The organism is Marinitoga sp. 1155, from assembly GCF_001021175.1.
Classification (GTDB): domain Bacteria; phylum Thermotogota; class Thermotogae; order Petrotogales; family Petrotogaceae; genus Marinitoga.
The window spans coordinates 1-57,671 of sequence record NZ_AZAX01000028.1 but is presented as its reverse complement, the minus strand read 5'-3'; the positions used below and the strand labels follow the sequence as shown (position 1 = coordinate 57,671).

52 protein-coding genes and 1 tRNA gene (1 of these 53 running past the window's edge) are annotated in these 57,671 nt (G+C 27.2%); 20 read left to right on the top strand and 33 right to left on the bottom strand.

The window, feature by feature from the left end:
• The 9 genes from X274_RS08660 to lpdA all read right to left on the bottom strand — a co-directional run.
• Positions 1–1,170 carry the 5' portion of a V-type ATP synthase subunit B gene (locus X274_RS08660; protein WP_047266431.1) on the bottom strand. Its footprint begins 198 nt before the window's first position, so the window shows 1,170 of its 1,368 coding nt (coding positions 1–1,170); it begins with the start codon at positions 1,168–1,170; its stop codon lies off the left edge, out of view.
• Positions 1,171–1,293: 123 nt separating this feature from the next.
• Complete coding sequence (locus X274_RS08655) at positions 1,294–3,042, bottom strand: V-type ATP synthase subunit A (protein WP_047266430.1); 1,749 nt, start codon at positions 3,040–3,042, stop codon at positions 1,294–1,296.
• Positions 3,042–3,617 carry a V-type ATP synthase subunit E family protein gene (locus X274_RS08650; RefSeq protein ID WP_047266429.1) on the bottom strand — a complete coding sequence of 192 codons (576 nt, stop codon included), beginning with the start codon at positions 3,615–3,617 and terminating at the stop codon, positions 3,042–3,044. Before X274_RS08650 ends, X274_RS08655 begins: the two co-directional genes overlap by 1 nt.
• Positions 3,610–3,924: a V-type ATP synthase subunit F gene (locus X274_RS08645; protein WP_047266428.1), complete on the bottom strand. Its 315-nt coding sequence runs from the start codon at positions 3,922–3,924 to the stop codon at positions 3,610–3,612. Before X274_RS08645 ends, X274_RS08650 begins: the two co-directional genes overlap by 8 nt.
• A 3-nt stretch (positions 3,925–3,927) precedes the next feature.
• A complete protein-coding gene (locus X274_RS08640) occupies positions 3,928–4,365 on the bottom strand; it encodes an ATP synthase subunit C (RefSeq protein ID WP_047266427.1) in 438 nt (145 codons plus the stop codon).
• Between the two features lie 14 nt (positions 4,366–4,379).
• Positions 4,380–6,233, bottom strand: coding sequence for a V-type ATP synthase subunit I (locus X274_RS08635; RefSeq protein ID WP_047266426.1), 1,854 nt, complete (start codon positions 6,231–6,233; stop codon positions 4,380–4,382).
• 2 nt (positions 6,234–6,235) lie between these two features.
• The gene (locus X274_RS08630) at positions 6,236–7,285 is read right to left on the bottom strand and encodes a V-type ATPase subunit (protein ID WP_231580402.1); all 1,050 of its coding nucleotides are present in this window, start codon (positions 7,283–7,285) and stop codon (positions 6,236–6,238) included.
• 37 nt (positions 7,286–7,322) lie between these two features.
• Entirely contained in the window at positions 7,323–7,637 is a 315-nt protein-coding gene (locus X274_RS08625; RefSeq protein ID WP_047266424.1) for a hypothetical protein, read from the bottom strand.
• A gap of 258 nt (positions 7,638–7,895) precedes the next feature.
• Positions 7,896–9,248, bottom strand: coding sequence for a dihydrolipoyl dehydrogenase (gene lpdA / locus X274_RS08620; RefSeq protein WP_047266423.1), 1,353 nt, complete (start codon positions 9,246–9,248; stop codon positions 7,896–7,898).
• 253 nt (positions 9,249–9,501) lie between these two features.
• On the opposite strand from lpdA, the gene X274_RS08615 reads away from it, so the two are divergent.
• From X274_RS08615 to X274_RS08605, 3 genes are read left to right on the top strand one after another with little or no spacing between them, the layout of a single operon-like run.
• On the top strand, positions 9,502–9,885 hold the full coding sequence (locus X274_RS08615) for an ArsR/SmtB family transcription factor (RefSeq protein WP_047266422.1): 384 nt from the start codon (positions 9,502–9,504) through the stop codon (positions 9,883–9,885).
• Positions 9,860–10,900, top strand: a complete 1,041-nt coding sequence (gene arsB / locus X274_RS08610; RefSeq protein WP_047266421.1) for an ACR3 family arsenite efflux transporter — start codon at positions 9,860–9,862, stop codon at positions 10,898–10,900. Before X274_RS08615 ends, arsB begins: the two co-directional genes overlap by 26 nt.
• A gap of 1 nt (position 10,901) precedes the next feature.
• On the top strand, positions 10,902–11,675 hold the full coding sequence (locus X274_RS08605; RefSeq protein ID WP_047266420.1) for a metallophosphoesterase family protein: 774 nt from the start codon (positions 10,902–10,904) through the stop codon (positions 11,673–11,675).
• A 99-nt stretch (positions 11,676–11,774) separates the two neighbouring features.
• On the opposite strand, the gene X274_RS08600 is transcribed toward X274_RS08605, so the two are convergent.
• The gene (locus X274_RS08600) at positions 11,775–13,049 is read right to left on the bottom strand and encodes an SLC13 family permease (protein ID WP_047266419.1); all 1,275 of its coding nucleotides are present in this window, start codon (positions 13,047–13,049) and stop codon (positions 11,775–11,777) included.
• 230 nt (positions 13,050–13,279) lie between these two features.
• Between X274_RS08600 and X274_RS08595 the strand changes: the two genes are divergently transcribed.
• From X274_RS08595 to X274_RS08580, 4 genes are all read left to right on the top strand, one after another.
• Positions 13,280–14,539: an amidohydrolase family protein gene (locus X274_RS08595; protein WP_047266418.1), complete on the top strand. Its 1,260-nt coding sequence runs from the start codon at positions 13,280–13,282 to the stop codon at positions 14,537–14,539.
• A complete protein-coding gene (locus X274_RS11665) occupies positions 14,529–15,953 on the top strand; it encodes a GGDEF domain-containing protein (protein ID WP_052913267.1) in 1,425 nt (474 codons plus the stop codon). The genes X274_RS08595 and X274_RS11665 overlap by 11 nt, the downstream gene beginning before the upstream one ends.
• A 117-nt stretch (positions 15,954–16,070) precedes the next feature.
• Positions 16,071–16,379 carry a MoaD/ThiS family protein gene (locus X274_RS08585; protein WP_047266417.1) on the top strand — a complete coding sequence of 103 codons (309 nt, stop codon included), beginning with the start codon at positions 16,071–16,073 and terminating at the stop codon, positions 16,377–16,379.
• Between the two features lie 24 nt (positions 16,380–16,403).
• Positions 16,404–18,119: a phospho-sugar mutase gene (locus tag X274_RS08580; protein WP_047266416.1), complete on the top strand. Its 1,716-nt coding sequence runs from the start codon at positions 16,404–16,406 to the stop codon at positions 18,117–18,119.
• Positions 18,120–18,157: 38 nt separating this feature from the next.
• Here the strand turns inward: X274_RS08580 and X274_RS08575 are convergent, their stop codons facing one another.
• From X274_RS08575 to X274_RS08565, 3 genes are read right to left on the bottom strand one after another with little or no spacing between them, the layout of a single operon-like run.
• Positions 18,158–18,823: an ABC transporter ATP-binding protein gene (locus tag X274_RS08575; RefSeq protein WP_047266415.1), complete on the bottom strand. Its 666-nt coding sequence runs from the start codon at positions 18,821–18,823 to the stop codon at positions 18,158–18,160.
• Positions 18,823–20,409 carry an ABC transporter permease gene (locus X274_RS08570; RefSeq protein ID WP_047266467.1) on the bottom strand — a complete coding sequence of 529 codons (1,587 nt, stop codon included), beginning with the start codon at positions 20,407–20,409 and terminating at the stop codon, positions 18,823–18,825. The genes X274_RS08575 and X274_RS08570 overlap by 1 nt, the downstream gene beginning before the upstream one ends.
• A gap of 20 nt (positions 20,410–20,429) precedes the next feature.
• A complete protein-coding gene (locus X274_RS08565; RefSeq protein ID WP_047266414.1) occupies positions 20,430–21,446 on the bottom strand; it encodes a Fe(3+) ABC transporter substrate-binding protein in 1,017 nt (338 codons plus the stop codon).
• A 383-nt stretch (positions 21,447–21,829) separates the two neighbouring features.
• On the opposite strand from X274_RS08565, the gene X274_RS08560 reads away from it, so the two are divergent.
• Positions 21,830–22,561, top strand: coding sequence for a metallophosphoesterase family protein (locus X274_RS08560; RefSeq protein ID WP_047266413.1), 732 nt, complete (start codon positions 21,830–21,832; stop codon positions 22,559–22,561).
• Positions 22,562–22,581: 20 nt separating this feature from the next.
• On the top strand, positions 22,582–24,501 hold the full coding sequence (locus tag X274_RS08555) for a BMP family ABC transporter substrate-binding protein (RefSeq protein WP_052913266.1): 1,920 nt from the start codon (positions 22,582–22,584) through the stop codon (positions 24,499–24,501).
• A 139-nt stretch (positions 24,502–24,640) separates the two neighbouring features.
• Here the strand turns inward: X274_RS08555 and X274_RS08550 are convergent, their stop codons facing one another.
• Positions 24,641–25,990, bottom strand: coding sequence for a glutamine synthetase beta-grasp domain-containing protein (locus X274_RS08550; protein ID WP_231580401.1), 1,350 nt, complete (start codon positions 25,988–25,990; stop codon positions 24,641–24,643).
• 239 nt (positions 25,991–26,229) lie between these two features.
• Between X274_RS08550 and X274_RS08545 the strand changes: the two genes are divergently transcribed.
• The 6 genes from X274_RS08545 to X274_RS08520 all read left to right on the top strand — a co-directional run bounded on the left by X274_RS08545 (position 26,230) and on the right by X274_RS08520 (position 32,454).
• On the top strand, positions 26,230–27,300 hold the full coding sequence (locus X274_RS08545; RefSeq protein WP_052913265.1) for a chorismate synthase: 1,071 nt from the start codon (positions 26,230–26,232) through the stop codon (positions 27,298–27,300).
• A complete protein-coding gene (locus X274_RS08540) occupies positions 27,248–28,702 on the top strand; it encodes a shikimate kinase (protein WP_047266411.1) in 1,455 nt (484 codons plus the stop codon). The genes X274_RS08545 and X274_RS08540 overlap by 53 nt, the downstream gene beginning before the upstream one ends.
• Before the next feature lie 65 nt (positions 28,703–28,767).
• Positions 28,768–29,223, top strand: a complete 456-nt coding sequence (aroQ, locus tag X274_RS08535; RefSeq protein WP_047266410.1) for a type II 3-dehydroquinate dehydratase — start codon at positions 28,768–28,770, stop codon at positions 29,221–29,223.
• Entirely contained in the window at positions 29,201–30,793 is a 1,593-nt protein-coding gene (locus X274_RS08530) for a DEAD/DEAH box helicase (protein WP_047266409.1), read from the top strand. The genes aroQ and X274_RS08530 overlap by 23 nt, the downstream gene beginning before the upstream one ends.
• Before the next feature lie 2 nt (positions 30,794–30,795).
• On the top strand, positions 30,796–31,221 hold the full coding sequence (locus tag X274_RS08525) for an FKBP-type peptidyl-prolyl cis-trans isomerase (protein WP_047266408.1): 426 nt from the start codon (positions 30,796–30,798) through the stop codon (positions 31,219–31,221).
• Positions 31,222–31,242: 21 nt separating this feature from the next.
• Positions 31,243–32,454 (top strand): peptidase U32 family protein, encoded by a 1,212-nt coding sequence (locus tag X274_RS08520; RefSeq protein WP_047266407.1) that lies wholly within the window; start codon positions 31,243–31,245, stop codon positions 32,452–32,454.
• A 70-nt stretch (positions 32,455–32,524) separates the two neighbouring features.
• Here X274_RS08520 and X274_RS08515 read toward each other — a convergent pair whose 3' ends face one another.
• From X274_RS08515 to lgt, 12 genes are all read right to left on the bottom strand, one after another.
• Positions 32,525–33,517: an ABC transporter ATP-binding protein gene (locus tag X274_RS08515; protein ID WP_047266406.1), complete on the bottom strand. Its 993-nt coding sequence runs from the start codon at positions 33,515–33,517 to the stop codon at positions 32,525–32,527.
• Complete coding sequence (locus X274_RS08510; RefSeq protein WP_047266464.1) at positions 33,514–34,476, bottom strand: ABC transporter ATP-binding protein; 963 nt, start codon at positions 34,474–34,476, stop codon at positions 33,514–33,516. Before X274_RS08510 ends, X274_RS08515 begins: the two co-directional genes overlap by 4 nt.
• Before the next feature lie 2 nt (positions 34,477–34,478).
• A complete protein-coding gene (locus X274_RS08505; RefSeq protein ID WP_047266405.1) occupies positions 34,479–35,351 on the bottom strand; it encodes an ABC transporter permease in 873 nt (290 codons plus the stop codon).
• A gap of 9 nt (positions 35,352–35,360) precedes the next feature.
• On the bottom strand, positions 35,361–36,368 hold the full coding sequence (locus tag X274_RS08500; protein WP_047266404.1) for an ABC transporter permease: 1,008 nt from the start codon (positions 36,366–36,368) through the stop codon (positions 35,361–35,363).
• Between the two features lie 45 nt (positions 36,369–36,413).
• Positions 36,414–37,913, bottom strand: a complete 1,500-nt coding sequence (locus X274_RS08495) for an ABC transporter substrate-binding protein (protein WP_047266403.1) — start codon at positions 37,911–37,913, stop codon at positions 36,414–36,416.
• A 145-nt stretch (positions 37,914–38,058) separates the two neighbouring features.
• Complete coding sequence (locus X274_RS08490; protein ID WP_052913264.1) at positions 38,059–38,847, bottom strand: ABC transporter ATP-binding protein; 789 nt, start codon at positions 38,845–38,847, stop codon at positions 38,059–38,061.
• Positions 38,848–38,851: 4 nt separating this feature from the next.
• Positions 38,852–39,478: a hypothetical protein gene (locus X274_RS08485; RefSeq protein WP_047266401.1), complete on the bottom strand. Its 627-nt coding sequence runs from the start codon at positions 39,476–39,478 to the stop codon at positions 38,852–38,854.
• A gap of 19 nt (positions 39,479–39,497) precedes the next feature.
• Positions 39,498–39,722, bottom strand: a complete 225-nt coding sequence (locus X274_RS08480; RefSeq protein ID WP_047266400.1) for a hypothetical protein — start codon at positions 39,720–39,722, stop codon at positions 39,498–39,500.
• A 15-nt stretch (positions 39,723–39,737) separates the two neighbouring features.
• On the bottom strand, positions 39,738–40,046 hold the full coding sequence (locus X274_RS11660; RefSeq protein ID WP_052913263.1) for an STAS domain-containing protein: 309 nt from the start codon (positions 40,044–40,046) through the stop codon (positions 39,738–39,740).
• 333 nt (positions 40,047–40,379) lie between these two features.
• Positions 40,380–41,147, bottom strand: a complete 768-nt coding sequence (locus X274_RS08470) for a TatD family hydrolase (protein WP_047266399.1) — start codon at positions 41,145–41,147, stop codon at positions 40,380–40,382.
• 3 nt (positions 41,148–41,150) lie between these two features.
• Positions 41,151–41,510 (bottom strand): cupin domain-containing protein, encoded by a 360-nt coding sequence (locus X274_RS08465; RefSeq protein WP_047266398.1) that lies wholly within the window; start codon positions 41,508–41,510, stop codon positions 41,151–41,153.
• A gap of 39 nt (positions 41,511–41,549) precedes the next feature.
• Positions 41,550–42,455, bottom strand: coding sequence for a prolipoprotein diacylglyceryl transferase (lgt, locus tag X274_RS08460; protein ID WP_047266397.1), 906 nt, complete (start codon positions 42,453–42,455; stop codon positions 41,550–41,552).
• Between the two features lie 54 nt (positions 42,456–42,509).
• Between lgt and X274_RS08455 the strand changes: the two genes are divergently transcribed.
• Positions 42,510–42,585: transfer RNA gene (locus X274_RS08455), tRNA-Gly, on the top strand.
• Here the strand turns inward: X274_RS08455 and X274_RS08450 are convergent.
• The 7 genes from X274_RS08450 to X274_RS08420 all read right to left on the bottom strand — a co-directional run bounded on the left by X274_RS08450 (position 42,586) and on the right by X274_RS08420 (position 50,644).
• On the bottom strand, positions 42,586–43,839 hold the full coding sequence (locus X274_RS08450) for a hypothetical protein (protein WP_047266396.1): 1,254 nt from the start codon (positions 43,837–43,839) through the stop codon (positions 42,586–42,588).
• Positions 43,821–46,349, bottom strand: a complete 2,529-nt coding sequence (locus X274_RS08445) for a hypothetical protein (protein ID WP_047266395.1) — start codon at positions 46,347–46,349, stop codon at positions 43,821–43,823. The genes X274_RS08450 and X274_RS08445 overlap by 19 nt, the downstream gene beginning before the upstream one ends.
• A gap of 2 nt (positions 46,350–46,351) precedes the next feature.
• Entirely contained in the window at positions 46,352–47,218 is an 867-nt protein-coding gene (locus tag X274_RS08440) for a polyprenyl synthetase family protein (RefSeq protein ID WP_084822707.1), read from the bottom strand.
• Positions 47,187–47,729 carry a bifunctional nuclease family protein gene (locus X274_RS08435; protein ID WP_047266394.1) on the bottom strand — a complete coding sequence of 181 codons (543 nt, stop codon included), beginning with the start codon at positions 47,727–47,729 and terminating at the stop codon, positions 47,187–47,189. The genes X274_RS08440 and X274_RS08435 overlap by 32 nt, the downstream gene beginning before the upstream one ends.
• 32 nt (positions 47,730–47,761) lie before the next feature.
• Positions 47,762–48,508, bottom strand: coding sequence for a lysophospholipid acyltransferase family protein (locus tag X274_RS08430; RefSeq protein ID WP_047266393.1), 747 nt, complete (start codon positions 48,506–48,508; stop codon positions 47,762–47,764).
• Positions 48,501–49,727 (bottom strand): tRNA uracil 4-sulfurtransferase ThiI, encoded by a 1,227-nt coding sequence (thiI, locus tag X274_RS08425; protein ID WP_047266392.1) that lies wholly within the window; start codon positions 49,725–49,727, stop codon positions 48,501–48,503. Before thiI ends, X274_RS08430 begins: the two co-directional genes overlap by 8 nt.
• A 68-nt stretch (positions 49,728–49,795) precedes the next feature.
• Positions 49,796–50,644, bottom strand: a complete 849-nt coding sequence (locus X274_RS08420; protein ID WP_156166180.1) for a YitT family protein — start codon at positions 50,642–50,644, stop codon at positions 49,796–49,798.
• Between the two features lie 104 nt (positions 50,645–50,748).
• On the opposite strand from X274_RS08420, the gene X274_RS08415 reads away from it, so the two are divergent.
• From X274_RS08415 to ileS, 4 genes are read left to right on the top strand one after another with little or no spacing between them, the layout of a single operon-like run.
• Positions 50,749–51,216 carry a Mut7-C RNAse domain-containing protein gene (locus X274_RS08415; RefSeq protein WP_047266391.1) on the top strand — a complete coding sequence of 156 codons (468 nt, stop codon included), beginning with the start codon at positions 50,749–50,751 and terminating at the stop codon, positions 51,214–51,216.
• A 23-nt stretch (positions 51,217–51,239) separates the two neighbouring features.
• Entirely contained in the window at positions 51,240–53,993 is a 2,754-nt protein-coding gene (locus X274_RS08410) for an ATP-binding protein (protein WP_052913261.1), read from the top strand.
• A 19-nt stretch (positions 53,994–54,012) separates the two neighbouring features.
• Entirely contained in the window at positions 54,013–54,369 is a 357-nt protein-coding gene (locus X274_RS08405) for a response regulator (protein ID WP_047266390.1), read from the top strand.
• Between the two features lie 15 nt (positions 54,370–54,384).
• A complete protein-coding gene (ileS, locus tag X274_RS08400) occupies positions 54,385–57,132 on the top strand; it encodes an isoleucine--tRNA ligase (RefSeq protein ID WP_047266389.1) in 2,748 nt (915 codons plus the stop codon).
• Positions 57,133–57,671 lie beyond the last annotated feature (539 nt).

Genomic DNA, 57,671 nt, shown 5'->3' with positions numbered 1-57,671 from the left:
TTCTCCAATTATAGCAGCCAAAGATCTTATTTCAAACACCCTAGAATAAGATGCAAAAAGCTGTGATGATACATCCGGATGATCTTCTCTGGTAAATCCTTTACCAATTCCATCTTTCATCAATCTTGAAAGAGATGGTAAAACATTTATAGGTGGGTATATATTTTTTCTATGTAATTCTCTTGATAAAACAATTTGGCCTTCTGTTATAAAACCGGTTAAATCTGGTATTGGATGAGTAATATCATCATTTGGCATAGTTAATATAGGTATTTGGGTTACAGAACCATTTTTCCCTTTAATCATACCAGCTCTTTCATATATCGAAGCTAAATCTGAGTAAAGATACCCAGGGAAACCTTTTCTTCCAGGAATTTCACCTCTATAATTTGATAATTCCCTTAATGCTTCACAATAATTGGTCATATCATTTAAAATTACAAGAACATGTTTTCCTAAATCAAAAGCCAAGTATTCAGCAACTGCAAGAGCCATTCTTGGCGTAGCTATCCTTTCGACGACAGGGTCACTGGCCAGATTTAAAAACACCACCATATTTTCTATGGCGCCACTTTCTTCAAAATTTTTAATTATGAAATTTGCATCGTCTTTTTTTAAACCTATTGCACCAAATACAACAGCAAATTCTTCATTTGATTTTAATTTAGCCTGTTTGGCAATTTGAACCGCTAATTTATTATGAGGTAATCCATTTCCTGAAAAAATAGGAAGTTTCTGACCACGTATTAATGTAAGCATACTATCAATTGCTGAAATACCTGTTTGAATAAAATCTCGAGGATATTCACGGGCGGCCGGATTTATTGCTGATCCGTTTATATCTACACTTTTTTGTGCAATTATTTCACCCATTTCATCAATAGGTCTTCCCAGTCCATCAAATGTTCTTCCAAGTATATCTGGAGATAAATTTATTTCTAGTGGTTTTCCTAAAAACTTTATTTTTGGTTCATTAAGAGATAATTCTTGAGTTCCTTCAAACACCTGAATAACGGCTGCATCTTCACTTATCATAATAACTTTACCCAATCTGGTTTTATTATTATGTTCAATTTCGACAACTTCATCGTATCTTATATCTTTAACATTTTCTATTATAATGAGAGGTCCTCGAATTTGAGATATCCCCTGATATTCTCGTATTGCCATATGTACACCTCCGATATAGCATACTACACACCCGCGGTGGAATGTTGAATATAGCTCATTTTTCATTAATACATTTTCAATATTGTGCTTTCGCACACCTGGAGTGGAAGTAAGGATTTATTATCATTTACTATATATATTTTCTAATTTTTCAAAATGTGTATTTAAAAATCCTTCTATACTTTTAAACTCTTTTATAGTTTTTATTTCTTCTTTCATTGTCAGCAATTTTGAAATAACCTCTGCAGGTAAAACCTGACTTATTGCTATTGATTTTTCAATATATTTTTTTGAACGTGAGTAGGTATCCATAATTGTTTTTAATAAATAATATTGTTTTTCTAACGGACAATAAGAATCTATTTCGCTAAAAGCACTTTGTTGTAATATACCTACTTTTATTATTTTCGATATTAAAACAGTAAGTTTTTGATCGTCAGGCAAAACATCTTCACCAACTATTTTTATAATCTGTTGAAGCCTATCATCTTCTGTTAATAATTTCATAGCTTCATCTCTATAATAATTCCATTGTTTTTTAACATTATTTGCGAACCATTCATTTAAATCTTCCTTATATTCACTATAACTTGTAAGCCAATTAATAGATGGATAATGCCTTGAATAAGCCAGATTTTTATCTAATCCCCAAAAACACTTTACAAATCTCTTCGTATTCTGAGTTACTGGCTCCGAAAAGTCTCCACCAGGAGGTGAAACAGCTCCTATAATAGTAACCGATCCAACGGTTCCATTTATATTTTCTGTAATCCCTGCTCTTTCATAAAATTGACCTATCCTCGATGCTAAATATGAAGGATATCCCTCTTCAGCCGGCATTTCTTCAAGTCTCCCAGAAAGTTCTCTTAAAGCCTCAGCCCAACGCGATGTTGAATCCGCCATAACAGCAACGTTATATCCCATATCTCTAAAATATTCTGCAATTGTAATCCCGGTATATATTGACGCTTCTCTTGCTGACACAGGCATATTGGAAGTATTGGCAATTAAAACAGTTCTATCCATTAACGGAGCTCCAGTTTTCGGATCTTTTAAATTTGGAAATTCTTCTAAAACTTCTGTCATCTCATTCCCTCGTTCTCCACATCCAATATACACAATTATATCAGCATCAGCCCATTTTGCGAGTTGATGTTGTGTAATAGTCTTTCCTGTTCCAAATCCTCCAGGAATAGCAGCAGTTCCACCCTTACTAATAGGGAAAAACAAGTCTATAACTCTTTGGCCTGTTATTAATGGTATTTTGGGTTCTAATCTATTCTTTACTGGTCTTGGAATTTTTACCGGCCATTCATGATACATTTTAATTTCTCTTATTCCATATTTTGTTTCTATTTTTGCCAGTATATCTGTAACTTTATAATTCCCGTTTTCTTTTATTTCAACAATTTTTCCATTCATATCCGGTGGAATTAATATTTTATGGGTTAAACTTTTTGTTTCCTGAACTTCTGCAAGAATGTCTCCACCATTAACTTCATCTCCTACATTTTTCAGGAAAGATACTTCCCAATATTTTGTTGTATCCAATCCAAAAGCATCTATTCCTCTTCCTATAAAAGATCCTGACTTTTCTATTAATTCATTTAAAGGTCTCTGGATGCCATCATATATACTACCCAATAATCCTGGACCTAATGCAACTGATAACATTTTTCCTGTTCCTTCTATTGGTTCAGTTGGTTTTAACATAGAAGTTTCTTCATACACCTGAATGGTAGCAATATCTCCATCTATTCTTATTACTTCTCCTGTCAGCTTAAATTCGCCAACTCTAACCATTTCATTCATAAACAGATTTTTAGCCCCATCAGCTTTTACAACAGGACCATTAATTTCTTTTATTTTCATTATATATCACCTACCTCTTCTAATACAAGACGAAAGATCATATTTTTATTTTCTCGAATATATGACTCAATTGTATTTTTAATACTTACATTTTTGCTTTTTAAAATGATTCCACCTTTAATTTCATTATCAGACTCAATTTTGCAATCTGATACAAATGTTTTTATAATTTCTACATCACCAGGATTACACAATATTATATAATCATCATTTACTAATTTTACTGCGTCAAAATATAGTTTTTGATAAAAATATTTTTTTCGCTCATTTTCCAAATTTAACATTTTATTTTCTATTTCATCTAATACTTTTTTTAATAAATTATTTTTAAGTTTTAACTTTTCCTCTTTTATACGAAGTTCCGCTTTAGATTTTGCAAGCTTTAATATATGTTTTGCTTTATCATTAGCTTCCTTTAATTTTCTTTGACTATATTTTTCAATATCTTCTTCAAAACTCTTTTTTAGTTTTTCAAATTCATCATCATATTGTTTTTTTAAAGATTTATATTCAACTTCATAATCTTTTTCCAATAATTCAAGCATATTTTTTAATTTTAATTCTGTATCATTCATTAATTCTCACCCCAATGGCTTCCTCTACATATTTTGTAATAAAATCTTTATCTCCACGCCATCCATGTCTATCTGGAATTACAAAGATTAGAGGAAGTTTTCCAGAAAGTTTATGTTCTTTCAGTTCTTCTTCTATCTTTTCAGCTGCTAATTCTGTTATTAATATAACCCCTATTTCTTTATTTTTAAGAACACTATTAAATGTATTCAAAATTTCATTTCTTTCATGAACAACAACTCCAGAAACTCCACTTAGTCTTAATCCTATAGAAGTATCTATGTTGTCGCTAATAAGAAAGAATTTCATGAATTATATCCTCCCAAGAATCATTATGGTTACAATAAGTCCATAAATAGCTATACCTTCAGCCAAACCTACATAAATAAGGGTTTTTCCTAACAACTCTGGCTTTTCACTAATAGCTCCAACAGATGCTGCACCAACCATCCCAACACCGACACCTGCTCCAACTGCGGCCAACCCTGTTGCTAATGCTGCACCTATTAAACCAAGACCTGTATTATTAGTAGTATCAACAGCAGGTGTTGTTGTTGTATTTGTTTCAGCAAATGCTGATGTAGGAGTTAAAGTTATAAAAGCAAAAAGCATAATCATCACAAACAAAACTATATTTCCAGCAAAAACTTTTTTTGCAAACATTCTTGATTTCTCAGGATTCTTTGAAAAATAGAATCCAGATACAACTGTTAAAAATACTAAAACAAAAAGAGAAACAACATATGCCATAACTAACACCTCCACTAAAATTTGTATTTTATAGGATTAAATTCTTTACCGTTTCCTTTAAAAAATCTGGTGAAAAATTCATAATATTCTAACCTTAATGTTTGAATAAACACAACCAGACCTTCTAAAACTATAATTAAAATATTTCCTAACAATAGGATAATATATGAAAAAATGGTATTTCCTGTCATTTTAGACATCATATAAAACGCAAGAAATAGTCCTGCATGATTCATAGCAAAAGCTCCCAATCTGATAAAAGATAAAGTATTGCTTAGATATCCCAATAATATTTCGAATAAATCAAAAAAACCCTGTACAATCTTTTCTCCTAAAGTACCTTTTTCAAAAATAATACTTCTTAAATATATGATTATAATTAAACCAATAATAAATATATAACTGATTTTTGGAAAAGTACCATTTTTAATCATATAAAAGACAGAACCTAATAAAATCCAATAAAGAGCAATTCCAGCATATCCATTTGGATCAAAAACGAGTTCTTTTATATTTTTATTTTTTATTTTATTTACAATATTCAAAAACATTGCTAATGTAAGAATTGATATTCCAAAATATATAGAAAGTATTAAAAAATAATTTATATTATCCATTGGTCTTTTCCATAACGGTTTTATAACATTCTCAAATCCAAAAAAACTTCCATATAAAAAACCAAAAATAATTGAAAAAATGCCTGATGCTCCTATAACATAAAATAAATCGGATTTATTTTTTTTATAAATCCAAAAACCAAACAGGGATAAAACAGCTCCCTGCCCAACATCACCAAACATCATTCCATAAAATAACAAGAATAATATAGTAATTATAGGTGTCGGATCAATCTCATCGCTTGAAGGAATTCCAAACATTTTTACGATAAACTCAAAATGCTTAAAAATCCCTTTATTTTTCAATAATGTCGGTGATTTTTCCGAAAAAGCGTAATCAATAAATAAAATATAATCGTTTGAATTTGTATAATTTAGCAATTCATTATATATATCCCCGGTTGTCCATCCAGAAATTATAAAGAAATTTTCAGTAAATTTCATCTGATTGGTAAGGTCATAAATGTTTTTTAAAACAAATATATAATCAAAATACTTATATATGAATCTCCTGCTTTCAAAAAAAATTTTTTTTAAGGATATTTTTAGCATTTCTATTTCATATTCTAAAGAACGATATTCATCATATAATATCCATAATATTTCTTTTGGCGTACCAGTATAATCAGGAATAATATATTCAATAAAATTTGCTATTGATAAAGTTTTTCCTATTTCCATATTTGACTCATATATAAGCATTAACCACATAAAATTATCTTCTTCTGCAAGATTAATAACTAATACATTTTCGGTTTCTAAACTATTTATAAATCTTTCGTAATATAGATTATTTATTTTTCCAACTTTAAAGTTTAACCTTTTCATCATTAATAGTTTTTCTATGTCTATTTCTATAGGTTTTAATTTTTCAAATAATTCTATTTCTGTTTTTAATCTTTCCTTCTTTTCTTTTAAAAAATTCATTTTATCAGAAATTTCTTTCATTTTATTATTTAAATTTCTTGAAAATTCCAGAATTTCATCTTTATCAATAACAAATGGAAAGTTTATTTTTTTAGTTTTTGGTTCTGGAATCTTTTCAGCATATTCAAAAATATTTATAAAATTATTGTATATATTTTTATATGCATTCTCTTTCTGTGTCTTCAATTCGTTTAATAAATCTACTTCAATAATCTTTTCTAAAGGTAATATTTCAACTTTTTCTGAATCCAGGATCTTCTTTGAAATCTCTTCTAATTCATATTTATTTGAAATAATAGTAAAAGGTTTTAATTTTTCATGCACTTTTAATCACCCGCCAATAATAAAAAAGTTTTTATCTTTTCATTTGAAAAATTATAACGTTTTCCTTCTATTAAAGTTATTAAATCTTTATACTCATATTCTCGTATATAAAGATATCCGCTCATCACATCAAATCCATTTTGCGTGTGACTTAACAATTTTTTAGCATATAACAATATAATTTTTTCACATATTCTCTCAATAACATATGGAAAAATATTTTTATCAATATTTTGAAAGTATTTACCATATGAACATGTTGAAATTTTATTAATAAAATCATCTATATTCTCTGAAGTTGCAATATTTTGTAGTTCAGTTTTTGAAAGATTAAAAGAAATAGGCATTAAAAAGTTTAAAACTTCCTCTGTGGATAACTTAAATAAAATTTTTGCTCTATAAATCCATTGAATATTTGCTAAATCCATCTGTATATAAAATATTTTTTTTAGATTTTTTCCAAATTCCGGAATTAAACTTAGCGTTGTTTTCATTTTAGTAAAATACCAGAAATCAAAAGCATTTAATAGATGTTGAATTTTTTTAGATTTAGTATAATTCTGGTAAGCAGAATCAATAATAGGCTGATAAAAAGTATTTTTAAAAATATTAAGAACATCATCAAAGTTTTTTACCGAGGATAGCATATCTTCGTCAATAGTTTTATGGTTTAGCGGAAAGAATTTTTCTTTTGAAATATATTCTGGATGGCCTGAATGAAGAGATCTTAGTACAAATTTAATATTTTCTATTTCAAATCGTTTCTCCATAACTCTAAAAAATCTTTGACCTTCTACAGGAAGATAAAAATAAATATTATAAAAATCCTTTAAAATAGATTTTCTTATAAGAATTTCAACATCACGTCTATGTATCTTTGAAATATCTGTATTTTCAAAAATTTTGCTATAATGAGTATTATTTTTTAAATATTCTGCTATTTCGAAAACGCTCGAAGAATTTACTAAATTTTGAAAATCATCTCTATTTAATATCTTTGAATTTAAAACTTTTACTTTTGCCATTAATGCTGGAAATTTCAATTTAATCATCTCCAATTATGAATTTGCTTTTTTATTCTTATATCATTTAAGAAATCATTTTTTCCAAAACGTTTGAGGCAAAATTATCAATATCTTTTTCCAAAAATTTGAATTTTTCTTTTAACAATAATATTTCTTTTTCAGATTCCGAAAAAATCTTTTGTGCTGATTCCTCAGCATTTTGAATAATTTTTTCAGCATTTTTTTCGATTATAATATACTTTTCCTTTTTTTGATTTTCCAGTTCAAGAATTTTTTTTCTTAATTCATCTTTTAATTCTTTTTCAGCATTTTTTAATTTCTCCTGCATACTAAGTTCTGCATTAACAATTTTGTTTATAATACTATTTGGAGAATCCATATAAAATCACCTCCACTAAAGACTAAAAAATTCAAATTAAATATCTTCTATTAAGATTATACTCCTTTAATTGTTAACAAATGAGAAAAGAATTATGTATATTTATGGATTAATACTGTTAAAAAACAATTAAAGGCGATTATGATAAAAAATGTCATATTTTCTAACAAAAAAGAAGGCTTTAAGCCTTCTTTTTTATGCCAAAATTTATTTTTATACGTATTGTATTTTCATAGAAATTTTACATTTTCTTATTTTTTATATATGTATTGCTAAATTTTCCGTATCTTCAAATGCACCTAATATTGTTTCTGTTAATGTAGGATGAGGATGAATTGAATTTGAGATCTCATCAATAGTAAGCCCGTATTTAACAGCTAAAACTCCTTCCATTATCATATCTGTTGCTGATGGTGAAATAATTGTAAAGCCTAAAACCTTTTTTGTTTTTCTATCTGCTATAATCTTAGCAAATCCTTCTCTTTCTTCCATTGTTCTTGCTCTACCATTGGCTGAAACAGGAAATTTACCAATAATAATTTTTTCAGGATCCAGATCCTTTTCCTTTAAACCTGTTGAAGCAACTTCTGGTGTAGAAAATATAATAGACGGAACTGCGGAATAATCCATTTTCATACTTTCACCAGCAATATTATGTGCTGCAACAATACCTTCAAACATTGCCACATGAGCAAGCATTATTTTTGCTCTTATATCTCCAATTGCATAAACATTATCTATATTAGTTTTCATTGAATCATCCGTAACAACACCTTTTTCTATCTCTACACCTAACTCCTTAACATCTTGTGGAATATATGGTTTTCTTCCTACTGCCAATAATATTTTTTCAGAAGATATTTCGATTTCACTATTCTCAGACTCTGCAACAACAGTATAAAAATCATCTTTTATAACATTTTTCACTCTAGTTTTTTCATAAATTTTTACACCTTTTTTAATTAAAGCTTTTTTTATTTCTTTAGCAACGTCTTCATCTTCAAAAGGTAAAATATGGTCGGCTAATTCAATTAAAAAAACTTTTTTACCCAGTGCTGAAAAAAATGTGGCAAATTCCACACCTATAACTCCCCCGCCAATTATCACTATACTTTCAGGTATTTCCTTCATAGTAAATACATCATCACTTGTCCATATTCCATCGATTTTATCAAAAGGAGGAAATACTGCCGGAATTGAACCATGAGCTAAAATTAAATTTTTGCTTTCTAAAATTTTATCATTTACTTTTATATGATTTTTATCTATAATTATTCCAGTTCCATTAAATACATCAATATTATTTTTTTTCATCAAATATTCTATTCCTTTTCGTGACATAACTATCGATTTATTCATATGTTTTAGAATTCCAGACAATTCATATGAAATATTTTCAACCTTTATACCAAATTTTTTAGATTTAGTAATAATATCTGTATACAAATGAGTGGCTGTAAGTAAGGCTTTGGTTGGAATACAACCTTTGTTTGTACATGTTCCTCCAAGATGTTCCTTTTCAATTAAAGCAACTTTTTTGCCAAGTTGAGATGATCTAATAGCTGCAACATATCCACCAGGTCCTCCACCAACTACAACAACATCATACATTTAATCCACCCCTTTGCGTTTTTTATCGCAAATATTTTACCTTTTATACAGAAATTTTATTTTACGAAAAGATTAAATATTAAACAAAAAATTTTTTGTAAACTGCAGTCTATATAATACACCCTTGAACACACACAACTATAAAAAATTAATTTCATTTTTCTAAAATTTTAATATAAATTCAATATTTTCTTCATAGAAAAATTATATCATATGTCTATATGAACATATAGTAATATAAAAGGAGGTCAATATGAATAAATTTGTTGAAATGATAAAAATTTTTTCTGATGAAACACGACTGAGAATATTAAATATATTATTCCAGGGTGAGCATTGTAATTGTGATTTAGAAGAAGTTTTAAATATTTCTCAATCCAATATTTCAAAACATTTAAAAAAAATAATGCTACTCGACTTAGTATCAAGTAGAAAAAGTTCATATTGGACATATTATAAAATTAATAAAGAGAATTTTGATAAACACCCATTTATGAATGAACTAATGAAAGAAATACAATATTTAGAACCTTTTAAATCTGATTTAATTAAACTAAAAAAATATAAAAGTATTCCAGGAAGATGTCAAATAAATTTAAAGGAGGTTTCTCATGAAAAAAAAGATAACCATTTTTGAAAAGTATCTTAGTTTATGGGTTATAATATGTATTATTTTTGGTGTTTTTATTGGAAATTTTTTTCCATTATTCCCAAAAATCTTGAGTAAATTAGAATATGCAAATGTATCTATTCCTGTAGCTATATTAATATGGTTGATGATTTTTCCTATGATGCTAAAAATCGATTTTTCAAGTATAAAAAATGTCCGTAAAAATCCAAAAGGTATAATTATAACTTTAATAATTAATTGGGTTATAAAACCTTTTACAATGTATTTTTTCGCATGGGTTTTTTTTAAATATATTTTTGCTGCCTTTATTTCCCCAGAACTTGCTGCTGAATACATTGCAGGAGCTGTCTTACTTGGAGCAGCTCCATGTACAGCTATGGTTTTTGTTTGGAGTTATTTAAGTGATGGAGATCCAGCTTATACTCTTGTTCAAGTAGCAATAAATGATATAATTATTTTATTTGCATTTGCTCCAATTGTATCATTTCTTCTTAAGGTGGGAAATGTTAATGTTCCATTTAATACTTTAATTTTATCAGTTGTATTTTTTGTATTATTTCCATTAATTATAGCTGTTTTAACAAGAAAACATTTAATAAAAAAAAGAGGCCTTGAATGGTTTAATAAAATATTTTTAAAAGAAATTTCCATTATATCACCAATTGGATTGTTAATAACATTAATAATATTATTTTCATTTCAAGGTAAAATTATTTTAAATAATTATTTTCACATATTATTAATTTCTATTCCATTAATAATACAAACTTTTTTTATTTTTTCTATAGGATATTTTTGGGCATACAAATGGAATTTATCACATAAAATAGCTGCTCCTGCCGCAATGATTGGTGCCAGTAATTTTTTTGAATTAGCTGTTGCCGTAGCAATATCATTATTTGGACTAGAATCTGGTGCTGTTTTAACAACTGTGGTAGGGGTATTAGTAGAAGTTCCTGTAATGTTAACATTGGTTAATATAGCAAACAAAACAAAAAACAAATTTATTCAGGAGGTATAATATGAAATTAGCTTTTATTTCAGATATTCATGCTAATTTAGAAGCTTTAAACGCCGTTTTAAAAGATATAAAGGAAAGAGAAATAGAAAAAATATATTGTTTAGGAGATTTAGTAGGATATGGCCCAAATCCAAATGAAGTTATTGATATTATAAAAAAAGAAAAGATAGAAAGTGTTATGGGCAATTACGACAATGCAATTGGATATGAAAAAGAAAGTTGTGGTTGTTCTTATAATCCTGGTAGAGAAACGGAGGTTGGAGATGAATCCATCAACTGGACAATAAAAAATACAACAAAAAAAAATAAGAAATATTTGAAATCATTATCTTCTAAAATCGAATTAAAAATTGAAGGAATTAATTTATTATTAGTTCATGGCAGTCCGTTAAATCATTTATTTGAATATATAAAACCTGATATAGATATTTTAAGGTTAAAAGAAATTGTTAATAAAACAAATGCTGATATTATTATTACCGGACATACACATTTGATCATGTCAAAACATATAAAAGGTAAAGCTATATTAAATCCCGGAAGTATTGGTAGGACAAAGGATGGTTCTCCTTTGGCAACATATTTAATATTAGAAATAAATAATGGCATATATAATTACGAATTCATAAAGGTAAAATATGATGTAAAGAAAACTGTGGAAAAAATCATTGAAGTTGGGCTTCCGGTAGAATTAGCAACTGTCCTAGCGTTAGGAGGAACATTTAACATGGGAAAATCAAAAAATAATAATATGATATTTAAAGTAAATAAATAATAATCAATTGAGCTGTCTGGGTGAATTTGACTTTTTGGACATCGTATTATATAGAATACATTTTAACAAAAACATGAATTGGATATCCAATTCATGTTTTTATATATATAATAAATACCCAATATATAATAATCCAATAATTAAAGAAATTAATACGGGCACTATTTTCCATTTCATATATTCGATAAAACCAAATCTTCTTCCAAGATTTTTTTCAAGATAATTTACGGCCACAATATTTTGTACTGCACCAAGCGGAGTTAAACTCGTTGCAAAATTGGCCCCAATTGCAAAAGTCCACCACAATATAGGATTTATACCCTGCGAAACAAGTATTTTAATAATCGGAGCTAAAATTAAAGCAGATGGAACATTGTTCAATATAGGAATGGTTATTATTGATATTAAATAAAAAATACCCAACAATAATAACATATTTCCTTCTAGAGGTATAAATAAGTTTGCAATTTTTTCAGTAAAACCTATTTCTTCGAGCGCATATGATGTCATATATAATCCAGCAAAGAAAAATAACATATCCCAATCTATATCTTTAGCAATATCCTCATAACCTCCAGAAAATTTAAAAACAAGTATAGAGCCACCCAAAAGCGCAATAACAGCTAATTCAAGATTCAACGATGTATGAAGGATAAATAGAATAATAACAATTATAAAATCCAGCAAAGAAAATATCATCATCTTTTTATCTGTAATAGCCTTATTTTCATCCATTAATTTTAACTTTTCTATATTTTTCAATGCTTTTTCATCAATAGTTAAATGTTTTTTGAAATATATCAATACCCCAATAAATGCTAAAATAGAAACAGGCCCCATTTTTATTATAAAATCATTGAAAGAATATCCGCTAATAGAACCTATTACAAGATTTAAAGGACTCCCGATTAAAGTTGCAGCTCCACCTATATTATCCATTAATATGGTTAAAGTTATTAAAGGTATTGGATTTATCTCAAGCATATCAGAAATTAAAAAAATCATAGGTGCCATAACCAATATAGTTACAACATTGTCTAAAAAAGCGGATGTAAGAGCAACTATTATCATCAATAACGTAACAGTAAGAAAAAAACGCTTTCCACCTAGTTTTATTATTTTTATTGAAAAATATTCAAAAAATCCAGATTTACTCAAAAAAGCAACTATCATCATCATTCCAGTTAATAATCCTAAAGTGTCAATATCAACAACATGGCTGAAATTCTCTGTGTCTAAACCATTTACCAACCTCAATGCTGAGATTATTAAAGCCAAACTAAATACTACAGCAGGTTTATTTTTCCGACCAAAAATAATGTAAAGATAAGCTAAAGTTACAATAAATAAAACAAGAATAGAATGGATAGTCATAATGTCACCCCAATTTAAGTTTTATCAAATGAATTGCTGATATATAATAAACCTTCAATATAATGAGAATTTTTCATTATTATTTAAAACAGGCAACCAAAATATTACAAAATAACTTTATAAAATTTAGCGATTTATCGCAATTAATTTTTATGGTATAATATTAATATAGCGAATGATTATTAATACTTTAATATTAAATTACAATAATATTTAAAAGAGGTGTTATTGTGTATTATTTAACAAAAAACGGAAATTTTATTTTTAAAAATACAAAACATAATGTGAAAAAATATATAACCCCGTTAATAACAGATACTCATATGCATATATTGGGTTTTGGTGAAAAATTATTAAATCCAGATCTTGAAAAATTAAATACTGAGCAAATACAAAAAATTATTATAGACAAATTAAACAAAGGGGAAGATAAAGTTATATTAAGAGGATGGAGTAATTTAAAAATGGATTTAGATCCAATTTCTAAAAACATTCCTATAATTTTGATTAGAAGATGTGGGCATATTGCTATTGTTAATTCTATTATTTTAGAAAAATTATCAAAAGAAATTGATAATAAATATATAGATTTCAAAAATAAGATTATAAAAGAAAAAGCCCTTGAAAAATTTTATGAAATATATGGATACTTTTCAGATATTAAAGGGGCTTATAAAAAAGCCACAAAATATTTGCAATCAAAAGGTTACGGATATGTTCATTCTGATGATTTGCACGGTATAAAAAAAGAAAATTTACCTTTTAATAATGAAATGAAAATTTTAGAAAAAGTTGCAATTAATAATTTTGATGAATTGCGAAATTATTATAATTTAAAATATTTTGAGAAATTTAAAAGCGTGAAATTATATATGGATGGCTCATTTGGAGGAAGAACGGCATTTTTAAGAGAAAAATATAATGATAGTAAAGAAAATGGTTCTATATTATGGCATAAAGAGGAATTAAAAAAAGTTATTGAATTTTGTGAAAATCATAATCTTCATTTGTGTATGCATGCAATAGGAGATAAAGCTGTTGATATAATTTTAGAATCTTTTAATGATTTAAAACCAAACAATTTTCATAGAATAATTCATGCTTCTATCTTACATGACGAACAAATAAAAATGATTAAAAAGCACAAATTAATATTGGATATGCAACCACAATTTTTCGACTCAGATAAAGAAATATTGGAAAGCAGATTAGGAAAGAGAAAAAAATTAACATATAGATTTAAAGATTTATATAATGAAAAAATACCTATGTTCTTTTCATCTGATGCACCAGTTGAGATGCCAGATTGGATTAGAGATGCTCGAATTTTAAATAATCTAGGACTTCCATTAAATTATATTATTTATAATTTAACATATTTTCCTGAATTCATTGATGGATTTGATAGGGAAAAACAATTTTTAATATTTAAAGAAAATCCTTTTGAAAAATTGACAATTCCTTATATTGGAGGAAAAAATGATATATAGTATTTTATTGTTTTTATTATTAAGTATATTTTTTATCCTTATAAGTAAATATAGTCTGAGGAGAACTATTAAAAATATTTTTAGAGTTCTTAATAATTTGCCATTAATTATAATAATATATGACTTTGATAAAATTTATTATTATTCTTCAGAGATTGAAAAAATACTGAAAAAGAAAATAATTACAGTGGATGATTATATTACATTTTTTGACAAGAAAGAAAAATTACAAATAATACAAATATTGTCCACAAAAAAAGATAAAATTTCTTTGAACTTTATAAAAAAAATTAATAATGAGATTTATAAAATTTTTTCAATGAAAATTACTTTTTTTGGGAAAATAGTAATTTTGCAGGTTTTTCATAATATAACTGAAATTTATAAAAAAGATAAAATGATACACCAAATGAATCAAAAAATTGAAGTTCTGGATAATTTAAGAAATTTAACATATACTGAAAATTTTAATTTATCTGGAATAATGGAAAGTATATTTAATTATTTAAGAAAAGTCGATCTCGTAGACTTATTTGCTTTTAGTATTTTTTCAAAAGATAAAAAAAGTGCTAAAGTAACAATTTATTTTGAAAATAAAAAAATCGAAACAACTATTTACGAAAAACAAAAAGGTATTTCATGGTATTTTTTAAAAAATAATTTAAAAAAATTATATATTCAAGACTTATCAAATTTCTCAAAGGATGAATATAAAAGCGTTATAAATATATATGAAATGGATAATTCGTATAAAGATTTAACCTTATATTTATTTCCATATAAATTTGAAAAAAACATTCACGGATTATTTTCATTTGGAAAAAAAGGAATAGATTCATATTCGGAAATGGATAAAAAATTAATAGAATCTATAGCAGAACATATAGATTTCGTTGTTAGGTATCAATATATATTAAAAAAATATAATGAAGAAAATAATCATTATAAAGATTTACTAACCAAAGATACCTTAACTCAACTATATTCAAGATACTATTTTAATGAATGGATATTAAAACATGCTGAATATCTTAAAAGAAATAATAAAAAATCCATATTGGCAATGATAGATATAAATAATTTTAAAAATATAAATGATACATATGGTCATTTGACAGGAGATAATGTATTAAAATTTATTGCCAATATCTTTTTAAATAATATAAGGTCAATGGATATAGCTGTACGGTTTGGCGGTGATGAATTTTTATTAATATTTCCTGATGCTACAATTAAAAATATCAAGAAAAAAATGAAAATAATTATTGAAAAAATAAAAGAAAATAATTATTCTTTTGATGTTTCTATTTCATACGGACTTTCTGAATTCTGCGGAGAATCATATATAGAATCTTTAAAAAGAGCTGATAAAAAAATGTATGAAATGAAGAAAAATTTAGGCAAAAAATTTTAAGCGGAAATATTAAGTCAAAAAAATAAATAAAGTTAAAAAATATATCATTTTATGATATATTTTTTGTGGTATAATTTAATGTTGCGATGATAATGATTATACTGAGGAGGTGAATAAATGTTAAAAATAAAATTCATGAGTAATTTAAGAGCAATTCTTGACAAAAAATCAATAAACTTGGATATTGAACAGGAAAAAGAACTAGCAGAATTGTTAAAAATAATCGGAAATAAGATTAAATCAAAATTTGAAATAATAAAAAAAGAAAAAGATCATATGGTATTGAAATTATATGTAAATCTAAATGGTCAAGAAAGTTATATTACAATGAGAGTTAAATTTCTTTATAACAATGAATTTATCTCAATGGATAAAAAAATAAAAGATGGAGAATTACAAATATTACCGCTACTTGGTGGAGGATAAGAAAATGATAAAGGAGTGATGATGATGGATTACATGAAAGTATACGAAGAATGGTTAAACAGCCCCCATGTGGATGAAGAAACTAAAAAAGAACTATTATCAATAAGAGAAAATGAAAAGGAGATTATGGAAAGATTTTATAAAGAATTAGAATTTGGTACTGCTGGATTAAGAGGTATATTAGGTGCAGGAACAAATAGAATGAATATTTATACAGTGGGTAAAGCCACGCAGGGATTGGCAGATTTTATTGTTTCAAAAGGTGAAGAATATATGAAACGCGGAGTTGTTATAGCATATGATGTTAGACATAACTCGGAGTTATTTGCAAAAACAGCTGCACTTATTTTAGCAGCCAATGGAATAAAAGCTTACTTGTTTGATCATATCGCACCGACACCTTTACTTTCATTCTCTGTTAGAAGATTGAATACTGCTGCTGGTATAGTAATTACAGCAAGCCATAATCCAAAAAATTATAACGGTTATAAAGTTTACTGGGAACAAGGTTCTCAAATATTGGATGATGTGGCTATCCCGGTAATGGAAAATATCAAAAAATTAACAGATTTCTCAATGATTAAGAAAATTTCTGAAAGCGAAGCTCTTGAAAAAGGTTTATTAGAATATGTTGGTAAAGATATTGAAGATGAATATATAGAAAAAGTAAAAGGATTAGCAATAAGAGATGATATTGATAAAGATGTTAAAATTGTATATACACCTCTTAATGGTACCGGGAATAAACCAGTTAGAAGAGTACTGGCTGAAAGAGGCTTTAAAAATATATTTGTTGTACCTGAACAAGAAAATCCGGATCCAGATTTTAAAACCGTCGGATATCCTAATCCTGAAGATATAAAAGCTTTTGAATATGCAAAAAAATTGGCTGAAAATAAAGATGCAGATGTAATAATAGCAACCGATCCAGATTGTGATAGAACTGCTGTAATGGTAAAACATAAAGGAGAATATGTGCCTTTAAACGGAAATCAAACTGGAGCTATATTAATAAAATATATTATTGAAGGAAGAAAAGAAAAAGGAACATTATCTGAAAAAGGAATGATTATAAAATCAATAGTTACAGGTGATTTAGGAAAGGAATTAGCTGAAAAATATGGTGTAATCACATTTGAAACATTAACAGGATTTAAAAATATCTGTGGATTAGAAAATGAATTAGAAGGAAAATATGATTTCGAATTCGGGTATGAAGAAAGCATAGGATATGTAACAGGCACGTTCGTAAGAGATAAAGATGGCGTTATCTCTTCTATGTTTGTTTCAGAAGCTGCTGCATATTATAAAAAACAAGGAAAAACGTTAATAGATGTACTATATGATTTATATAATGAAATAGGATATTATTTTGAAAATAATTTTTCAATTATCATCGAAGGGTTAGAAGGTATGGCAAAAATGAAAAAGATTATGGAAGTATACAGAAAAGAATTTCCGAAAGAAATTGGCAATATGAAACTTATAAGATATATTGATTATTTAGAAAAAAAAGATATGAACTTAACGACAAATGAAATAAATGAAACAGATGTTCCAAAATCAAATGTATTAAGATTTTTCTTCGATGATGGCTCATGGTATGCGGTTAGACCATCCGGAACAGAGCCTAAATTAAAGATTTATATTTACTCTAAGGATAAAGATGAAAATAAATCAAAAGAGAAATTAAAATTAATGAAAGATAAAATAATGGAAATTATTAATTCTGTAGAGTAAAAATAATCCCCTGAACCAGGGGATTATTTTTATTCACTTTAATTTACATAATTTTGATCATATACTTCTTCTGTTTTCCCAATATATTTAATTTTTCCCTTTTCGATAATAATAATTTTATCTGACAGAGCAATAGCATCATTCTTATCATGAGTAACTAAAATTGTTGTAATACCTGCTTTATTCAGAATTTTTTTTAATTCCGTTCTGATTCTATCTTTTAAATTTTCATCCAAATTACTAAAAGGTTCATCTAAAAGCAATAATTTTGGGTTTGTTGCAAGTGTTCTTGCCAATGCAACTCTTTGCTGTTGCCCGCCACTTAATTCATGAGGATATCTATTTTCGTATCCTTTTAAATTGACTAATTGCAACATTTCCTTTGTTTTATTTTTTTTTGCAAATTCTATATTTTGTTTTACTGTCATATGCGGAAATAATGCATAATCTTGAAATACAAACCCTATATTTCTTTTTTCTGGAAAAACAAAATGCTGTTTTGAAGTTAAAATTCGATTTTCCAATCTAATAATACCTTTTTGCGGCCTTTCAAATCCTGCAATTATTCTAAGTATAGTACTTTTACCGCTTCCACTTTCACCAACAATAGCAACTGTTTCCCCTTTTTTAATTTGAAAATCTATTCCTTTCAATACAAAATCTTTATCATATTTAAACCAGATATCTTCTATATATAAAAACATTATTTACCATCTCCTGTTATTTTTCTTAAAATTAGTATAAAAATAAAAATTATTGATATTATCGTTAAAGATGCTACAGAAGCTTCATGTATCATTTCATCATTTGCATATTCAAAAACTTTTGTAGCTAATGTATCAAAATTAAAAGGTCTAAGAATTAAAGTCAAAGGTAATTCTTTTATTATTTCAATAAACGAAAAAATAAAAGCACTAATAATAGCAGGTTTTATAATTGGAATATCGATCTTTAAAAATGTAATAAAAAATGATTTCCCCAAACTTCTGGAAGCTTCATGATAGGATTTTCCAGTTTTTTCAAAATTACTATCAATAGGACTATAAGCTATATTTAAAAAACGAACAATATATGCATAAATAAGCATTAATATTGAAGAAGTTAATACTAATCTTGATTTAATACCTAAAAATGCATATAAAGAGGATAAAGTTTTATCTAAGTTTATGAAAATTATCATTACACCAACAGCAATAACTGCACCAGGTATAGAATAACCCATTGTAGCTATTTTTGACAAAATAACTGTATTTTTTCCACTAAATCGGATAGTATCTGAAATTATAAGAGCCAGAATTATTATAACAATTGAAGATATCATGGCTATAAGTATTGAATTAAAAGTTAATTCAATAAATTTTATATTGGTATTTTTAAACGAAAATATAGACCATTGTATTAATTGCAATACTGGAAACAAAAAGGATAATAAAAACAAAGCTGTCATATAAGAAAAAATTAGATATAATTTAATACCTTTTAATTTTCTTCTTTTTATTGGTTTGTTTTTTTTAGTAGCATATGATTTATTTTGCCTTAAAATTTTTTCAAAATATAAAATACTAAAAACAAATAATAATAAAATAGCTGATAATTTTATTGCTGTATTAATATCGCCTAGAGAAAACCATGCTTTAAAAATTCCCGTGCTAAAAGTTGGAATTCCGTAATATTTCACAACACCATAATCATTTAATACTTCCATTAATACAAGACTAGTCCCGCCCACTATAGCGGGTCTAGCCAATGGCAAAACAATTTTAAAAAATGTCTCTAAAGTTCCCTTCCCCAAAGAATAAGAAACTTCTATAATATTATGTATTTGTTTTGAAAAAAAAGATTTTACTGTTAAATAAACATATGGAAATAAAAACATTGAAAATATAAATACCGATCCTGAAACTGACATAATATTAAATAAATACGATTTCCCATTAAATTCCGTATACTTCATTAAAAATGTCTGTAATGAACCAGTATAGCTAATCATACCTGCATATACATATGCACCTATAAACGGAGGAATAGTTAATGGTAATATTAGCAACCACTCAAATTGTTTTCTAAAAGGAAATTCGTAATAACTAACAAACCATGCACTTGAGATACCTAATACCGCTGATAAAAATCCTGTCCCTATAATAAGTTTTAATGAATTTAGAACATAATCTTTTAACAAATAATTATAAATATGCGTCCAATTCTTATTAGAAGGAATTATTAAATTGTATAAAACAACAAAAATAGGTACTGAAATTAAAAATAATATAATATAAGTTGTTTTTTTCATATATCCTCCTATTGGTTCTATTATTTCCAACCAGCTTTATCCATTATTTCAACAGCTTTAGAATTATACTCACCTAATAGTGTTAAGTCTATTCCTTGAGAAGTAAAATTTCCCCATGATTTTAATAATTCAGATGGTTCAACTTCTGGATTTGCAGGATACTCATAATTTGCTTTAGCAAATTCACCCTGTGCTTCTTTACTTGTTAAGAATTCCAAAAGTTTAATTGCATTTTCTCGGTTTTTTGAGTATTTTACAATACCAGCACCACTTACATTTATATGAGTTCTTTCAGGAAAAAATATTTTTATTTTTTTAGCCGCTGCTACCTGTTGTTTATCGGATGAATTTAACATCTTCCCTATATAATATGTATTTACTATTGCAATATCCCCTTCACCAGATGCAACAGCTATAACCTGTGCCCTATCATTCCCTTGAGGCTTTCTAGCCATATTATTAACAATACCTTTTGCCCAATTTAAAGCCCATTCTTCACCATATATTGCAACAAATGAAGCTATTAAAGATTGATTATATATATTAGAAGAAGATCTGACAACAATTCTTCCTTTCCATTCAGGATTAATTAAATCCTCATATGTTTTTATCTTCGATATATCTACTCTTTTGGGTGAATAAGCTAAAACTCTTGCTCTTACAGTTAAAGCATACCAGTAATTTTCTCTATCTCTTAGATTATTCGGTATATTTTTTATTAACACATCTGTAACGATAGGTTGTAATAATCCTAAAACTTTTGCTCTGTGCAGCCTTCCTACATCAGCAGTTATAAATAAATCCGCTCTTGTGTCACTACCCTCATTTTTTATTCTTTCAATTAATTCATCTTCTCCAGCTTTAATTACATTTACTTTAATTCCTGTTAATTTTGTAAATTCATCATATAATTTCTGATCTGTATCATAATGTCTACTTGTATATACATTTACTTCTCCACCTTGGCCATAACCAAACATACCTGCATATAACGAAATAGATAATAGAGCTAAAACAACCACAAAAATTTTCTTCATAAAACATTCCTCCTTTTGTTTTTATTTTCACAATTTATTACCAGTTTAATTATAACAAATTCTATCCATTTTTAAGCTAAAAAAAAATTACATGTTTGATATTTTTCTTTTTATAATCCAAAATAGTTAAAATAATGAAAATAAAAAAGAAATAAAAAAGAAATAATACCCGTGGTAGGTAGGGGTAAAAACGTTTTATATTTACCATAAACAACAGAAAACAACAATATTTGTCAACAATGTTAAAATGTTACATAAAATCAACAAATAGTGTTGTAAAAGTTTTTAGGTTTATATTATTTTAGATTTAAATCAAAAAATATATTCTATTTGTTTTTAATCTTTTTTTGGTATAATAATAAAAAAATTGGAAGGAAGATAATATGCTTGAAATAGTAGCAGTATCAGATGAAGAAAGAGGATATTTACCTAAAAAAATTAAGAAATGTGATGTATTATTGTGCTGTGGAGATTTATCGCCAGGTTATCTTGATTACTTATTAAATACATTAAATCCCAAAATAAGTTATATGATTTATGGAAATCATGACAAAAAATATTTTAAAAATTTATTTGATGTAGAACTTTCAGGATATTCAAAAACATATAAAGGCTTAATAATAATACATGAAAAAATTGAAAATTTGAAAAGAGTATTAAATATAGAATCAAATATCTATATAGGAGGTTTTTCTGGAGCTTTTTCATATGGAAAAAAACCTTTTCATTTTGCAGAAAAAGACGCAAAAAATTTTGAAAAAATATTATCTCGAAAAAAAAGATTAAATTTTATCAAACAATTGGACATTTTAATAACTCATTCTCCTCCAGGAATTGAAAATATGTTTGAAAAAGAAATCAGTTCATATCATAAAGGCTCAAAAAATATGGCTTTAATATATAAAAAATATTTCCCTAAAATATGGTTTTATGGCCATATACATCCAAGATATACAGATCAAAAACTAAATTTTAAAATTCATTACAAAAACAAAGTTTCTTATTTGCTTAACACCGTTCCTTATAAGTACGTAAAATATGATGAAGAGAAAAAAGAAATATTAGAAATTATAAGTGAAGAAGGAATCATTCTTTTTAAAGATATTTATATTTAAAAAATTCGGGAGAGGGTAATATGAACAATATGAGGTTTGATAGTTCAAAAGAATATAGAAATGCAAAAAAGATGGCCGAAAGAGAATTATTATACTGGCAAAGCAGAGGGAAAGATGGATATCTACCTGCTTTAGAAGAAATAATAAAGGATAAAAATATTATTAGTGAAAATTCTTTAGGAGTAATAGAAATACCTATAAAAAAAGTAAAAGGTACATATTATGCTTCGAGAAAGAGTGCATTTGCAAAAAACTTTATGCCTCTTTTAGAAGAAGATAGTGAGTTTGCTATAAAATGGATGAATTTATTCGAGGCACAACAGGAAGAAGGAATTAGAGATGCTATTGTAGCTTATGAATATTTAAATAAATTTTATGTAATGGAAGGAAATAAAAGAACAAGTGTTTTAAAATATCTAGATTCTCCATCAATAATGGCTAATGTTAAAAGGCTAATACCTAAATATGATGAAATGGATATAAATATAAGAATATATTATGAATTTCTTGAATTTTATGAAAAAACTAAAATAAACATGATCTGGTTCAAAAGAGAAGGTGGATTTAAAGAATTAGAAAAAATATTAATTGATTACGTTAAAAAAAATAATGAAAATCCAAAAGAATTTTTTAACTTTCTTGAAAAATCAATATATTGGGATTTTAGAAAAATATATCATGAATTAAATGGTGAAAAATTACCTATAACAACTGGTGAAGCATTTTTGTTTTATCTAAAAAAATATGGAATAGAAAAAAATTTAAAGCATAAGAATTTAAAACCAAAAATCAGGATGTTAATAAAAGAACTGGAAAATATTTATATTGAAGAAAGAAAAAATATATTACAGGAAGTTTTTACATCTTTAATAAAAAGCCCAACAGAAAAGCAATTAAAAATAGCTTTTATTTATAGAAACTATATTAATGAAAGCACATGGGTCCAATCACATGAAAATGGAAGAATATATATCGAAAATAAATTTGGAGATAAAATCTCCACCTATTTCGTTGAAAATGTAAAAAAAGAAGAATCTTATAATTTAATTAAAGATTTAATCAACCAGGAATATAATCTAATTATAACAACAAGTTATGATTATATGGATTCAACATACAAAGCAGCTATAGAATTTCCAAATATAAAATTTTTAAATTGTGCAGGATATAAAAGTTATAGAAATTTGTCTGTCTATTTTGGAAGAATATATCAACCGAAATTTTTAACGGGATTAATTGCTGGTGCAATAACGAAAAAAAATAAAATAGGATATATCGCACCTTATCCACTACCACTTTTTGTCAGAAGTTTAAATGCTTTTGCCCTTGGTGTTAAAGTTGTAAACCCTTATGCAAAAATTTTAATCAAATGGACAAAAAAATGGATAGATCATGATATTGAAACTCAAAAAACTAATGAGTTGATTAATGAAGATATAGATATACTGGCAACCAATATGGATTCATTAGTGCCACAAAAAATAGCAGATAAAAAAAATATTTTGAGTATTGGATATAATGTAATATCCGACAATATTACATCAAAAACATATATAGCTTCATCCTACTGGGAATGGGGAAGATTTTATAAAAAAATAGTAGGAAGGCTTCTTGAAAACAAATGGTCTGTTACTACTTCAAAAAATCTGGAAGATTTAAAAAAATATTGGTATGGTATGAATAAAGGTGTTGTAAAATTATATAAAAATAGCAAATTAATTCCAGGTCAAACTCTAAGAATAGTTGAAGCAATGGAAGAGTTAATTAAAAATAATAATTTTGATATATTTAGCGGTCCAATAATAAATAATACTAATAAAATAATAGTGGATAAAGACGAAAGTATTTTAGATGAAGATTTGCTAAAAATGAATTGGTATCTTAATAATATTGAAGGAGAACTAGAAAAAGTAATCTTTAGTACAGATAAAAAGTATTAAATAAATTGGAGGATATATAATGTATTTAGTCGTTTCTTTTTGAATAGACATCACTTATCTAATTTCTTAACTCTGAACATGTACAATAAAATATATATCTACCAATAACAGCAGGAAAAAATCCTGCTGTTATTGTAATCTATAATTCAAAATATAATTCAAATTCTTTAGGGACAGGTATTGAATAAATCATATTAGCTTCTTTTATTTTTGTTTCTTTCCATTTGTTTATCAATGAATCTGGAAATGTTTTTAAATATTCTTTATCTTTTTCAAGGCCTTTTACAACATCCTTTAAATTTAACGGAAATTCTTTATCGTTTTCACCTTTAGAATGAAATCCCAAATCTACTGGATCTAGATTATTTTCAATTCCATTCACTCCGGCTAAAACCATTGCAGAGAGGAAAAAATATATATTTGCTGTAGCATCACCTGTTCTGAATTCAATTCTCGTATCTGCTTTGCTTAAATATCCCGGGATTCTAATAGCTGCACTTCTGCTTCCTTTTGAGAACGATGCAGAAATAGGTGCTTCAAATCCCGGAACAAGCCTTTTATATGAATTTGTACTTGGATTAGACCAGGATAGCAACGACCCAGTCAAACTATGTTTTAAAACACCCGCTGTATATTTCAAAGCTAAATCACTTAAATTATATAATTCATCTCCTACAAATAAACTTTTGCCTTCCTTTTCTAAAAATTGATGCACATGCATACCATTTCCAGGCATATTATATAATGGTTTAGGCATAAATGTTACAAAAAGTCCATACTCATTTGCAATTCGTCTTATTAAATATTTTGCAAGTGTTACACTATCAGCTGCATCAACTAAACTCATAAAATTTAATTCTATTTCGTGTTGTGACATTCCAACTTCATGATGATGATATTTCACAAGAATACCTGCATTTTCTAAAGTTTTAACGATTTCGTTTCTTAATTGAAAATGTATATCATATGGCTCATTTAAATGATATGATGAACCATTTGCTCTCGGATAATATTGGCTATTTCCCAATCCTTCAGAACTTTCAACACTATAATATGATTCTGTTGATGAAGTATTATACTCAACACCATCAAATATATGAAATTCAAGTTCAACAAGCATTTTTGCATCATCAGCTATTCTTGAATCTTTAAGATATTTTAAAGTTTCTTTTGCTATACTCCTAGGATATTGATCAAAATACTCTCCAGTAGAAGGACTTATTACATCCGATAAAACATGAACAATTTTCATATTATTATTTATTTCTAAATACATATTTGTCCTATCTGGAATAGCAACCATATCAGAATCAGTAACCTTTGCGAAACCAAAATTTGAAGCATCAAACCCTATACCTTCTTTGAAAATTTTTTCACTTACATAACTTTTAGGTAAAGTTACATGTTTCATTTTTCCATATATATCGATTACCATAATGTCTAAAAAATCATAATCCTCAGGAATTTTGTCTATTTTAAAAAATTCCACAATATGTCACCTCCATAATTTATTCCAATATACTATATCATTTTTGAAAAATTTTTCATAGTTCTATTTTTTCAATTTATTTGTCATTAAAAGCAAATATAATTATTTAAGTTCATTCAGAACCTTTTTTTTTAATATTAATACAATTAAATTCTCTTCAGAAAAAAGTTTGTTTTATCTATTTAATGTAATATGTGATATAATTTAATAAAATAAATATCTTTAAAGGAGCGATGATATTGAATTTTATAATTTCTGGAGATTCCCACGGAGAATTTATGATAGGAACTCTTATTGGAATACCAGCAGGATTAAAAATAGATATGGATAAGATAAATACTGATTTAAAAAAACGTCAAAATGGATATGGACGTGGAGAAAGAATGAAAATTGAAAGGGATGAAGTTAATATAATATCAGGGATATGGAAAGGATATACAACTGGCGCTCCATTAACAATATTAATAAAAAATAAAGGAAGAAATACTGAAAAAAATATTCGAAAAGTACCAAGACCCGGACATGGTGATTATAGTGCATATATGAAATATAAACTTCCGGATTTAAATATATATACTGAAAGAACCAGTGCAAGATGGACAGTAGTTTTAACTGCAATAGGTAATATTGCCAGACAATTTCTGGATAATTTGAATATAAAAATTTCAGCTTATATAGAAAGAATAGGAGAATTGAAAACTGAAGATGGAAAAATTTCCAATAATATAAAAAAATACATAGACAAAATGAAAAAATCTGGTAATACTCTCGGCGGTTTGATAAAAGTGATTGCTAAAAATGTCAAACCTGGAATTGGAGGATATTCATCAATATTTGAAAGGTTGGATTCAAAAATTGGAAAACTGTTTATGGCTATTCCTTCAGTGAAAGGAGTAATTATAGGAAATACGGATTTCTCTCTATCTGGAAAAGAATATCACGATGAGTTCTATATTGAAAACAACAAAATAAGAAGAAAAAGCAATAACGCCGGTGGAATAGAGGCTGGGTTTACCAATGGTGAAAACATTGAAATAACAGTATTTTTAAAACCAATACCCACACTCAGAGAACCATTAAATTCCATAGATCTGGAATATATACAGGAGACAAAGGCTCCTTATATTAGATCTGATGTTACTGTTGTCCCAGCAAGTATTGTAATATTCGAGAATGCTTTATCTCTAATATTAATGGAAAGTATTTTAGATAGATTCGGCAATGATAATGTAAATGATATAATCAGGAGGTATAATAATGCCAATTTATTTAATTGGAATGATGGGATCTGGAAAAACGACCCTTGGTAAGATTTTAAGCGATATTTTAGATAAAAAGTTTATAGATATAGATACAGAGATAGAAAAACTTGAAAGAAAAAAAATCCATCATATATTTCTTCAAAAAGGTGAAGAATATTTCAGAGATGTGGAAACTAAAATATTGAAAAAAACTGAAAATGAAGATGCCATTATTTCTACAGGTGGCGGCATAATCTTAAAAAAAGAAAACAGAGAAATATTGAAAAAACATAAAACTCTTTTTTTGTATGTGCCAATTGAAATATTATTAAAAAGAATAGATACAGAAAATAGACCATTATTAAAAAATGGAAAATATAAATTATATGATATATGGAATAAAAGAAAAGAATTATATGAAAATTTTAAAAAAATTGATTTAAAAAATTTCGATATTTATGAATCTACAGCAAAAATATTGTATGAAATCTGCGAAAAAAAATCTTCAGAAATAGTTAATGATTTTCAAAAAATAATTTTTAAAGTTAAGGGAATTGAAGATTTAAAAGATAAAAAAAACATTTTTACAAGTGAAATTGTGAATAAAATATATGGAAATAATTTTATTAATCCGTATATTTTGGAAAATGGCGAAAAAATCAAGAACATTGAAAATGTAAAAAAAATATACCTGTATTTAATTAAAAATAATATAAACAAAAAAGATGCTATATACGGAGTTGGCGGAGGAACAGTTACAGATTTAATAGGATTTATAGGCAGTACATTCAAAAGAGGAATAAAAACAATATTTTATCCAACAACGCTTTTATCCCAAGTAGATGCTGCTCTTGGTGGAAAAAATGCTATAAATTTTGAAGATATAAAAAATATTATAGGTACATTTAAAGTTCCCGATAAAGTAATTATAGATCCACTAACTGTTATATCTCAAAAAAACGAGAATTATTATGAGGGAATAATAGAGGCTTTCAAATTAGCGATTATAGATGGAAATATATCTTTATTTTTAGATAATATAAAAAAAATAAAAAAAAGGGACTTAAATATAATCATGGATATAATAAAATTTTCTGTAAAAACAAAATTGTCAATTGTATCAAAAGATCCTTTTGATAATAATATAAGAAAAATTTTGAATTTAGGACATACATTTGGTCATGCGTTTGAAAGTATTACAGGTATATCACATGGTTTGGCTGTAGGATGGGGAATAAAGAAAGAAATTGAATTATTTGGATCTAATATAAAGGATAAAAAACTAATCCTGGATTTTCTTGAAGAAATTATCCCGGAAAATATTTATAATATGAATATTAATATAAATAAATTAAAAAAATTTATTTTACATGATAAAAAAATAATATCCAAAAATCAAATTACAATTCCAATAATTAATACTGTGGGAAATGTAGAATTAAAAAAAATAGATATTTTAAATTATTTGTAGTAACAATACTGGAAAGTTTGAGTTAAGAATAAAAATTATAAAAAATTTTAAGGGGGATTTATGATATGATATTAATAGTTAATGGTCCTAACCTTAATATGTTAGGGAAACGCCCGAACAATATATATGGTAGATTCACTTATGAAGATTTAATTGATAAAATAAATCTCTGGTCAAAAAAAAATGGAATAAATATCGAAATTTTTCAATCAAATGTTGAAGGAGATATAATCAACCGTCTTCAAAAAGAGGATTTCAAAGGGTTAATTATCAACGCAGGAGCTTATACACATTATAGTTATGCAATTAGGGATGCTCTGGAAATTTTAAACATACCAAAAATTGAATTGCATATTTCTAATATATATAAAAGAGAAGAATTTAGAAAATACAGTGTAATAGCCCCTGTATGTGATGGACAAATAGCAGGGTTAGGACTCGATGGGTATGTCCTTGCATTGGAATACCTGAAAAATTTATTGTGGAAAGAGGTTGAAAATGGTAAAATTAGAAAAGTTTAGAGAATTAGGATTATCTGAAGGAACATTAAAAGCATTAAAAAAGAAAGGTTTTGAAGAACCTACCCCAATCCAGGAAAAAGTAATACCATTATTATTGAAACAGGATGTTGATATTATTGGCCAGGCACAAACCGGAACTGGAAAAACCGCTGCATTTGGACTGCCTTTAATAGAAAAATTAAAACCATCTAAAAAAGTAAAAACTATAATATTAACTCCAACAAGAGAATTGGCAGTTCAGGTCGCTGAAGAAATTAATTCATTAAAAGGAAATAATAAACTAACTGTATTTCCTATTTATGGTGGTCAATCTATAGAAAATCAAATTAATAGGTTGAGAAAAGGCATTGATATTGTAGTTGGAACTCCTGGAAGGGTTTTGGATCATATTAAAAGAAAAACCCTGGATTTAAGTCATGTGAGGTATTTTATTCTTGATGAAGCTGATGAAATGTTAGATATGGGATTCATAGATGATGTTGAAGAAATTTTATCAAAAGCTCCTGAAAATAGGCAAATATTACTTTTCTCTGCTACAATGCCATCAAGAATTATCTCATTAGCTAAAAGACATATGAAAAATTATAAAATAATATCTGTAAAACCCGAGCAATTAACCACCGAATTAACAGAACAAATATACTTTGAAGTTTCTGAACAGGATAAATTTGAAGCATTATGCAGAATAATTGATATTGAACCAAATTTTTACGGACTAGTGTTTTGTAGAACAAAGGTAGATGTAGATACAGTATCAAATAGACTTATCGACAGAGGATATAATGCCGAAGCATTACACGGTGATCTCTCTCAATATCAAAGAGAACGTATATTAAAAAAATTCAAATCTAAAAGAGCTAATATATTGGTTGCAACGGATGTTGCTGCAAGAGGTATAGATATAAATGATTTAACTCATGTTATAAACTACTCATTGCCTCAAAATCCAGAATCATATGTTCACAGAATAGGAAGAACTGGAAGAGCTGGAAAAGAGGGAACAGCTATTACGTTTGTAACTCCAGAAGAATACAGAAAATTATTATTTATTAAACGTATTTCAAAAAGCAACATTAAAAAGAAACCAATACCAAAAATAAAAGATGTAATTGAAACAAAAAAACTTAGAATTAAAAGTGAAATAAACAGTATCTTAGAGCATAATGCATATAATAATTACCTTTCTTTATCCAGAGAAATGCTTGAAAATAATAACCCTGAAGAAGTTTTAGCTGCAGTATTAAAATATGCATTTCAGGATGAATTAGATGAAAGAAATTATAGAGAAATAAAAGAAGTATCATCTATTGATAAAAAAGGAAAAACACGATTATTTGTAGCTCTTGGAAGAGAAGATGATTTAACTATAGAAAAACTAAAAAATATGATAAGAGAATATACAAATATACAAAACATATATTTAAAAGATGTAAAAATACTTGACAAATTTTCATTTATGACTGTACCTTTTGAAGAAGCAGAAATCATATTACAGGCATTTAAAAAGAAAAAGAGAGGTAGAAAACCTATTATTTCAAAAGCAAAAGAAAAAAAGAGAAAGGCGGAATAATTATGAAAGCGGAAAAAGGTAATACTGTAAAAGTACATTACACAGGAACATTAAATGACGGAAGTGTTTTTGATACATCAAACGGAAGAGAACCTTTAGAATTCACACTGGGAACAGGACAGGTAATACCTGGTTTTGAAGAAGCAATCATAGGTATGGAACTCGGTGAAAAAAAGACTATAACTATCCCATCAAAAGAAGCATATGGTGAATATTCTGAGGAAAAAGTATTTGAATTACCAAAACAGAACTTCCCACCAAATATTGATGAAGCATTGGGACAAACTGTACAATTAGGTGATTCTACAGGAAATGTATTTTTAGCAAAAATCCTTGAAGTTACTGATGAAATAGTAAAAATGGATACAAACCATCCACTTGCTGGAAAAGATTTAACATTTGAAATTGAATTAATTGAAATTAATTAAAAACAAACGGGAGGAAAGATAATGAAAAAGGTTGAATTACTTTCCCCTGCTGGTAATATGGAAAAATTAAAAATGGTTTTCCGCTACGGTGCAGATGCTGCATACCTTGGCGGAAAATTTTTCAATTTAAGAGCATTGGCAGGGAATTTTTCAAATGATGAAATTATTGAAGCTGCAAATTATGCACATTCACTTGGAAAAAAAATATATGTTACTCTAAATATAATCGCTCATAACAATGAAATAGAAAAAGTTGCTGATTATGCAAAATTTCTTGAGTCAGCTGGAGTTGATGCTGTTATTGTTGCTGATTTAGGCGTTTTTAAAATTGTAAGAGATAATACAAATTTAGAAATCAACGTAAGTACTCAAGCAAGCAATACAAATTGGATGAGTGTAAAAGTCTGGAAAGAAATGGGAGCAAAAAGAATTATTTTAGCAAGAGAATTATCATTAAAAGAAATTAGAGAAATTAGAGATAAAGTTCCCGATGTGGAATTAGAAGTGTTTATCCACGGCGCTATGTGTATGTCTATTTCCGGAAGATGTTTGTTGAGTAACTATTTAACAGGAAGAGATGCGAATCGTGGTGCATGCGCTCAACCATGTAGATGGAAGTATAATTTAGTTGAAGAAACACGCCCAGGTGAATATTATCCAATTTTTGAAGATGAAAGAGGAACCTTTATAATGAATTCCAGAGATCTTTGTACTATAGAATTTATAGACCAGATTTTAGACACAGGTATTGATAGTTTAAAGATTGAAGGTAGAATGAAAGGTATATATTACGGTGCTATAGTAACAAAGGTTTATAGAGAAGCAATTGATTTATACTATTCTGGAAATTATAAATATAAACCAGAATGGATGGAATATCTCAATTCTGTAAGTAATAGAAAATATACAAAAGGATTTTATTTTGGAAATCCAGGTGTAGATGGACAGAATTATGATTCATCATCATACAATAAAACTCATGAAATTGTTGCAAAATCACTTGGAAAAAGTCGTGATGGAAAAAGCATTCTGGAAATAAGAAGTAAAATTTCCACAGGCGAAGAAGTTGAAATTATAAAGCCTACAGGTGATCCTATAAAAATTATAATGCCAGAAATGATAAAAATGAGAAAAGGGCAGGAAGAAAAGATAATAGAAACAGCAAATCCAAATATAATTGTGAAGGTTGACCTTGATTTAGAAGAAATGGATATATTAAGAAAGAAAATATAAAATTAGTTCATTCTGCATTCTAAAATTTTGTAATGAAATGTAAATTATAATAACCCCCGCAAAACGGGGGTTACTTATTAAATAAATGACAGTTCACTTCATGTTGATTATCAAGTTTTATTGTTTTTGGTTCTTCAACTTTACAAATATCCATAGCATAAGGACATCTTGGATGAAATCTACACCCCTTAGGTGGATTTACTGCATTTGGCACCTCACCTTTAGGAATTATCTTTTTCTTTTTTAATTTAGGATCAGGTTCTGGAACTGCTGAAATTAAGGCTTTGGTATAAGGATGCGCGGGATTTCTATATATATCCTCAAAAGTTCCAATTTCAACAATTTTCCCAAGATACATTACAGCTATTCTATCACATATATATTTTGTTGTAGCCAAATCATGAGTAATAAATAAATAAGTTAAATTAAATTCTTCCTTTAAATCTATCATTAATTTCAATAACTGAGAACGAACTGATACATCAAGCATAGCAATTGCTTCATCTGCTACAACAAATTCCGGTTTTAAAACAAGAGCTCTTGCTATAACAACTCTTTGCCTTTGCCCGCCGGATAAATCTCTCGGATATCTATTATAATACTCTTCAGCGGGTTTTAAATTCACGCGTTCCATAATTTCATAAACAATTTTTTTCTGTTCTGAATAATTTTTTCCTACTTTGTGTATTTGAAGAGCATGTCGTATAGCTTCTCCTATTTTCATATAAGGATTTAAAGCCGCCATAGGGTCCTGAAAGATTATCTGAATTTTTCTTCTGAATTTTCTTAATTCTTCATTAGTTAGTGAAGTAATATCAATATCATCTATTTTTATTGTTCCAGATGTTGGTTCCAATAATCTTAAAACCATTCTTCCAGTAGTAGTTTTTCCAGAACCAGATTCTCCAACCAATCCAAGTGTTTCGCCTTTCTTTATTATGAAAGAAATATCATCAACAGCTTTTACGAATTTTTGCTCTTTTCCTGTTAAAAATTCTGAAATACTTCTTTTCAAAGGAAAATATTTTTTTAAATTCTTTACTTCAATTAAAACTTCGTTCATACTTTCACCTTCTCATATAACCAACATTTAACTCTTGTTTCATCTACAACAAAATCTGGAGGCACCTGTTCATGACATATATTTTTTGCATATGGACAACGTGATGCAAATCTACATCCTTTGGGTGGTTTAACAAGATTTGGAAGATCCCCAGGTATATATTTCAACTCTCTATCATCTATATTTGTATTTGGTATTGATTTTAATAAAGCTTGAGTATATGGATGTTTTGGCTCATAGTATATTTTTTCAGCAGTTGCTAATTCAACAAGATGACCGGCATACATAACACCAATTCTATCAGCCAATTCTGCAACAACTCCAAGATCATGTGTTATTAAAATCATTGACATTTTATGCTCATCTTTGAGTTTTTTTAATACTTCCATTATCTGTGCTTGAACAATAACATCTAAAGAAGTAGTTGGTTCATCTGCAACAACTATTTCAGGTTTTAAAACCAAAGAAAGTGCAATCATAACTCTTTGTCTCATACCACCAGAAAATTGAAAGGAATATTCATTCATCCTTATAGGATCTATACCAACATCTGATAGAATTTTTGCAGACATATCTAAAGCTTCTTTTTCGGGAATTTCAGAATAATGAACTTTTATTGTTTCCAGAAATAAATCTTTTACCTTCATAATCGGATTTAGCGAAGTCATAGGATCCTGAAAAATCATCGAAATATGCTTGCCTCTTATTTTTCTCATTTCTTTTTCATTGAAAGTTGCTATATTTTTATTTTTAAATAATATTTCTCCTAAAATCTTTGCATTTTTAGGTAGTATTTTTAACAATGATTTTCCCAGTGTGGATTTTCCACATCCTGATTCACCAACTAACCCTAATGTTTCATTTTCAGACAACGTAATATTCACATTTTGAACTGCACTAACATATCCTCGTTTAACTTCATAATTTATATTTAAGTCTTTTATTTGCAATATCAACAACATCACCTTCTCTCACGTATAGTAGGATTTAATAGTTCATTAAGTCCTTCACTAAATAATGAAAAACCTAGAACAATTGTTATTATAGCCATACCAGGATATAATATTCCCCACCATGCTCTTGATAAAACAAATCTCTGCCCATTGCTTAAATCATACCCCCAATCAGGAGTAGGCGGAGCTATTCCTAAACCCAGGAAACTCAATCCAGCCTCTGTCATAATTGCATCGGCAAGATTCATAGAAAGAACAACAACCACTGAAGGCAATACATTAGGCAATATATACTTAAATAATATTTCCCAATTTTTTGCCCCTATCGCTCGTGCACCTTCGACATATAGCTCATTTTTTATACTGGATACCTGATTCCTTATAACCCTAAAATAAGTCGGTGTATAAACAACAGCGATTGATAAAGCAATATTAATCATGCCAGGACCCAATACTGCAGCAATAGCTATTGCTAGAATCAATCCCGGAAAAGAATATATTGCATCCATTATCAGCGTTAAAACTCTATCAAAAGGTCCTCCGATATATCCAGATAATAATCCCAGTGGTATTCCAAATAATGATGCAAAACCAACAGAAATAAAAGCTATGGATAAAGCTATTCTGGCGCCATATAATATTCTACTAAATATATCCCTACCAAGATTATCTGTTCCGAAAATAAATTGGCTGTCAGGGGCACTTAAAGCTCTCCCAACCCTTTGAATTGGATTATATGGAGCTAATTGAGGAGCGAAAATAGCCATTAAAATATAGAATATTAAAATCATAGCGCCAGCAAACGTTATCCATCCAGTCCCAGTTTTAAATAACTCCTTAAAAAAAGAAGATATTTTATGAGAATAAAATTTTTCTTCCATAATATCACCTCAATATCTGACTCTTGGATCAATTAATGCATTTATTATATCAACAACAATACTTATAACAATGACGAAAAACGCAAAAAACACTATAGTTCCCTGAATAGCTGGAAAATCTCTATATCTTATTTTCATAACAAGATAACTTCCAAGCCCAGGCCACGAAAAAGTTGTTTCAGTTAAAACAGCACCAGCTAATAAAATAGCCAATTGAAGTCCCATAACAGTTAATATAGGAACCATAGCATTTTTTAATGCATGTTTATATAATATTCTTCTTTGGCTGATTCCTCGTGCCCTTGCGGCCGTAGAAAAATCCTGAGATAACATCAGTATTGTATTATTTCGAACCATTCTCAAAAATATACTCGAAATAACTAATCCCAATGTTATACCAGGCATTAATAAATGCTTTAATACATCAATAAAAGCTTCCCAATTCCCAGTTATCAAAGAATCTAATAGGAAAAATCCCGTTTTAGTATCTAAAGATACTATAGGGGATAATCTTCCAGCAACTGGAAGCCACCTTAAAACCATACCAAAATAATATTGCATCATCAATCCAAACCAGAAAACAGGTATAGCATAAATAAAAACAGCATATACTCTTGCAGTAACATCAATAATTCCATCGCGATGTGCCGCTGCAGTACTTCCCCAAAAAACACCTATTAAGACTGCAACAATGAAAGCAAATAAGGTTAATTCAACGGTTGCAGGAAATCTATCCTTTATTTCATTCCATACCGGTCTTGATGTAAGTGTAGATTTCCCAAGATCTCCTTTTAATAAATTTCCAACATAATCAAAAAATTGAATTATTATAGGTTTATCAAGACCCAATTCATGGCGTTTTTGCTCTATAACTTCCTGTGGAGCTTTACCTCCTAAAATAGCTAATACCGGGTCGCCAGGAATAATTCTTAAAACAAAAAATATTACGATTAATAATATAAACATCATAGGAATAGCCAATAAAATACGTGTAAATATATAATCTTTTAAGGACAAAATTATCACCTCTTTTAAAAACCCCGCCATCTGGCGGGGAATTTATTATTTCTTTTCGATTAGATAATACCTGAAAATTTGTGTTGGTTCTAACAATACACCTTTTATATTCTTTTGTGAAGCAACAACAGCGACTCCCTGCCATAAAGGAATATTCGGAACATCAACAACTAAATGATTTTGAGTTTGAGCATAAAGTTCTGATCTTGCTTCTTGATCAACACATATTCTTGCAGCTTTCATAATTGATTCTGTAACAGGATTTTCATAAAAACTACCCATGGATTTTGCACCATTTATACTCAAAAATGGCCACAAGTAATCATCAGGATCTATATAATCTGGATACCAACCTAATAAAAATAAACCCATTGTTCCATTCAAGAAATAATCCACATATGTAGACCATTCTGCATATTTAATATTTACTTTAATAATACCCGTTTCTTCCAATGATTCTTTCAATACCTGAGCAACATCTGCTTCTGTTGTTCCATAATGTGTAGGAGAATACCATAAATCTATGGTTAAAGGTTTATCTGTCCAATAACCAGCCTGCTGTAATAATCTTTTAGCAGCTCTTAAATTCCTTTCTGGAAATACATCCTTATGACTCCACATCCCCATTGGAACCATTGAATACAAAGGCTGAGCAAGACCAACAAAAACATCATCCACAATTCTCTGTCTATCAACTGCATACATTATAGCTTTTCTGACTAAAGGATTTGAAAAAGGTGCTTGTTTTGTATTTAATACTAAATATCTTATTTGAGGACTACTACCTTTTAAAACATTTATATTAGGATTGTTTTCTAAATCATTAATATCCCTTGGATCAAGGTGTCTAAATGCTATATCAATTTGCCCTGTTTCGAGAGCTAATCTAAGTGTTGCAGCACTTTCATAAAAAGTAATAACTACTTTATCTGTTTTTGGTGCTGGACCAAAATATTTATCATTCTTTTCCAATACAATTCTTACATCTCTAATCCATTCTGTAATTTTATATGGACCAGATGATGAAGGTGCTCCTTCATAAAAAGCATTTTCCGGATATAATTTTGGATTTACAGGCCATGCAACTGTATATCCTAATACAGATACAAAAGCAGAAAATGGATATTTTAATTTTATTTGGAATGTGTAATTATCCACTACTTTTGTACTTTCAACAATATCTGTTAATAAAAATGCCGGGTCTCCATTTAATTTCATAGCCCTATCAATGGAATATTTCATCACTGATGCATCAATAGGTGTTCCATCATCAAATTTAGCGTCTTTTCTAAGATAAAATGTGTAAACTAACCCATCAGGAGAAACTTCCCACTTTTGAGCTAATGATGGAATTAAATTTGATGTGTTAATTTCATAATCAACAAGACCTGATAAAACATTTTGAAGAATGTTGCTTGAAAAATAATCATAACATTTTGCCGGATCAAGAGTTCTAATCTTGTCAGTAGTTCCAACAACTAAAACCTTAGAAGAAAAAGCTAACAGAGATACAATAAGTAGTAATACCAATAAAAACTTCTTCATACTATCCCTCCCTTAAAAAATAATGTAAAAAACAAGAAACTTAAATATTAATTTTTAATAATAAGTATTTTTTTGATAATCATATTATAACATAAAAAACTTATTATTTACAAGTACCTATAAAAAAAATAACCCAAAATATGGGTTATTTTTTTAAATATCCTAAAACAACTTCTCTAAAGTCAGGATTTCTACCAATATTTTCATCAGTTTTCACAAGAATTCCTTCATCCAGCGGTGTAATTATTTCCATTTCTTCTGTCATTTCACTTTGTTTTACAATTTTATGTTCTGATAAAGCTTTTTCTATATTACCTTCAAAAGTTGTTTTTCCTGCATTGATTATTGCAAAATTGGTGGCTATTAACTCGACTTCTTCTATATGATGAGTAGACATTATAACGATATTTTCTTTATTTGACACAAAATCTTTAAGCATTTTAAGGATCTTATCCTTTTTTACAGGATCAATATTCTGTGTAGGTTCATCTAAAATCATAATTTTCGGCCTCGATGAAAACATTAGAATTATATAAAAAAGCGTTTTCATACCAGAAGAAAATGCATGTACAGGTTTATTTATTGGCAATTTAAATTCCATCATTAATTCTTTATATTTTTTATCATTCCAATTAGGGTATAAAATTTTCCATAATTCAGCATAATCATATGGATATAATCCTTTAAAAGTTACTTTATCCTCCAATAAAACCGAAATATTTCTCTTTCTGAATTTATTCAATTTTTTTCCGAAAATAAGAATTTCACCATCATCAGGCTTTAAATCTCCATATATACATTTTAAAGTTGTTGTTTTCCCAGCACCGTTCGGTCCAACCAACACGTATATATCTCCTGGATTTATTGTAAGATTCACATCAATTAAAGCTGGTTTTGGCCCATATGATTTTTCCAGATTTATAACTTCTATCATAATTTCACCTCAATGATTTTATTATAATCCACGATATTATAATTAAAATAAATACTAAACTTATTATGGTAAATAATTTATTTTTATTTTTTGTGTAATTAGAAGAATCCGAAAAATGGAAAATAATCATCGTAGAAAAAAACAAAAAAGTAGATAATATATTTATAAACACATTTTTTTGTATTACAAGACTATAATCTTTTATTAAATTATTAGATTTTAAAAACAAATCAATCAACCATACAAAAATTGGAATATAAATACCACCTAATCCTTTTATTGAAGATAAAATACTCAAACTATAAAAAAAAGCAAAAAAAAGTAGCGAACTAAAAAGACCATAAAAATCAGAATTATTTGTTATACCATAATAAATACTTTTTGAAAACAATAAAAAACTTGCTCCAAATATATAATATGACAAATATAAATCAGCTCTTGATACAGGAAGAGTTGACATAAGAGAAAAATTTTTATTTTCAAGTTCTTTTGTAAATAAAGTTGATGCAAATAGTACTGCAAATAAATTTCCTAGATCTCCCGGAAGAAAGAGCAAAATCGAAATAAAAATCAAATAAAACGATTTTTGCCTTAATTCCTTTTCAAAAACAAATTTTAAAGTTTTTAGCATTAATACCCCTCCGATTCAATTATTTTATAGTTAGAACAAATTCAAAGGACGGCATATAATTAATTACAACAAGTATAAAAACTACAAAAAATAAAATCAAATATAACCATTTTCCTTTTTCAAATATCATAGAAAAAACTATTGCTGCTAAAGCTTCTAATACAATAGGAAGAACTGGAATTGAAGAAAAAAATACCCCTAATAAAGAAATCATTATAGCAATAAAAAAAATTAATATTTTCATAAACAAACCTCCTATTTATTTTTGTATATTAAAAACTTCCTGTAGCTTTAATAAGGCAAAAAGTTTTTGAATTTTTTCATCCATATTAATCAATATCAATTCTTTTCCTTTTTCATTTAACTTCTTTTGAAAAGAAATTAGTTGACCAATTCCAGTACTATCTATTGCTGTGAGTCCGGAAAAATCCATTATAATAGTTGTTATATCTTTTTTTCTAATAAATTCAGAAATTTCATTATTAAAATCATGAACATCATAAAGAGTAAATTCTCCTATTAAGCTAATAGTATAAATTTTGTTTCTCTGTTTTTTTAATATTTTCACATTATCCCTCATTTCTCTTTTTTATAATATTATATCATAAAACAAAAATATTAGAACGTCTAAACAAATTCACTCAGACAGCAATTATCCTTAAAATTATTCATTTTCAGCCATCGCTCAAACAATACATCGTGTATTGTTTCGCTCAATTACATCAATGTAATTTTGACGGCTTTCATTCACGCTTAGATTTTTTATAAAATCAAAAATATTTAAACCAATACCCGCGGTAGCGTGTACGGACAATCTTCGAGTCTTCGTTTCATTTGAGACTTTTTAGAGAACCTATATTATATCATATCATAAAATAAAAATATAATAGCCGCAAGGCTATTATATTTTTATTCTCTTGAAAAGTTTTTTAGCATTTTCTATAAATATTTCCGATAATTCTTCAGGATTAATATTTTTTATCTCAGCTATTTTTGTTATTATATATTTTGTATAAATAGGATTATTTTTCTTACCTCTAAAAGGGACAGGAGTTAAAAAAGGAGAATCTGTTTCTGGCAATATATATTCAACAGGAGTATTTTTTACAACCTCAACTAATTTATAATTGTTTTTAAATGTAATTGGGCCATCTATTCCAATATAAAAACCTAAATCTAAAAATTTCTTTGCTGTTTTCCAATCAGATGAAAAACAATGAACAACACCTAAATCTTCATTAACTCCTTCATTTACTATTAAATTAAATGCATCATCATATGCATCCCTGATATGCAAAATCACAGGCAATTTATTTTCTTTAGCTAGATTAAATTGATTTACAAATGAATAATATTGTTCGTTTTTTGTAGTATATTCTCTATAATAATCCAGTCCTATTTCACCTATAGCAACAACTTTTTCATTTTTCGCTAATATATTAATTGTATCAAAATCTTTATTTGATAATTTTTTTGATTCATTGGGATGTATTCCTACAGCACAATATATATTTTTATGATTATCAGCTAATTCTAAAGATTTAAATGAGTTTTCAATATCTATACCAACTTCAATAACAAAATTCACATTATTTTCCTTAAATGATTTTATTATATCTTCTTTATTTTCTATAAGATTCAAATGGCAATGGGTATCTATTAATCTCACTTATTACTCTCCTCCACTTTTTGGTATTACACAAATAAACTGACTTTCACCATCATTTATATTTTTAAACTGATGTTCTACATTCGGCGGAACAAATACAAAATCACCTTCTTCTGCAACAACGTATTTTTCACCATCAAATACTTCCAATTTCCCTTTTAAAACAAAAACTTCATGTTCCCAATTATGTGAATGCCTTGGGGAATATCCATCTTTTTCCAGAGCAAACAATCTCATCACAAAATTTGGAGCTCCTAATTTATTTCCTATTAATACTCTTTTATGAGCCTTTTTTACTTTTATACCATCGTCATATGTAATTGGTTCAATATCCATAGCTTTCCCTATATATGCCTTTTTCATATTTTCCCTCCTTAATTAGTGAATATTTCTTGTCTAATTTTAATGTGATTTTTTGATACTTGTTTTTGAAGATACAGCTTGTTTTTTTAAATAAAAGTATAAAAATACTCCAAATATTATAAATAAAATGCTTATTAATACTGCAACTTTCATTCCTAAAAACATTAGTGAATCTGTTCTTAAAATCTCTATAAATGCTCTTCCTAAAGAATATAAAATTAAATACAACGATATTATTTCTCCATCAAATTTCTTTTTGTTTCTTGCATAATAAAATAAAAATAAAAATATTACCAGATCCCATATAGATTCATACAAAAACGTCGGATGAAAATATTTAAAATTTTCATATCCAGGCATTCTGAATGAATATGGTATATACATTTTCCAGGGCAAGTCGGTAGGACTACCATATGCTTCATAATTGAAAAAGTTGCCCCATCGACCAATTGCCTGCCCTAACGGAAGAACATGAGCCATTAAATCAAGCCCTTTTAAAAAATTAAAGGTAAGGTTTTTTTTCATCTTAGTATATAAAAATACAGAAAGTAACGCTCCCAAAATACCTCCATGAATCGCCAAGCCACCATGCCATGTTTTAAATATTTCTGAAAAAGGTAACTTTGAATATATATCCCAATTAAATATAACGTAATATAATCTAGCACCGATAATAGCAAAAATAAGACCGATTATAATAGCATTAAATAAATCATTTTCAGAAATATTCCATTTTTTTGCAGTATCATTCGCTAAAAAAATGCTCAAAAATACTCCTGTAGCTATCAATAAACCATACCATCTAATTTGAAAAGGTCCAATTGATATTAATACTGGATTTAAAATTAAATTTCCAGAAAACACTTTTGGCAATAAAAATATTAATAAAATAAACATAATAGGGATGGAAATTAGTAGTGTAATTTTAAATAATTTATCCTGCATACTAGACCCCCTTGAAATTTTTTTTGAAAAATGGTATAATACTTTATTGTGAATGCGGGTGTAGCTCAGTTGGTAGAGCATCAGCTTCCCAAGCTGAGGGTCGCGGGTTCGAGTCCCGTCGCCCGCTCCATCATTCTATCATTAAAGAATCTCTGTTTTTCTCCGCAAAAATTTCTTTGAAAATATTGTGCAAATCTCCTTTTGAAAATAATCCTCCTTTCTTTTTAACTTCCTCGTCTATTTTATCTAAACTTCCTAAACCTTTAATATTAGATACAATTATGCTTCCTTCAGGTTCAGACATTATTTTATTATATTTAGTGATAACATCAATATTTGGTTTAATTGTTTCAATTTCATCCAGGCTTGTCATTTTTTCTTTTTGAATAAATGATTCGATATTTTCATCCTCTACATTGTTTTCAATTTCAATATTATCATTAACCTCTTTTATCTCTTCATTTTCTATCTCCTCAGAAATTGTTTCGTCCTTAGTATTTTCAGATTCGTTCATTTCACCTTTAACAGTTTTATGAACTTCTTCCTCTTCCAATACATCTTCTATATCTATATTAATATCTTCAGTTGAAGCTTCATCTAACAATTCATCAACATTTATTTCTTCGAGATTTGTTTCAATTGCTTGTAAAGTTTCTCTTTGGTTAATTTGTTCAAAATTCTCATTATTTTCATCATCTTCAATATCCATTTTCTTTTTCATTTTTTCATATTCATCCCATAACTCTTCTAATTCGTCAATTTTTACTTCCAATATTTCTTCTACCGGAATAGAAGGTTCTTCTTCACTGGGTTCTTCAATTCTAACAATATCATCAATATTTCCTTTTATAGGTTGACTTGTAACAAATGAATATTTTCTAAAAACAAAAAAGTAAATCAAAAATCCCATTATTATCACAATTAGCAATATAACAAAAGCTACAATAATGTAATAAATAACTCCTATTTTTAAATTATTATTAGACGTTGATTCTGTCGATTGTACAGTAGAATCTAATTTCAAAGATTTAAAATGCAAATCTTCACGAATATTTCCAGCCTCAATACTTTTTAATGCAAGAGAAACCTTTGGATCGTCAGTATAATACTTTAAATATTTCTTTGCTTCGTCATATTTTCTTAAATAAAATTTTGTCCACCCTAACATATATCTTATATCAGGATACTTTATTTCTATTTCAGCAGAAAATTTTAATGCTGTTTCAAAAAAAAGCTCTGCGCTTTTATAATTTCCAGTTTGAAAAGCGCTTTTACCATTAAAATAATATACTTCAGCTTTATCTAAAAAGGTTTGAGAAAAACTTATTAATGTTGTAAATAAAAACAGAATGAAAAAAAGCTTTTTTAGTAATCTGTTATCCATAATTCAAATCCCCTATCTTTTTTTATCAAAAGTAAAAAAGAATCTTTTTTATAAGTAGCTACATCTATTATATTATAATCTGAAATTGATTGGTATTTTCCAGGAAAAATTTTATTTTCCAAATCAATATACGTCACATAATTTCTGTCAAAAATCCATAATCTATTATTATTTTCAATCAATTTGAATTTGCCAACATCAGTATTACCAAGTATTTGAACTTTATGATTCTTTGTATTATAAACTATTAATTTATAATCAGAAGTTAATAAATATATATAATATGATTGGGAATAATAATCTGTAAAATAACCAAAATCGGTATTTATTATATTTTTAATTCCATTTTTGGTTATAACTGTTTCCCATTTGTCTTTTGTCCTTTTTAATATTTTATCTCCCAATACCAAGTAAAAATTATTATTTAAAACTTTTAAAGAATTAAATATCACTTTATCAGCTATAAGATTATTATTTTCATAAATTTTGGCTAATCCATTACTATAATCAACATATATATATTTTCTTATCTCTGGTAAATAAAAAACATTATCATGTATATTAAAATCAATATTTCTTATCTTTATAAATTCATAAGAACTATTATCAATAGCATATATTCCATCATTAGTCGTTATATACAATCTATTTTTATACTCAAGACTTCCGAGAACATTTTTATTTAAAATATTATTTCCATCAGTATCAAATACACCTTTATTTGATGCTATCAATATATTTCCATTCAAATTGTATATTTTACCATATATTATATTTTCCAAATATAATAATTGTTCTGAAAAATTCAACAGTTTAATATTTTCATAATTTTGAGGTTTTTCAAAGATTTTAGAAATTTCTTCTTTTTTTAATTTTTCTTTCACTTTTGTTTCTTCAATTGCTTTTTTGGTTTCAGGAAAACTGTCATCCTTTATTTCTGGAACAGCTACTTTTTGTATTCCAAGCGATAAATTTTTTTGTAATATTTTCAGAACATCATTATCAGAAAATAGTTTGTTATATGGTATTTCAAATGTATAAAATTTAGCTCCATCCAATTTAGCACTTTCAATAGTCACAAGACCATCACCATAACCATTTATGAATTCTGGATAAAACGTTGCTAATTTTGTATTTTTTATATGAATATTTATATCAGGAATGGTTCCAGTATAAATATAATATTTTATATCCTTTCTTCTGGGTAAAGTATTTATTTTTTTTATAAAATCAGAGTCTGGCAAAAGTTCTTTGTAATACGCAGAAATAAGATCCATTTTAGAAGAAATATTCAAAAATAAAGAATTATATTCTTCTTTATTTAATCCATAAGTCAACTCTATAATTTCTGGACTTTTTTTATAAATTATATTAAAATAAATGGGATTTACTGTATTTATTCCCTTATTTGGCGGTGAGAACATACTAATAGTTCTAACATTTTTTATTTCAGGATGTTTTTCTAAAGCATAACGCACAATCAAACTTCCTATCCCCTGTGTAATTATGTCAAATTGTTTATTTTGTTTTGTTTTTAACTCAAGTGCAAATCTTTCTGCTTCAAATTCAAGATAACTATTTGAACCAGTTCTGATAAAATAACCAAAAAAAGCGTCCATATAACTCTTAGGTTTTGTTTCCAATAATGGATATTTATAATACCATATAGTTCTGTTAGGAAAATACAAACTCCAGACATTTTCACCATATATATTATTTATAGACTGTGTATTTGGTACGAACCCCAAAAAATTGTTATCTACACCTGGCACCAATAAAAGATCAGGCTCTAGAGATGGCGGTTTTTCAATTAAAGTTTTTAAACCAAAGGAAACTTCTTTTGGTGCAGGATCAACATACAATCCGAATTTAGAAAAATGGAATGTATTAGCCTGAACCACATATGTACCCAATGATTCATCTTTAAAAATTTCACAACCAGATAATTTTTTTATAATAGGAGGATCGTCATCCGATGCATACATTATAGAAAAATTATTGAATGAATCACCATAATAAAGATCCATGGGAATACGATATTTTATTTTTATTGGTTTTAATGAAGATTCTTCTTTATTATCATCAGGAATTATTGTATAAATAGGTCCATAAAAATTGCCCATAGTTTTTAGATTTTGATATTCAGCAGAATTTTCTTTTAAAGGTCTTATTGTAAATGTTTTTTTATATTGAAAAGCATCTGGTGGAACATATAAAAATAAATTTGATATGGAAGCTGATTTTGCATTTCTTTCTATTTTTAATTTCCTTGTAGCAAAACGTGGTATTATTAAAAAAGAACCTATAAATATTAAAATAATAAGCAAAAAACCTCCAAGCATTTTTATCTTTTTTTTTCTTTCAAGATGCTTGAAGTTTTTAATGTTATATAACAGATTATTTATCAACTTTTTAAAGTTAATATTTTTTAATCCACCAAAAATCTTTCTAAAGTCTATTTTTCTTTTTTTCTCGATTTTTTCTTTTTTTTCTTTTTTCTTTTTTGCCATATCTATTTCCTTTCAATAATAGATTTTATTTCTTCTAAATATTCGATGAATTTGAAAATTTTTAATTCTGAAAGTATAGACAATGTTTCTTTAAATAAACTATCAGCATATTTTTTTGCTTCCATAACAGAAAAAATATTTAAAAAGGTAATTTTATTTATATCATTATTCAAGTCCTTGCCAACTTCTTCAAAATTTCCAAATTTATCCTTTATATCATCATATATTTGAAAAGATACCCCAAAATTTTCTCCAGCAATTTTTAATAACTTAAAATCATCATTTTTATTGAGTATCAGTGGAATACACGCAAAAGAAAATTCAAATAAAGAAGAAGTTTTTTTTACATACATTTTTTTTATATCATCTTTTGAAGGATTAAGCAACTTTTTCTCAAAGGCCACATCTAATGCTTCACCTTCAATAAGATTTAACAGTGTTTCTGAAAAAAAACTATTTAATAAATAAGACTCATTAATATCAAAATCAGAAAATAATTTAAATGGTAAAATAAAACCAAGATCTCCTGTCAAAATAGCTTGCCATTCACTAAATTTTTTATGATTTGTTTTATTTCCACGACGATATTCGCTATTATCTATTGCAGGTAAATCATCATGGATTAATGAAGCTGTATGAATAATTTCAATTATAAAACCTATTTTTAGAAGTTTTTCTTCATCCACATTATAATATCGACCAATATTGTAAATTATCCATGGACGTAATCTTTTCCCACCAGAAAAGAAAGAATATTCAAGAGGTTTTTTTATTATATCGTCTATATCTAAAAATATAAAAAATCGTTTTGATTTTCTATCAAAAAATTCCTTAAAATCATTTATTTTCATTATCTTCATTCCCTTCATCAAAAAAATGTTTCTTTATTGTATCAATGTCAAAATTTTCAAGAAAATCTTTGAATTCTTTTCTTTTGATTTCAGAATCTTCATTATATTGATCATCAATTGGTATAAAAGAAAGATCTATTCCATTATCCATAACAACTTTATCTCTTACATATATTGGAATTTGATTTTTTACAGCTAAAATTATAGCATCAGATGGTCTTGAATCAAAAGTAATAATATCTTCATCTTTTTCTAAATAAATTGTTGAATAATAGATATCATTTTTCATATCAGTTATTTCAATTTTTTTTAAAAAATAATTTTCTTTTTCTAAAATATTTAATAGAAGATCATGTGTTAACGGCCTTGGAGTTTCCTGATTGTTTATAGCCAATGCCAGATAAGTCGCTTCACAGGCTCCGATCCAGATAGGAATACCTATGTGCGTATGTTCTATTCTTAAAAACACAACTGGAGAATTTGAAACCTTATCCAACCCCATAGTTATAACGTCCACTTTCTTAAACATAAAACCACTTCCTTTAAACAGAAAAAAATAATTTAATTTACTTCTTTTGATAACAATTGATATATATAATCTCTCAAAGACTCTTCATTTTCAAAATTTTTTGGATTAATCGGTTCAAAGATCCTCACTTTTATCTCATGTGGAGTTAGAAAATAGTCTCCTTTTTTTATTATTTGATATGTCCCATCAATAGATACTGGAATAATTTTAATTCCATATCGATATGGTATCATTAAAGATCCTTTCTTAAATGGTTTGACTTTTCCATCTAAGGTTCGCGTGCCTTCTGGAAAAAGCGCTAATTTATTTCCATTATTCAATTTTTTCTTTAATTCTCTAAGTGCTTTTGCAGCTTGAGATGGATTTTTCCTATCAATAAAAACTGATCCTAAAGCTTTTATATAAGATGAAATTATAGGTGCTTTCTCCAGTTCTTTTTTTGCAATAAATCCTACTGGATGCACATAGCCAATAATCAAAGGTATATCAAGCAGACTTTGATGATTGGCCACAATAATATAAGGTTCATCTTCTAACTTGTTTAAATCATAATCACTTTTTACAATAACATTTATTCCCATTAATTTAAAGGATCTCTCACCAAATTTCGAAACTACCTTTCTTAAAAAAACATCAGCTTTTTTTTCACCTGATATTATTTTAACTATTTTCGAAATTAATAAGACTAATGATCCATATATAACAACATATCCAAAAAAACCTATATAAAACCATATGGTTAATATTATCTGTTTTAATAATAATACAAATTTACTCATTATTTAATCCCTCTTTTTCTGAAAAAACATAATTATCAATAATACTACCATTTTTTATAATATAAACAAGACTATTATTTAATGCATTCAACTCTAAAGTTTTTATATCTTCAATTTTATTTTCCATTAACTTTATTTTATCCACAAATGATTTGGTTGCAGGACTCTTAGGTAAAAACGCAACACAACTATCTTTATAAGGAAGAATTGAAATATCATAAGTACCTATTTCTTTAGACTTTCTAACAATATCAAGTTTTTCATATCCTATTAACGGTCTCAAAATCAGCATATCTGTAGCTTCAGATATAGTAATCATATTTTCCAGTGTTTGCGATGCTACCTGTCCTAAATTTTCACCTGTGATCAATGCAGCACTTCCCGTATGCCATGCAAGTTTTGAAGCTATTCTCAACATAGATCTTCTTTGCATTATCAAAGAATAACTATCTTTTTTCAATTTTTTTATAGCCATTTGTACTTCAGTAAACGGTATTATATAATGATAAAAATTAAATGGATAGAATTCACTTAATTTTTTACTTAACTCCAATAATTTAAAAATTGTTTTTTCCCCATTACTTGGTGGACTATAAAATGATATAGCATTTAATTTTAATCCTCTCTTCATCATAGTCCATGCAGCAACAGGACTATCAATTCCACCAGATAACATAATACTTGCTTTTCCACCTGCACCAACTGGATATCCGGCAAAACATTCGATATTTTCAAAATATACAAACGAAAGTTCCTGTCTTATTTCAACTTTAATTAAATATTCAGGTTTATGAACATCAACTGTTAGCTTATTAAACTCATTAAGTATATCTTCTCCTAATTTTTTATTTAAATCAAAACTTCTAATAGGGAAAGACTTATCGGTTCGTCTTGCATCTATTTTAAACGTTCCACTTTCCACATGATTCTCTTTTAATAACCATATAATTTTATTTTTGATATCATTATAGTCCTTTTCGACCTCAATAGCAGGCGAAATGGATTTAATTCCGAATACCTTTTTTAAAGAATATAGCATTTTTTTGTCTATTTTTATATTATCTTTTGGGAATACTATAATTCGGCCATAAATTTTTTTTACTTTTACGCTATGATTTAACTGAAGAACGATATTGTTCATTAATTTACTTTCAAATATCTTTCTATTTTTCCCTTTGGTACCTATTTCACTGTATTTTATAACAACAAAACCATACATATTTCTTCCTCCTCTATTATACTATAATTTTCATTATATAAAAAATTATTACATTTTAACAAAAAATCTTATATCCTTAATTGTTCAAATCCCTGACCAAAAACACCTGCAGCAGAAGACATTGAAATAAATGCATTTTTATCATATTTTTTTATAATTTTTAATACTATAGGTAATTCTTTTCTTTTTATTATAGTCAATATAATATTCTTATTTTCCTTTGTATACCAACCTGTTCCCTGGATTACGGTAACTCCCCTTCCAAGAGTTTCTGTGATTTCATCTGCTATATAGCCATAAAATTCTGAAAAAATAAACAATTGAACAGAAGACTTTTTTCCTTCTAATACAAGATCAGTAGCATAACCTGCTATTGCCATCGTTACATAACCATAAATGATTTTTTCAAAAGAACCAAAAATAAAAATAGAGCTTCCAATAATTATTATATCAAATAAAAACATAGTTCTTCCAGGGCTGATATTTCTAAATTTGTTAATAATCATAACTATTATTTCTGTTCCACCTGTGGTTCCACCAGCAAGAAATACTATGCCTACTCCACTACCCAATAATATTCCACCAATTACAGTAGATAAAAATTGATCGTATATAATTGGAGAATGGAAATAATTTTGTAAAATTGTAATAAATAGTGATGAACTTAAAATTCCATATGTTGTTTTAAATCCAAATGATTTACCAATAATTTTCATTGCAATATAAAGAAGAACAATATTCATTAATAAATAACTAATGCCAACCGGGATACCTGTAATATAGTATATCATAGTACCGACTCCACTTAAACCCCCACCAACAATTTTCCAGGGTATTAAAAACAAAGTCCATCCTATTGCATTAATAAATGTGCCAATTGTAATAAGTAAAAGTTCTTTTATCATTTCTATTTTCAATTCGGTTGCCTCCTTCAAATAAAATCCACCTAATTATATCAAAATAATTTTAATTTATTGGTATTATTGTTAAAAATTTAAGATTTTTATAGTATAATATTCTTATGAATGAAAATTTTATTCTTGATATGCCATTGGGAAAATTAGCTAAAAAGCTGAGAATTTTAGGATTTAATACAATATATTATAATAATATTACATATGATGAACTGGAAAAAATAGTTTCCAAGAATGGTGATTATATAGTTTTAACTAAAAGCACAAAATTTTATGAATCATTATACAATAAATATAATATCTTATTCATAAAATCTGATAATTGGAAATCACAATTAAGATTTTTAGTAAAAAAACTAAAGTTAAAAATAGATATTTCAAAAATGTTTTCAAGATGTATAATTTGTAATTCTAAACTTATTCAAGTGGAAAAAGAAATCTACAGAGAATTTATTCCAGATTATGTATATTTAACCATAAATAATTTTAAATACTGCAAACATTGTAAAAAAGTATATTGGAGAGGAACACATGTTGAGCATATGATAAAAGATTTATTTAAAATACTTAAATAATATAATATTTGGAGAGTGATTAAATGATAAATGAATTATTAAAAAATTTTTCAAATGAAAATCCTTCAAATTTATTAAAAGCTGTATTGAATGATACAGCAGAAACTTTATCTCAAAAATTTAAAACAGATATTTATATATTTATTCATGAACCTCCAAGGAATTTAATCAAATTATTTGGAGTTTCAAAAAATTGTGACGTTGTTGAAAAATTTAAAATTTATTTTTCAGATAATAAAGGATTATATGAAAACTTACTTAACAAAAAAATCGCTACAATTACAATAGAAAAATTTGAAGAATTACAATGTCTAAATATAGAAAGCTTATATCTAATTCCCATTGTTTTGAATAATTCTTTAATAGGTGTGTTTGCTGTATCAAAAGAATTAAATGAAAATGAAATAAAAAAATTCTATGATGAAGCAGAAAGTTATGGTATTATTCTGAAATTAACCATGGAATTCCTTGTTCTAGAAGAGACTAGAAATAGATTAGAATATATCGAAAAAATTACAGACCTATTTGAAAACATATTAGATGAAAACAAATTAGTAAAAAAAATTTTAGATACAATAAAAAATATGTTACATGCACAAGGAGTATTATTCTGGAAAACTGAAGGAAATAAATTAATTTTAAAAGAATTTTCAGGCTTTTCTGATGATGACATAATAAAAAATATATTGGATGATTTTCATTCACTTGAGGGGTTATGCAAAAAAAACAGAAATCCTTTTCTGGTTGTGGGAAAAAGTAGATTTGAAAATTTTTACATCCCTTTAAAAACAGAAGTGTTATCCGCATTATATGCTCCAATAATAATAGATAATATAGATTATGGTGTAATTAGCGTTTATAATAGAGAGGAAGGATTTGGGTTTAGACCGTATAAACATTTTGATACCTTTGATTTATCATCATTAAGAAATATTACCAGAAGACTTGGATTGGCTCTCAGTAGAATATATTTGTATGATAAATTAAAGGATGAAATAGAAAAATTAATTACTTTGAAAAAAAATCACGAAAATTTAATTAAAGTACAGAGAGAACACCTTGATAAATTGAATTCATTGCATAAAATAAGTCAGGCAGTTAGATCCACATTTGATAAAAATAATGCAATTAAAATAATGTTAATGGGGCTTACAAGCGTTAGAGGATTGAAATTTAACAGAGCGTTATATTTGGAAAGAGATAGATTAAAAGGTGTTCTGGTTCCGAAAATATGGGTTGGTCCATCTGATGATGAGGATGTTAATGCAATATGGAAAGAAGCTAATAAAAGAGCTTTGAAATATGGAGATATTGTTCAGTATTTAAGAGAAGAAGCTATACAATTACCCTCTAATAACAAACTGACACAAACTGTTAAAAATAAACTTATAGTTTATAAAGGTCAGACTATTTTGGAAAGAGCCGTTACAAAAAAACACATAATACATGTTGTTCCTCAAATGATAAAACTAAAAAATGATGAATTACGATATTTACATGAAATTATAAAATATGAAGAATTTGTAATAATCCCCATCACCGGAAAATGGGAAACAAAGGGAATAGTAATTGCTGATAATAAATTTACAGGAAAAGAAATAACAGCAGTCGATATTGAGATATTGAGATTATTTCAGGATAGTATAGGATTATCTATTGAAACTATTGAAAATTATGGTGAATTAAAAGAGAAAACAAAATCTCTTGAAGAGCAAAAAAATTTAATAGATTTTTATAGAAGATTTAATGAAAACATTTTACAAAATCTAGCTCTTGCAGTTATAGTAATAGATAGAAAAGGAAAAATATTAGAATGGAATAAAAAAGCAGAATTATTTTTTGACAAAACTAGAGAACAAATTGTGGGTGAAAGCACAGAAATATTAAAAGAAAAACTTGGCGTAGATGTTATAAATTCTATTGAAAGTGTATTTTTTACACGTGAAGAGATGAAAATGCCAAAATATATTATTAATCACGGTAATAACGAAAGAGTGTTTGACATTCAATTAGCTCCATTATGGAATAGAGATCTTGATGTAATAGAAGGGGTCATTGTTACATTTGATGATGTAACTGAAAATTATAAAATGGAAAAAGAAATTGCAAGAAGAGAAAAATTAGCTGCAATAGGTGAAATGACTGCACGAGTTGCTCACGAAATAAAAAATCCACTTACTATAATAGGCGGTTTTGTCAACAGAATGATGAAAAAATTGGACCAACCTGAAAAAATAAAACAATATTCACAAATTATTATGGACGAATTATCACATTTAGAAAGTATTGTTTCAGAAATTTTAGAATTTAGCAGAGGAAGTAAAATACCAACATTTGAAATAGTAAATATAAATAAAATGATAGATGATATATTGCTTATGTATCAAGATTTTTTTTACCAAAAAAATTTAGAGTTGCAATTTGAAAAAATGTTTGATAAAATAGAGGTAAAATGTGATAGAAGCCGAATTAAACAGGTATTAATAAATTTAATTAAAAATGCTATTGAAGCTACAAATGAAAAAAATTATATTCATATTAAAACCGGTATAGAAAATGATTTTGTTTTTTTTCAAATAGAAAACAACGGTTCTCCAATTCCACAAGATGAGCAAAATAAAATTTTTTCACCTTTTTTTACAACCAAAGTACAGGGAACAGGCTTGGGATTACCTATTTGTAAAAAAATAATAGAAGAAGAACATAAAGGTAAACTTTATTTAGTAAAATCAGATGAACAATCAACCATTTTCCGTTTTGAATTACCGTTAAATTAATTTTTGGGAGGGGTTATATATGGCAAGAATATTGATTGTCGATGATGAAGATAATATTAGGCTACTTTTAAAGGAAGAACTAGAGGATATGGGTTATGAAGTAACCGATGCCAATTGTGCTAAAAAAGCATTGGAAATATTATCTAAAGATCAGAATTTTGACATTATTTCGCTTGATATAGAAATGCCTGAAATGAATGGATTAGAATTAGCTGCAGAAATAAGAAAAAAGTATCCCGATAAAAAAATAGTATTAATGACAGCATATAGTCATTATAAAAGCGATATGGCATCGTGGGCCGCAGATGCTTATGTGGTAAAATCATTGGATTTAACAGAATTCAAAGACACAATAAATAGACTTTTACAATTATAGTGGAGGTGCTTTACATTGGATTATAAAGATACATTAAATTTGCCAAAAACGAGTTTTAAAATGAAAGCGAATTTAAAAACAAAAGAACCGGAAACACTTAAAAAATGGGAAAAAATGAATCTTGAACACTATATTAGAAAAGAAAGAGAAAATGCTCCTACATATATTTTGCATGATGGTCCTCCATATGCGAATGGCCATATTCATATTGGGCACGCTTTAAATAAGGTTTTAAAAGATATTATAATAAAGTATAAAACTATGAAAGGATATAATGCACCATATGTTCCAGGATGGGATACACATGGATTGCCAATAGAACATAAAGTTACAACCGATTTAGGTGAAAAAGCAAAAACAATGTCAAAACTCGAAATAAGGAAATTATGTGAAGATTATGCTTTAAATTTTGTAAATATACAAAAGGAAGAATTTAAAAGACTTGGTATAAGAGGAGATTGGGAAAACCCTTATGTTACATTAAAACCTGAATATGAAGCAAAAGTTTTGGAAATCCTCAAAAAAATGGTAGAAGACGGTAATGTTTTTAGAAATAAAAAACCTATATATTGGTGCCCGAGTTGTGAAACAGCATTAGCTGAAGCTGAAATAGAATATCATGATCACACATCACACTCTATATATGTTAAATTCGAGTTAGAAGATGAACCAAATACATATGTTGTTATATGGACAACAACTCCATGGACATTGCCTGCAAATGTAGCAATAGCATTGCATCCAGATTTTGATTATGTAAAAGTACAGGTAGGAAATGAAAAATGGATTTTAGCAAAAGGTCTTATGGAAAATCTACTGAATATTGCAGGTGTTAAAGATTATGAAATCTTAGAGGAATTTAAAGGAAAAGATTTAGAATACAAAAAAGCGAAACATCCATTCATGAATAGAGAATCACTAATAGTATTAGCTGATTACGTAACACTTGAAGATGGTACTGGTTGTGTTCATACTGCCCCAGGTCATGGTGCAGAAGACTATCAAACAGGGTTAAAATATAAATTACCTGTATTGTCTCCTGTAAATCACAAAGGAATATTTACAGATGAAGCAGGAAAATATAAAGGATTACATATATGGAAAGCAAATAAAATTATAATAAATGATTTAAGGGAATCCGGACATCTAATAGCTCAAACAGACATAAGGCATTCTTATCCTCATTGCTGGAGATGTAAAAATCCAGTTATATTTAGGGCAACAGAGCAATGGTTTATTTCTGTTGATAAAAATAATTTGAGAGAAAAAGCTTTAGATGAAATTAAAAAAGTCAAATGGATTCCTGACTGGGGTGAAAATAGAATAACAGCAATGGTACAGGACAGACCAGATTGGTGTATCTCAAGGCAAAGAGCCTGGGGAATTCCTATCCCTGCATTATACTGTGAGGATTGTGGTGAAACCTATATAGATCCTATTGTTATGGATAAAGTTATTGAAATAGTTGAAAAAGAGGGTACAAATGCTTGGTATGAAAGAGATGTCAAAGACTTTTTGCCAGAAGGTTATAAATGTAAAAAATGTGGTGGAACTCACTTTAAAAAAGAAGAAGATATTCTGGATGTATGGATAGATTCAGGTTCCTCGTGGGATGCTGTTGTTAATGTACGAAAGGATTTAAATAAATATCCTGTAGATTTATATTTAGAAGGCACAGATCAACACAGAGGTTGGTTCCAGAGTTCCTTATTTTTATCTGTTGCTAAAAACGGAATAGCTCCATATGAAACAGTATTAACACATGGATTTATTAAAGATAAAGATGGAAGGAAAATGTCTAAATCATTAGGAAATGTAATAAGTCCATTTGACGTAATTGAAAAATATGGCGCTGATATATTAAGATTATGGGTTGCTTCAAGTGATTATAGAGGAGATATAAGGGTATCATTTGATATATTAAAACAACAAACCGAAGTATATAGAAAATATAGAAATACTATAAGATTCTTATTAGGAAATACATCGGATTTTGATCCACAAAGCGATTCTGTTCCATATGAAAAAATGGAAGAACTTGATAAATGGGCTATGATGAAGATTCACCAACTTATTGAAAAAGTTACAGAAGCTTATGAAAATTATGAATTCTTCAGGGTACATCATTTGATTAATAAATTCTGTACAGTTGAGATGAGTTCAATTTATCTTGACATTATAAAAGATAGAATATATACAGAATTGCCAAAATCAAAATTAAGAAGATCCGCACAAACAGTTATGTATGAAGCATTAGTTGTATTGACAAAATTGATGGTTCCATTGCTTGCATTTACAACCGAAGAAATATACTCTTATTTACCAACAAAAAAATATGAAACTGTACAACTTGAAAAATGGCCTGAAGTAAATATGAATTATATAGACAAAAAACTTGAAGAAAAATGGAACAAAATATTCCAGTTAAGAGAAGACGTTACAAAAGCTTTAGAAGAAAAAAGAAGAGAAAAATTTATCGGTCATCCCTTAGATGCTAAAATAATAGTTGAACCAAAATCCTCTGAATTAAAGGAAATATTAAATGAATATGACCCATATTTTATAGCTGATTTATTTATTACATCTCAATTTGAATTAGGAACTGTTGATGAAGGATTTGAAGGGGAATATTCAAAAGTAAAAGTTGTAAAGGCAGAAGGAAAAAAATGTGAGAGATGTTGGAAAATACATCCAGAAGTTGGTAAAAACGAAAAATATCCAGATGCATGTCCTAGATGTGTAAATGTGTTAGAACAATTATAATAGACCAGCAAGAGTTTTTTAATTAATTTGTTTATCAATTTTTTACACCAGTACATGTACAGTTTTAAAATATAATAGATTATCACAAGATAAAATCCAATATTTGTAAAGTATATAAAAACATGTAAATAAAAATCTTGGCTAACCAATACCAGGTTAGCCAAGATTTTTATTTAAATATTATGCTATGATAACACTACCTCAAAAATTTCTTTCTAAATTTAATTAATGAGCATAAATTTTTTCGATTTAAAAATTAAAAAAATTTTGGTAACATGTAAGATTTTGTGTAAATGATTTTTTAGCATTTCCTGTAGTAATGATTTCATAAGTTATTTTATTAATATATCAGATGATATATTAATAATTGTAAAAAAATAGTAAATATTTTATGCGTTATAAAAATTTAAATTAAAAGGTGGTAGAATTATTATTAGATAATTGGAATTTTAATATAATAAATATTTGAAATCTTTGAGGTGATTATGTGGCTATAAATATAGAAAAAGCTATTAATTATCTTATTGATCAGATAATGC

Bases quoted from the DNA above. Each gene is read 5' to 3' on its own strand.
- aroQ (WP_047266410.1), top strand. From the start codon at position 28,768: ATGATATTAATAGTTAATGGTCCTAACCTTAATATGTTAGGGAAACGC.
- X274_RS11665 (WP_052913267.1), top strand. From the start codon at position 14,529: ATGATATATAGTATTTTATTGTTTTTATTATTAAGTATATTTTTTATC.
- X274_RS08615 (WP_047266422.1), top strand. From the start codon at position 9,502: ATGAATAAATTTGTTGAAATGATAAAAATTTTTTCTGATGAAACACGA.
- X274_RS08625 (WP_047266424.1), bottom strand. From the start codon at position 7,637: ATGGATTCTCCAAATAGTATTATAAACAAAATTGTTAATGCAGAACTT.
- X274_RS08570 (WP_047266467.1), bottom strand. From the start codon at position 20,409: ATGAAAAAAACAACTTATATTATATTATTTTTAATTTCAGTACCTATT.
- X274_RS08485 (WP_047266401.1), bottom strand. From the start codon at position 39,478: ATGCTAAAAACTTTAAAATTTGTTTTTGAAAAGGAATTAAGGCAAAAA.
- X274_RS08605 (WP_047266420.1), top strand. From the start codon at position 10,902: ATGAAATTAGCTTTTATTTCAGATATTCATGCTAATTTAGAAGCTTTA.
- lpdA (WP_047266423.1), bottom strand. From the start codon at position 9,248: ATGTATGATGTTGTTGTAGTTGGTGGAGGACCTGGTGGATATGTTGCA.
- X274_RS08560 (WP_047266413.1), top strand. From the start codon at position 21,830: ATGCTTGAAATAGTAGCAGTATCAGATGAAGAAAGAGGATATTTACCT.
- X274_RS08465 (WP_047266398.1), bottom strand. From the start codon at position 41,510: ATGAAAAAGGCATATATAGGGAAAGCTATGGATATTGAACCAATTACA.
- X274_RS08565 (WP_047266414.1), bottom strand. From the start codon at position 21,446: ATGAAGAAAATTTTTGTGGTTGTTTTAGCTCTATTATCTATTTCGTTA.
- thiI (WP_047266392.1), bottom strand. From the start codon at position 49,727: ATGTATGGTTTTGTTGTTATAAAATACAGTGAAATAGGTACCAAAGGG.
- X274_RS08520 (WP_047266407.1), top strand. From the start codon at position 31,243: ATGAAAAAGGTTGAATTACTTTCCCCTGCTGGTAATATGGAAAAATTA.
- X274_RS08555 (WP_052913266.1), top strand. From the start codon at position 22,582: ATGAACAATATGAGGTTTGATAGTTCAAAAGAATATAGAAATGCAAAA.
- X274_RS08655 (WP_047266430.1), bottom strand. From the start codon at position 3,042: ATGAAAATAAAAGAAATTAATGGTCCTGTTGTAAAAGCTGATGGGGCT.
- X274_RS08650 (WP_047266429.1), bottom strand. From the start codon at position 3,617: ATGAATGATACAGAATTAAAATTAAAAAATATGCTTGAATTATTGGAA.
- X274_RS08585 (WP_047266417.1), top strand. From the start codon at position 16,071: ATGTTAAAAATAAAATTCATGAGTAATTTAAGAGCAATTCTTGACAAA.
- X274_RS08490 (WP_052913264.1), bottom strand. From the start codon at position 38,847: ATGATAGAAGTTATAAATCTGGAAAAATCATATGGGCCAAAACCAGCT.
- X274_RS08540 (WP_047266411.1), top strand. From the start codon at position 27,248: ATGCCAATTTATTTAATTGGAATGATGGGATCTGGAAAAACGACCCTT.
- X274_RS08530 (WP_047266409.1), top strand. From the start codon at position 29,201: ATGGTAAAATTAGAAAAGTTTAGAGAATTAGGATTATCTGAAGGAACA.
- X274_RS08450 (WP_047266396.1), bottom strand. From the start codon at position 43,839: ATGGATAACAGATTACTAAAAAAGCTTTTTTTCATTCTGTTTTTATTT.
- X274_RS08600 (WP_047266419.1), bottom strand. From the start codon at position 13,049: ATGACTATCCATTCTATTCTTGTTTTATTTATTGTAACTTTAGCTTAT.
- X274_RS08515 (WP_047266406.1), bottom strand. From the start codon at position 33,517: ATGAACGAAGTTTTAATTGAAGTAAAGAATTTAAAAAAATATTTTCCT.
- X274_RS08445 (WP_047266395.1), bottom strand. From the start codon at position 46,349: ATGGCAAAAAAGAAAAAAGAAAAAAAAGAAAAAATCGAGAAAAAAAGA.
- X274_RS08430 (WP_047266393.1), bottom strand. From the start codon at position 48,508: ATGAGTAAATTTGTATTATTATTAAAACAGATAATATTAACCATATGG.
- X274_RS08495 (WP_047266403.1), bottom strand. From the start codon at position 37,913: ATGAAGAAGTTTTTATTGGTATTACTACTTATTGTATCTCTGTTAGCT.
- X274_RS08630 (WP_231580402.1), bottom strand. From the start codon at position 7,285: ATGATTAAATTGAAATTTCCAGCATTAATGGCAAAAGTAAAAGTTTTA.
- arsB (WP_047266421.1), top strand. From the start codon at position 9,860: ATGAAAAAAAAGATAACCATTTTTGAAAAGTATCTTAGTTTATGGGTT.
- X274_RS08645 (WP_047266428.1), bottom strand. From the start codon at position 3,924: ATGAAATTCTTTCTTATTAGCGACAACATAGATACTTCTATAGGATTA.
- X274_RS08435 (WP_047266394.1), bottom strand. From the start codon at position 47,729: ATGTTTAAGAAAGTGGACGTTATAACTATGGGGTTGGATAAGGTTTCA.
- X274_RS08575 (WP_047266415.1), bottom strand. From the start codon at position 18,823: ATGTTTTTATATATAGAAGATATCTGGTTTAAATATGATAAAGATTTT.
- lgt (WP_047266397.1), bottom strand. From the start codon at position 42,455: ATGCAGGATAAATTATTTAAAATTACACTACTAATTTCCATCCCTATT.
- X274_RS08525 (WP_047266408.1), top strand. From the start codon at position 30,796: ATGAAAGCGGAAAAAGGTAATACTGTAAAAGTACATTACACAGGAACA.
- X274_RS08580 (WP_047266416.1), top strand. From the start codon at position 16,404: ATGGATTACATGAAAGTATACGAAGAATGGTTAAACAGCCCCCATGTG.
- X274_RS08405 (WP_047266390.1), top strand. From the start codon at position 54,013: ATGGCAAGAATATTGATTGTCGATGATGAAGATAATATTAGGCTACTT.
- X274_RS08505 (WP_047266405.1), bottom strand. From the start codon at position 35,351: ATGGAAGAAAAATTTTATTCTCATAAAATATCTTCTTTTTTTAAGGAG.
- X274_RS08415 (WP_047266391.1), top strand. From the start codon at position 50,749: ATGAATGAAAATTTTATTCTTGATATGCCATTGGGAAAATTAGCTAAA.
- X274_RS08480 (WP_047266400.1), bottom strand. From the start codon at position 39,722: ATGAAAATATTAATTTTTTTTATTGCTATAATGATTTCTTTATTAGGG.
- X274_RS08640 (WP_047266427.1), bottom strand. From the start codon at position 4,365: ATGGCATATGTTGTTTCTCTTTTTGTTTTAGTATTTTTAACAGTTGTA.
- X274_RS08410 (WP_052913261.1), top strand. From the start codon at position 51,240: ATGATAAATGAATTATTAAAAAATTTTTCAAATGAAAATCCTTCAAAT.
- X274_RS08440 (WP_084822707.1), bottom strand. From the start codon at position 47,218: ATGAAGGGAATGAAGATAATGAAAATAAATGATTTTAAGGAATTTTTT.